At 71.9% G+C, this 56,419-nt stretch carries 52 protein-coding genes and 1 riboswitch (2 of these 53 cut by a window edge); of the genes, 26 read left to right on the top strand and 26 right to left on the bottom strand.

Annotation, left to right across the window (positions count from 1 at the left end; translation table 11 throughout):
• Positions 1–136 carry the start of an MSMEG_6728 family protein gene (locus KBX71_RS10030; RefSeq protein ID WP_210817688.1) on the bottom strand. 353 nt of this gene lie to the left of the window's left edge, so 136 of the gene's 489 nt are visible here — the first part of the coding sequence; the start codon lies at positions 134–136; the stop codon falls past the left edge of the window.
• 95 nt (positions 137–231) lie between these two features.
• On the opposite strand from KBX71_RS10030, the gene KBX71_RS10025 reads away from it, so the two are divergent.
• The 6 genes from KBX71_RS10025 to KBX71_RS10000 all read left to right on the top strand — a co-directional run bounded on the left by KBX71_RS10025 (position 232) and on the right by KBX71_RS10000 (position 7,784).
• A complete protein-coding gene (locus KBX71_RS10025) occupies positions 232–2,214 on the top strand; it encodes a TrkA family potassium uptake protein (RefSeq protein ID WP_247683211.1) in 1,983 nt (660 codons plus the stop codon).
• A 38-nt stretch (positions 2,215–2,252) separates the two neighbouring features.
• Positions 2,253–2,543, top strand: a complete 291-nt coding sequence (locus KBX71_RS10020) for a DUF1778 domain-containing protein (RefSeq protein WP_210817687.1) — start codon at positions 2,253–2,255, stop codon at positions 2,541–2,543.
• A complete protein-coding gene (locus KBX71_RS10015) occupies positions 2,540–3,061 on the top strand; it encodes a GNAT family N-acetyltransferase (RefSeq protein WP_210817686.1) in 522 nt (173 codons plus the stop codon). Before KBX71_RS10020 ends, KBX71_RS10015 begins: the two co-directional genes overlap by 4 nt.
• A 68-nt stretch (positions 3,062–3,129) precedes the next feature.
• Positions 3,130–5,982 carry a BTAD domain-containing putative transcriptional regulator gene (locus tag KBX71_RS10010; protein ID WP_210817685.1) on the top strand — a complete coding sequence of 951 codons (2,853 nt, stop codon included), beginning with the start codon at positions 3,130–3,132 and terminating at the stop codon, positions 5,980–5,982.
• A gap of 30 nt (positions 5,983–6,012) precedes the next feature.
• Positions 6,013–7,002 (top strand): ATP-binding cassette domain-containing protein, encoded by a 990-nt coding sequence (locus KBX71_RS10005; protein WP_210817684.1) that lies wholly within the window; start codon positions 6,013–6,015, stop codon positions 7,000–7,002.
• Positions 6,999–7,784 carry an ABC transporter permease gene (locus KBX71_RS10000; RefSeq protein ID WP_210817683.1) on the top strand — a complete coding sequence of 262 codons (786 nt, stop codon included), beginning with the start codon at positions 6,999–7,001 and terminating at the stop codon, positions 7,782–7,784. The genes KBX71_RS10005 and KBX71_RS10000 overlap by 4 nt, the downstream gene beginning before the upstream one ends.
• Before the next feature lie 19 nt (positions 7,785–7,803).
• Here the strand turns inward: KBX71_RS10000 and KBX71_RS09995 are convergent, their stop codons facing one another.
• Both KBX71_RS09995 and KBX71_RS09990 read right to left on the bottom strand, forming a co-directional pair.
• Complete coding sequence (locus KBX71_RS09995) at positions 7,804–9,039, bottom strand: APC family permease (RefSeq protein ID WP_210817682.1); 1,236 nt, start codon at positions 9,037–9,039, stop codon at positions 7,804–7,806.
• A 10-nt stretch (positions 9,040–9,049) separates the two neighbouring features.
• Positions 9,050–9,787, bottom strand: a complete 738-nt coding sequence (locus KBX71_RS09990; protein WP_210817811.1) for a phosphatase PAP2 family protein — start codon at positions 9,785–9,787, stop codon at positions 9,050–9,052.
• 119 nt (positions 9,788–9,906) lie between these two features.
• On the opposite strand from KBX71_RS09990, the gene KBX71_RS09985 reads away from it, so the two are divergent.
• Positions 9,907–11,130: a DUF4032 domain-containing protein gene (locus tag KBX71_RS09985; RefSeq protein ID WP_210817681.1), complete on the top strand. Its 1,224-nt coding sequence runs from the start codon at positions 9,907–9,909 to the stop codon at positions 11,128–11,130.
• Between the two features lie 374 nt (positions 11,131–11,504).
• On the opposite strand, the gene nagA is transcribed toward KBX71_RS09985, so the two are convergent.
• From nagA to KBX71_RS09970, 3 genes are read right to left on the bottom strand one after another with little or no spacing between them, the layout of a single operon-like run.
• Positions 11,505–12,614 (bottom strand): N-acetylglucosamine-6-phosphate deacetylase, encoded by a 1,110-nt coding sequence (gene nagA / locus KBX71_RS09980; protein ID WP_124816280.1) that lies wholly within the window; start codon positions 12,612–12,614, stop codon positions 11,505–11,507.
• On the bottom strand, positions 12,611–13,561 hold the full coding sequence (locus KBX71_RS09975) for an ROK family protein (protein ID WP_210817680.1): 951 nt from the start codon (positions 13,559–13,561) through the stop codon (positions 12,611–12,613). The genes nagA and KBX71_RS09975 overlap by 4 nt, the downstream gene beginning before the upstream one ends.
• Positions 13,558–14,487 (bottom strand): SIS domain-containing protein, encoded by a 930-nt coding sequence (locus tag KBX71_RS09970; protein WP_124816278.1) that lies wholly within the window; start codon positions 14,485–14,487, stop codon positions 13,558–13,560. The genes KBX71_RS09975 and KBX71_RS09970 overlap by 4 nt, the downstream gene beginning before the upstream one ends.
• Before the next feature lie 198 nt (positions 14,488–14,685).
• Here KBX71_RS09970 and KBX71_RS09965 point away from each other — a divergent pair, with 198 nt between their 5' ends.
• The 6 genes from KBX71_RS09965 to KBX71_RS09940 all read left to right on the top strand — a co-directional run bounded on the left by KBX71_RS09965 (position 14,686) and on the right by KBX71_RS09940 (position 19,733).
• Positions 14,686–15,471 carry a DeoR/GlpR family DNA-binding transcription regulator gene (locus KBX71_RS09965; protein WP_091403015.1) on the top strand — a complete coding sequence of 262 codons (786 nt, stop codon included), beginning with the start codon at positions 14,686–14,688 and terminating at the stop codon, positions 15,469–15,471.
• Between the two features lie 121 nt (positions 15,472–15,592).
• Positions 15,593–16,603, top strand: coding sequence for an ABC transporter ATP-binding protein (locus tag KBX71_RS09960; protein WP_256442005.1), 1,011 nt, complete (start codon positions 15,593–15,595; stop codon positions 16,601–16,603).
• On the top strand, positions 16,600–17,616 hold the full coding sequence (locus KBX71_RS09955) for an ABC transporter permease subunit (RefSeq protein ID WP_210817679.1): 1,017 nt from the start codon (positions 16,600–16,602) through the stop codon (positions 17,614–17,616). The genes KBX71_RS09960 and KBX71_RS09955 overlap by 4 nt, the downstream gene beginning before the upstream one ends.
• Before the next feature lie 110 nt (positions 17,617–17,726).
• Positions 17,727–18,128 carry a DUF3263 domain-containing protein gene (locus tag KBX71_RS09950; RefSeq protein ID WP_210817678.1) on the top strand — a complete coding sequence of 134 codons (402 nt, stop codon included), beginning with the start codon at positions 17,727–17,729 and terminating at the stop codon, positions 18,126–18,128.
• A 121-nt stretch (positions 18,129–18,249) separates the two neighbouring features.
• A complete protein-coding gene (locus KBX71_RS09945) occupies positions 18,250–19,083 on the top strand; it encodes a hypothetical protein (RefSeq protein WP_210817677.1) in 834 nt (277 codons plus the stop codon).
• 140 nt (positions 19,084–19,223) lie between these two features.
• Positions 19,224–19,733, top strand: coding sequence for a GNAT family N-acetyltransferase (locus KBX71_RS09940; RefSeq protein ID WP_210817676.1), 510 nt, complete (start codon positions 19,224–19,226; stop codon positions 19,731–19,733).
• A 5-nt stretch (positions 19,734–19,738) separates the two neighbouring features.
• Here the strand turns inward: KBX71_RS09940 and KBX71_RS09935 are convergent, their stop codons facing one another.
• From KBX71_RS09935 to KBX71_RS09905, 7 genes are read right to left on the bottom strand one after another with little or no spacing between them, the layout of a single operon-like run.
• The gene (locus KBX71_RS09935) at positions 19,739–21,943 is read right to left on the bottom strand and encodes an AAA family ATPase (protein WP_210817675.1); all 2,205 of its coding nucleotides are present in this window, start codon (positions 21,941–21,943) and stop codon (positions 19,739–19,741) included.
• A gap of 36 nt (positions 21,944–21,979) precedes the next feature.
• Positions 21,980–22,492, bottom strand: coding sequence for a hypothetical protein (locus KBX71_RS09930; protein WP_210817674.1), 513 nt, complete (start codon positions 22,490–22,492; stop codon positions 21,980–21,982).
• A 38-nt stretch (positions 22,493–22,530) separates the two neighbouring features.
• On the bottom strand, positions 22,531–23,301 hold the full coding sequence (locus tag KBX71_RS09925) for an ATP/GTP-binding protein (RefSeq protein ID WP_210817673.1): 771 nt from the start codon (positions 23,299–23,301) through the stop codon (positions 22,531–22,533).
• Positions 23,279–23,761 (bottom strand): DUF742 domain-containing protein, encoded by a 483-nt coding sequence (locus tag KBX71_RS09920; protein WP_210817672.1) that lies wholly within the window; start codon positions 23,759–23,761, stop codon positions 23,279–23,281. The genes KBX71_RS09925 and KBX71_RS09920 overlap by 23 nt, the downstream gene beginning before the upstream one ends.
• Positions 23,758–24,231 carry a roadblock/LC7 domain-containing protein gene (locus tag KBX71_RS09915; protein WP_124816260.1) on the bottom strand — a complete coding sequence of 158 codons (474 nt, stop codon included), beginning with the start codon at positions 24,229–24,231 and terminating at the stop codon, positions 23,758–23,760. The genes KBX71_RS09920 and KBX71_RS09915 overlap by 4 nt, the downstream gene beginning before the upstream one ends.
• Positions 24,228–26,852 (bottom strand): sensor histidine kinase, encoded by a 2,625-nt coding sequence (locus KBX71_RS09910; RefSeq protein ID WP_210817671.1) that lies wholly within the window; start codon positions 26,850–26,852, stop codon positions 24,228–24,230. Before KBX71_RS09910 ends, KBX71_RS09915 begins: the two co-directional genes overlap by 4 nt.
• On the bottom strand, positions 26,839–28,017 hold the full coding sequence (locus KBX71_RS09905) for a hypothetical protein (protein ID WP_210817670.1): 1,179 nt from the start codon (positions 28,015–28,017) through the stop codon (positions 26,839–26,841). The genes KBX71_RS09910 and KBX71_RS09905 overlap by 14 nt, the downstream gene beginning before the upstream one ends.
• A gap of 372 nt (positions 28,018–28,389) precedes the next feature.
• Between KBX71_RS09905 and KBX71_RS09900 the strand changes: the two genes are divergently transcribed.
• Both KBX71_RS09900 and KBX71_RS09895 read left to right on the top strand, forming a co-directional pair.
• On the top strand, positions 28,390–31,254 hold the full coding sequence (locus KBX71_RS09900; RefSeq protein WP_210817669.1) for an alpha/beta fold hydrolase: 2,865 nt from the start codon (positions 28,390–28,392) through the stop codon (positions 31,252–31,254).
• Complete coding sequence (locus KBX71_RS09895) at positions 31,254–32,120, top strand: ABC transporter permease (protein ID WP_124815188.1); 867 nt, start codon at positions 31,254–31,256, stop codon at positions 32,118–32,120. Before KBX71_RS09900 ends, KBX71_RS09895 begins: the two co-directional genes overlap by 1 nt.
• Here the strand turns inward: KBX71_RS09895 and KBX71_RS09890 are convergent.
• The 6 genes from KBX71_RS09890 to KBX71_RS09865 form a co-directional block, all read right to left on the bottom strand.
• On the bottom strand, positions 32,110–32,718 hold the full coding sequence (locus KBX71_RS09890; RefSeq protein WP_210817668.1) for a DUF4232 domain-containing protein: 609 nt from the start codon (positions 32,716–32,718) through the stop codon (positions 32,110–32,112). The genes KBX71_RS09895 and KBX71_RS09890 overlap by 11 nt on opposite strands.
• Positions 32,719–32,852: 134 nt before the next feature.
• A complete protein-coding gene (locus KBX71_RS09885; protein ID WP_210817667.1) occupies positions 32,853–33,896 on the bottom strand; it encodes a virulence RhuM family protein in 1,044 nt (347 codons plus the stop codon).
• A complete protein-coding gene (locus tag KBX71_RS09880) occupies positions 33,893–35,449 on the bottom strand; it encodes a plasmid pRiA4b ORF-3 family protein (protein WP_210817666.1) in 1,557 nt (518 codons plus the stop codon). The genes KBX71_RS09885 and KBX71_RS09880 overlap by 4 nt, the downstream gene beginning before the upstream one ends.
• On the bottom strand, positions 35,424–35,729 hold the full coding sequence (locus KBX71_RS09875; protein ID WP_307847027.1) for a hypothetical protein: 306 nt from the start codon (positions 35,727–35,729) through the stop codon (positions 35,424–35,426). The genes KBX71_RS09880 and KBX71_RS09875 overlap by 26 nt, the downstream gene beginning before the upstream one ends.
• Positions 35,717–35,965, bottom strand: coding sequence for a DivIVA domain-containing protein (locus KBX71_RS09870; RefSeq protein ID WP_210817809.1), 249 nt, complete (start codon positions 35,963–35,965; stop codon positions 35,717–35,719). Before KBX71_RS09870 ends, KBX71_RS09875 begins: the two co-directional genes overlap by 13 nt.
• A gap of 156 nt (positions 35,966–36,121) precedes the next feature.
• Complete coding sequence (locus KBX71_RS09865) at positions 36,122–36,676, bottom strand: hypothetical protein (protein WP_210817665.1); 555 nt, start codon at positions 36,674–36,676, stop codon at positions 36,122–36,124.
• A 253-nt stretch (positions 36,677–36,929) separates the two neighbouring features.
• On the opposite strand from KBX71_RS09865, the gene KBX71_RS09860 reads away from it, so the two are divergent.
• Complete coding sequence (locus KBX71_RS09860; RefSeq protein WP_210817664.1) at positions 36,930–37,163, top strand: winged helix-turn-helix domain-containing protein; 234 nt, start codon at positions 36,930–36,932, stop codon at positions 37,161–37,163.
• Position 37,164: 1 nt separating this feature from the next.
• On the opposite strand, the gene KBX71_RS09855 is transcribed toward KBX71_RS09860, so the two are convergent.
• A complete protein-coding gene (locus tag KBX71_RS09855; RefSeq protein ID WP_247683209.1) occupies positions 37,165–37,566 on the bottom strand; it encodes a hypothetical protein in 402 nt (133 codons plus the stop codon).
• A 617-nt stretch (positions 37,567–38,183) separates the two neighbouring features.
• On the opposite strand from KBX71_RS09855, the gene KBX71_RS09850 reads away from it, so the two are divergent.
• A complete protein-coding gene (locus KBX71_RS09850; RefSeq protein ID WP_210817663.1) occupies positions 38,184–38,645 on the top strand; it encodes a DoxX family protein in 462 nt (153 codons plus the stop codon).
• Between the two features lie 207 nt (positions 38,646–38,852).
• Here KBX71_RS09850 and KBX71_RS09845 read toward each other — a convergent pair whose 3' ends face one another.
• The gene (locus tag KBX71_RS09845) at positions 38,853–39,158 is read right to left on the bottom strand and encodes a helix-turn-helix transcriptional regulator (protein ID WP_210817662.1); all 306 of its coding nucleotides are present in this window, start codon (positions 39,156–39,158) and stop codon (positions 38,853–38,855) included.
• A gap of 91 nt (positions 39,159–39,249) precedes the next feature.
• On the opposite strand from KBX71_RS09845, the gene KBX71_RS09840 reads away from it, so the two are divergent.
• The 4 genes from KBX71_RS09840 (at position 39,250) to paaN (ending at position 44,710) form a co-directional block, all read left to right on the top strand.
• Positions 39,250–40,212 carry a DMT family transporter gene (locus KBX71_RS09840; protein ID WP_210817661.1) on the top strand — a complete coding sequence of 321 codons (963 nt, stop codon included), beginning with the start codon at positions 39,250–39,252 and terminating at the stop codon, positions 40,210–40,212.
• A 68-nt stretch (positions 40,213–40,280) separates the two neighbouring features.
• Positions 40,281–40,416, top strand: a riboswitch (SAM riboswitch).
• A 10-nt stretch (positions 40,417–40,426) separates the two neighbouring features.
• On the top strand, positions 40,427–41,713 hold the full coding sequence (gene thrC, locus KBX71_RS09835; RefSeq protein WP_210817660.1) for a threonine synthase: 1,287 nt from the start codon (positions 40,427–40,429) through the stop codon (positions 41,711–41,713).
• Positions 41,714–41,966: 253 nt separating this feature from the next.
• On the top strand, positions 41,967–42,986 hold the full coding sequence (locus KBX71_RS09830; RefSeq protein WP_210817659.1) for a GNAT family N-acetyltransferase: 1,020 nt from the start codon (positions 41,967–41,969) through the stop codon (positions 42,984–42,986).
• Positions 42,987–43,036: 50 nt separating this feature from the next.
• Complete coding sequence (gene paaN, locus KBX71_RS09825; RefSeq protein WP_210817658.1) at positions 43,037–44,710, top strand: phenylacetic acid degradation protein PaaN; 1,674 nt, start codon at positions 43,037–43,039, stop codon at positions 44,708–44,710.
• Between the two features lie 109 nt (positions 44,711–44,819).
• Here paaN and KBX71_RS09820 read toward each other — a convergent pair whose 3' ends face one another.
• The gene (locus KBX71_RS09820; protein WP_210817657.1) at positions 44,820–45,350 is read right to left on the bottom strand and encodes a GNAT family N-acetyltransferase; all 531 of its coding nucleotides are present in this window, start codon (positions 45,348–45,350) and stop codon (positions 44,820–44,822) included.
• Between the two features lie 211 nt (positions 45,351–45,561).
• On the opposite strand from KBX71_RS09820, the gene KBX71_RS09815 reads away from it, so the two are divergent.
• The 3 genes from KBX71_RS09815 (at position 45,562) to groL (ending at position 48,928) form a co-directional block, all read left to right on the top strand.
• Entirely contained in the window at positions 45,562–45,765 is a 204-nt protein-coding gene (locus KBX71_RS09815; RefSeq protein ID WP_124815530.1) for a cold-shock protein, read from the top strand.
• 95 nt (positions 45,766–45,860) lie between these two features.
• A complete protein-coding gene (locus KBX71_RS09810; RefSeq protein WP_210817656.1) occupies positions 45,861–47,033 on the top strand; it encodes a hypothetical protein in 1,173 nt (390 codons plus the stop codon).
• Between the two features lie 272 nt (positions 47,034–47,305).
• Entirely contained in the window at positions 47,306–48,928 is a 1,623-nt protein-coding gene (gene groL, locus KBX71_RS09805) for a chaperonin GroEL (protein WP_210817655.1), read from the top strand.
• Between the two features lie 58 nt (positions 48,929–48,986).
• Here the strand turns inward: groL and KBX71_RS09800 are convergent, their stop codons facing one another.
• The 3 genes from KBX71_RS09800 to KBX71_RS09790 all read right to left on the bottom strand — a co-directional run bounded on the left by KBX71_RS09800 (position 48,987) and on the right by KBX71_RS09790 (position 52,959).
• A complete protein-coding gene (locus KBX71_RS09800) occupies positions 48,987–49,235 on the bottom strand; it encodes a hypothetical protein (protein ID WP_124822245.1) in 249 nt (82 codons plus the stop codon).
• A gap of 79 nt (positions 49,236–49,314) precedes the next feature.
• Positions 49,315–50,250: a GNAT family N-acetyltransferase gene (locus KBX71_RS09795; protein ID WP_210817654.1), complete on the bottom strand. Its 936-nt coding sequence runs from the start codon at positions 50,248–50,250 to the stop codon at positions 49,315–49,317.
• Positions 50,251–50,319: 69 nt separating this feature from the next.
• Positions 50,320–52,959, bottom strand: a complete 2,640-nt coding sequence (locus KBX71_RS09790) for a S8 family serine peptidase (protein WP_210817653.1) — start codon at positions 52,957–52,959, stop codon at positions 50,320–50,322.
• Between the two features lie 228 nt (positions 52,960–53,187).
• On the opposite strand from KBX71_RS09790, the gene KBX71_RS09785 reads away from it, so the two are divergent.
• Together KBX71_RS09785 and KBX71_RS09780 are read left to right on the top strand one after the other, a co-directional pair.
• Positions 53,188–55,002: a glycerol-3-phosphate dehydrogenase/oxidase gene (locus KBX71_RS09785; protein WP_210817808.1), complete on the top strand. Its 1,815-nt coding sequence runs from the start codon at positions 53,188–53,190 to the stop codon at positions 55,000–55,002.
• Positions 55,003–55,120: 118 nt separating this feature from the next.
• Entirely contained in the window at positions 55,121–55,624 is a 504-nt protein-coding gene (locus KBX71_RS09780; protein ID WP_307847026.1) for a hypothetical protein, read from the top strand.
• A gap of 10 nt (positions 55,625–55,634) precedes the next feature.
• Here KBX71_RS09780 and KBX71_RS09775 read toward each other — a convergent pair whose 3' ends face one another.
• Positions 55,635–56,419 carry the 3' portion of an FAD-binding oxidoreductase gene (locus tag KBX71_RS09775; protein ID WP_210817651.1) on the bottom strand. The gene runs 616 nt beyond the window's last position, so only the last 785 of its 1,401 coding nucleotides appear in the window; its start codon lies beyond the right edge, outside the window; it ends in the stop codon at positions 55,635–55,637.

Below are 56,419 nucleotides of genomic sequence, written 5' to 3'. Positions count from 1 at the left end.
GGTTGCGCCAGCCGTACCCGGGTCGGGTGAGCCCACGCAGCACCTGGATGGCCTCCACCCGCTGCTTGCCCAGCCGCTTCTGGTCCAGCGTGCGGGCGCTGGCCAGAAAGCCCGGGTACGGGAGGAACGTCTGCATGCCGCTGCTCTACCCGTCGCCGTGGCGCGCATGCCTGGTCACGGGATGATCCGGACGGGGTCGCCCACCAGGGCCGTGCTGATTACGATCCGGGCATGGCGGAGCCGTGGCGGGACCGGGCGCGACGCGCGGTCGAGTGGAACTGGCGGCTGCGCTCCGCGACTGATCCGCGCCCGCACTATGTGATCTGCGGGAAGGACGCGCTCGCCTACTACGTGGCTCGGGCGATGCTCGAATCCGAGCTGCCAGCGGGCGGGGCCCGGGTGACAGTCGTCGTGCCGGAGCGTTACCGCAGCAACGGCCCGGACGTGGCGGGGTTGCGGGGGATCCGGGTGATCCGCTCGGATCGGTTGGACGTGAACACCTTCGAGGCCGCCGGCCTGGCCGGGGCGACCGGGCTGGCCCTGCTGCACCAGGACGACGTGGGCAACCTGCACGCCGCGCTCTGCGCGCAGGCCGTCGATCAGCGGGTCCGCCAGGTGCTGCGGATGTTCAACGGCACCCTCGCCGACGGCGTCCGCAAGCTGGTCACGGCGCCGGTCGAGGTGCTCTCCGACGCCGAGATGGCCGCGCCGGCGTTCGTGGCCGCCGCGCTCAACGAGGTCGACCCCAGTTCCTTCCAACATCGGGACAAGACGCTGCGGGTGGCGCGGCGGGCCGACGTCCGACCGCAGGACGTGGTCTGCGCGTTGGCCCACCTGACCGAGGCGCAGGGGGTGGAGCTGCTGCCGGCCGAGCAGGCCGGTGCCGACCTGGTGCTGGCCGAGGCGACGGGGCAGCCGCCGGGCACCGAGATGGCTGCCCGTCGGCTGGTCCGGGCTCGACGGCGGCGCCGGCCCGTCGCCGTGCTGATGAGAGCGGTACGCGGCTTCGCCACCCGCAAGATCGGCATCGCGGTGATGCTGGTGCTCGCGGTGATCGCGGTGTTGGGTGCGCTGATCTCCCGCGCCGAGGGCGTCTCTCCGGCGGAGGCGCTGTATCTGACACTCGTCACCACGCTCAGCGGTGCCGACCCGGACACCGACAAGGCAGCTGGCTCGCAGATCATGCAGGTGGTGCTCAACCTCGCCGGCTTGGCGCTGATCCCGCTGATCACCGCAGTCGTGGTGGACGGCATCGTCAACGCCCGGCTGGCCCTGCACACCGGCCGGTTGCAACCCGCCCGGGTCGGGCACGTCGTGGTGATCGGCCTGGGCAACGTCGGCACCCGGGTGATCGCGCAGTTGCGCGAGTACGACGTCGAGGTGGTGGCGATCGACAAGGATCCCGCGCCACGCGGCGCTGCGCTGGCCCGCCAACTGGAGGTGCCGCTGATCGTCGGCGACGCGGCGTTGCCCGAGACGCTGGCCGCCGCCTCGGTGGCCGACTGCCAGGCGCTGGTGGTGGCGTCCACCGACGACGTGGCCAACCTGGAGGCCGCGCTCGCCGCCCGCGACCTCCGTGCCGACCTGCGTGTGGTGCTTCGGCTCTTCGACGGTGACTTCGCCGAGCGGGTGGAGGAGACCTTCGCGCTCGGGGTGTCCCGGTCGGTCTCCTACCTGGCCGCCCCGGCCTTCATCGGGGCGCTCACCGAACGCGCCGTGATCAGCACCATTCCGGTCGACCGGCATGCGCTGCCGGTCGCCGAGGTGCCGGTCGCCCCCGGCTCCGAGCTGGACGGCCGACCGCTTGACGTGGTCAACCGGGACGGGCAGGTCCGGCTGATCGCCCGTACTCCGGCGGGCGGTGCCAAGACGATCTGGTGGAAGGACCTGGATCCCCGGCAGGTGATCTTCGCCGGTGACCGGCTGACAGTGGTCGCCCGGCGGCGCGGGTTGGACTGGCTGACGCGGCAGTGCGCCCCGCCTGCCCACCCGGTCCCGATTCCTCGGCCGGGCGGGGTTCCCGGCGGGTTGAAAACCCCAGCGGCGGCGTCTCCTCCGGTGCCCAGCCCGACGGACTCCGGGGTCGCCGCGTCCGCGCCCGGCGCGGCTCATCCCGTTCCCCCCGCCGAGGGTGCCTCTTCGACGACCAACGGCGGCCCACCTGACGAATTCGAGCTGATCCGCAGGCAGGACGGGACCGGCGAGGCGAGCTAGTGGCTTGCATTGGCGTACGTTGTGCGTACAATCGGGTTGTGAGTGCCAAGGCGGAGCGACTGCACCTGCGGGTAGACGAGCAGCAGAAGGCGCTGCTGGAGGCGGCCAGTCAGGCGGCCGGGGACAGCGTGTCGACGTTCGTGTTGAAGGCGGCGACCGAAGCCGCTGCGGATGTGCTCGCCGACCGGCGGGCGTTCCTGCTGGACGAGGACGCCTGGCAGGTCTTCGATGAGGCGTTGCAGGGGCCGGCGCAGGACGTCGCCGGGCTGCGGGAACTGTTGACCGGTCCGACAGTGCTCGACCTGCCGACTGATGGTGCGCCCCGGTGAGTTCCCGCTTCTCGGCGGTCGAGCCGCTGTCGGCCGAGTTCGCGGTCACCGGGTTCGACTGCGGCTCCCGCGCACAGTCGGTATGGCTGATCGAGCATGCCCTGCAAGCGCACCGGGCGGGCTTGTCCCGGGTGTACGTGGTGCGGGACAACGAGCACCCAGATCAGAGAGTGGCCGGCTACTACGCTCTGGCTGCCGGTAGCGTCGCCCCCGCCGATGCCTCGCCTCGCCTGCAGCAGGGGGCCGGCCGCTACCACCAACCGGTGGTGATCCTGACTCGGCTCGGGGTCGACCGCGGTGCCCAAGGCGTCGGGCTGGGTCGAGCCTTGGTGGTCGACGCACTACGGCGGATAGCCGCCGCCTCCGAGGTCATTGGCGTACGCGCGGTGCTCATTCACTGTGAGACAGAAGCTGCCCGCGACTTCTACCAGCGGCTGGCCAAGTTCGAGGCGAGCCCCACCGACCCCATGCACCTGTTGCTGTTGATGAAGGATCTTCGCCGCGCGCTCAGCGGCTGACCCTCCCGAACGCAAGGCTGGCGGATCGGGCCGTAGGAACCGTCCGGCACTGAGCGACAATTTATGGCATGCGTTTCCGCATCCTGGGGCCGACCCAGGTGGTGCTGGCCGACGGGCGAGAGGTCCCCGTGGGCGGTCCGCGGCTGCGCACTCTGCTGGTGCTCCTCCTGCTCGACGCGGGTCGGGTGGTCTCCGCCGAGCGCCTGATCGACGGCCTGTACGGGGAGCATCCGCCTCGGGGCGCGGCCAACGCGCTCCAGTCCCAGGTGTCGCGCCTGCGCCAGGCTCTGAGCGCCGAGCACGACCCGGTCGAGTTCCACCCGGCCGGTTACCGCCTGGCTGTGGATCCCGGCGACGTCGACGCGTACCGGTTCGAACGGCTCGCCGAGGCGGGACGCCGCGCGCTCGCCGACGGCGACTGGTCCCGGGCGGCGGCCGTGTTGCGCGAGGCGCTGGAGTTGTGGCGTGGTCCCGCTTTGGCCGATGCAGTCGGCGCAGCCGGCGCGCCCGCCCAAGCGGCTCGGCTGGAGGAGCTGCGGCTGGCCGCCACCGAGGATCGGGTCGAGGCGGACCTGGCGTTGGGCGCACAGGGCGCGCTGATCGCGGAGCTACGGGAGTTGGTCGTCGCGCATCCGTTGCGGGAGCGCTTGCGGGGCCAGCTCATGCGCGCCCTGACCGCTCTGGGTCGGTCGGCGGAGGCCCTGGCCGAGTTCGAGGACGCCCGGCACACGTTGGCCGAGAAGCTTGGCGTCGACCCATCGGCGGAGCTGGCCGCGGTGCACCTGGCGGTGCTGCGTGGTGAGGAACGCCTGTCGGCCGAACCGGCTCTGCCGAGTCAGCTCACCACGTTCGTCGGGCGGGAGGAGGAACTCAAGCGCGTCGGCGAGTTGCTTGGCGAGCGACGGCTCGTCACCCTCACCGGCCCCGGGGGCGCCGGCAAGACGCGCCTGGCGATCGAGGCTGCCGGTCGAGTCGACGGGGAGGTCCGTCTCGTCGAGCTGGCGGGGCTGGCCGACGGGTCGGACGTACCGCAGGCGGTGCTGAGCGCGCTCGGCCTGCGCGACGCGGGCCTGCGCGCCCCGGCCGAGCCGGGCCGGCACACCATCGATCGGCTGGTCGAGGCGCTCGCCGAGCGGCGACTGCTGCTGGTGCTCGACAACTGTGAGCACGTCCTCGTCGACGCGGCCCGGCTGGCCGCCCGGTTGCTGAGCGCTTGTCCGGCGTTGCGCGTCCTGGCCACGAGTCGGGAGCCGCTCGGGCTGGCCGGTGAGGCGCTGTGCCCGCTGTCCGGGCTCACACTGCCGCCGCTCGGCGCGTCCGCGCTGGAAGCCGACGACTACGCGGCTGTCGGCCTCTTCGCCCAGCGGGCCGCCGACGTCGCGCCCGACTTCACCGTCACGCCGGCCAACGTCGAGATGGTGCTGCGGATCTGCTGCGGCCTGGACGGTCTGCCGCTGGCGATCGAGTTGGCGGCCGCGCGGCTGCGGGCGCTGTCCGTCGCCGAGGTGGCCGCCCGTCTCGACGATCGGTTCCGGTTGCTGTCGACGGGCAGCCGGGCCGTGTCGCCGCGGCACCGCACCCTCCGGGCGGTGGTCGGGTGGAGTTGGGATCTGCTCGACGACGCCGAACGGGAAGTGGCCCGACGGCTGACCGTCTTCGCCGGTGGGGCCACGCTGGAGGCGGCCGGGCGGGTCTGCGGCCTGCCCACCTCCGAGTTCGTCGACGCGCTCACCGGCCTGGTCGACAAGTCCTTCGTGGAGATGACCGGCGGCCGATACCGGATGCTCGAAACGGTGCGGGCCTTCTGCGCCGAGCGTCTCGCCGAGGCCGGCGAGGCCGACCAGCTACGTCGTGCGCACACCGCGTACTTCCTGGAGTTCGCCTGGACCGCGAGTGACCACCTCCGGTGTGCGGAACAACTGCACTGGCTGCGCCGGCTCGACGCGGAGCGGGACAACCTGCACGCGGCGTTGCGTCGCGCCACGGCCGCCGGTGACGCGCCCGACGCGGCCGGGATGGTCGCGGCCCTGTCGTTCTACTGGTGGCTGCGCGGCATGCGCGGGGAAGGGGCGCGGCTGGCCACCGACGTCCTCGAACTGCTCGGCACCGAGGCGCCTCCGGGGCTGAACGAGGAGTTCGCCCTGTGCGTCTACAACGCCTCGCTCGCCGGTTCCGGCCCGCTCCCGTCCCTCGGAACGCAGCGGTCCGTGATCCGTAGCCTCGACCGGCCGCCCCGACAGCCGTTCCTGCTGTACCTGTCGGGGATCTCGACCGGACCGCCGTCCGGCGGCGCCGAGAATGTCGACGAGCTGATGGCGGAGCTGCGGCGGCTCGTCGGCCCGGACGCGTGGATCAACGCGCTCGGCGCGATGGGCACCGGCTCGGCGCTGATGTGGAGTGGCCAGTGGGACCGGGCCCGGACCGCGTTGGCCACCGCGCTCGACAGCTTCCGGAGCACCGGGGACCGGTGGGGCACCATGATCACGCTCGGTGTGCTCGGTGAACTGGCCGCCTGGCAGGGCGATCCGGAGATGGCGGGCGCCCACATGGATGAGGCCATGGGATTGGTCGAGGCGCTCGGGTCGGCCGTCGACCAGGCCGACATGCTGCGTACCCGGGGCGAGATAAGGCTGCGCGCCGGTGACCTCGCGGCGGCGCACGACGACTTCGCCGGTGCGCTGCTGCTCGCGCAGCGCAGCGGCGCGCCCGAGTTCGTGGCCAGCGCCCGGCTCGGCCTCGCCCAGGTGGCCCGTCTGCGTGGGGACCTGGCGGCCGCCAGACGATTCTGCGAGGAGGCGTTGGCCGGCGGCCTCACCGGCTGGTACGTCGGCGACGCCGCCCGCGCGGAGATCATCCTCGCCCTGAAGGAGATCACCGAGGCGGAGACGGCCGGTGCGCGGCCGTCAGCGGACGGTGCGTGATCCGTCAGCGCCCCACCGCACCGTGGGGGCATGACGACATTCGAGGTGGTCGCCGAGGGTCTGGGCAAGCGGTACGGCCCGACCCGCGCGCTCGACACGTTCGACCTGACCGTGCCGCCCGGCACGGTCCACGGACTGCTGGGACCGAACGGCGCGGGCAAGACGACGGCCGTGCGGATCCTCACCACGCTGCTGCGCTTCGACACGGGAAGGGCCACAGTGGCCGGGTACGACGTGCTGCGTCGGCCGGACGAGGTGCGCGCCCGGATCGGGCTGACCGGGCAGTACGCGGCGGTCGACGAGATCCTCAGCGGCCGGCAGAACCTGGAGCTGTTCGGCCGGCTGTTCCGGCTCGGCCGACGGGAGGCCCGTCGACGCGCCGGCGAACTGCTGGAACGGTTCGGGCTCGACGAGGCGGCGAGTCGCTCCGCCGGTGAGTACTCGGGTGGGATGCGCCGCCGACTGGACCTCGCCGCCAGCCTGATCCGTACGCCGCGCGTGCTCTTTCTGGACGAGCCGACGACCGGCCTGGATCCGCGCAGTCGCAACCAGGTGTGGGATCTGGTCCGTGGTCTCGTGGCGGACGGGACCACGGTGCTGCTCACCACGCAGTACCTGGAGGAGGCCGATCAGCTCGCCGACCGGATCTCGGTGATCGACGCCGGTCGGGTGGTGGCCGAGGGCTCGCCGGACCAGCTGAAGTCGATGACCGGTGGTGACCGGGTCGAGGTGGTGGTACGCGACGCGGCCGAGTTGGGCCGCGCCGCCCGCCTCGTCGCGCGGATCTGCGGCGCGGAGCCCGAACTCGATCCGGAGGTCCGACGGCTCAGCGTGCCGGTGGTCGATCGCGTCGCCGGCCTGGTCGACGTGGTCCGCGCACTGGACGACGCCGGGATCGCGGTCGAGGACATCGGCCTGCGGCGCGCGACGTTGGACGAGGCGTTTCTGCACCTGACCGGGCACCGGCCGGACGAGGCCCGCGAGCCGGTGGCCGCCGGACGAGAGGCGGACGTGGCATGACCACTGTGATCGCCGATGGCTGGACGATGACCAGGCGGAACATGACCCACGTGATCCGCGCGCCGGAGGAGTTGATCCTCTACTTCTCGCTGCCGATCATGTTCGTCCTGGTCTTCGGGTACGTGTTCGGCAGCGGCATGCAGGTGGCCGGTGGTGGCAGCTACCGCGAGTTCCTGCTGCCCGGGGTGTTCGTGATGACGATGCTGTACGGGCTGGGGGCCACCGCGACCGGCGTGGCGCTGGACCTCAGCCGGGGCGTGGTCGACCGGTTCCGGTCGATGCCGATGGCACGGTCCGCCCTGATGACCGGTCGCAGCGCCGCCGACCTGCTGCGCGCCCTGCTGGAGATGTCCACCCTGTTGATCTGTGGGCTGCTCGTCGGGTGGCAGTGGCGGCAGGGCGTCGGCAAGGCGTTGCTCGCCGTCGGCCTCCTCCTGCTGCTGCGAATCGCCATCACCTGGGTCGGGATCTACCTGGCGTTGCTGGTCCGCAACCCGGAGACGGTCGGTGTGATCGTCTTTCCGGCGGCGTTCCCGTTGAGCGCGATCTCCAATGTCTTCGTGTCGCCCGAGCTGATGCCGTCGTTCATCGGGACGATTTCGGAGTGGAATCCGCTGTCGGCCACCGTGGCGGCGATCCGCGAATTGTTCGGCAACCCGGGCCTCGGTGGTGACTCCTGGCCGGCGGAGCACGCGATGCTGTTGGCGGTGCTGTGGCCGGTGTTGCTGATCGCGACGTTCGCCCCGCTGGCCGTGCGCCGCTACCAGCGGTTGAGCCGCTGACTCCGGCCGTCTGGCGGGGTCAGCGGCGGGCCCGCAGAGCGTAGGAGGCGGCACCCACTGCGAGCACACCGAAGCCGGCGAGAACGCTGCCCAGCGGCAGGTTGACCGCCAGCAACAGACAACCGAAGAGCCCGAGGCCGGCGAGCACCCGGACCGGCAACCGCCGGTCCGGGTCCCGGCCCACTGTGAGTGCCGCCGCGTTGGTGATCGCGTAGTAGACGAGCACCGTGCAGCTGGAGAAGCCGATCGCGGCGCGTACGTCGCCGAGCAGCACCACCACGATCACCACGACTGCGACCGCCAGCTCGGCGCGGTGTGGCACCTGGCGCACCGGGTGCACGGCGGCCAGCGCGCCGGGCAGGTCACGGCGGCGGGCCATGGCGAGGGTGGTCCGCCCGACCCCGGCGACCAGGGACAGCAGCACCCCGACGACCGCGATGGTGGCACCGGCGCGGACCACCCACGCCAGGCCGGGCAGCCCGGCGGCGGTCACCACGTCGACCAGGGGCGCGGCGGAACCGGCCAGCCGGTCGGCGCCGAGCACGCCGAGCGCGACCACGGCCAGCACCAGGTAGATCACGAGCACCACCCCGAGCGCCAGCGGCACCGCGCGTGGAATGGTCCGCTGCGGGTCGCGGACCTCCTCGCCGAGCGTGGCGATCCGGGCGTACCCGGCGAAGGCGAAGAACAGCAACCCGGCGGCGGCGAGCACGCCCCGCGTCGAACCGCCGGCCTCGGTGAGCCGGTCCAGGCGCACCGGCCCGCCGACCACACCGACGACCGTGACGAGAACCAGCACCGCAAGCACCAGCGCGACCAACGCCCTGGTCACGGCCGCGGTCTTGGCGATGCCGCGCAGGTTGACCGCGGTCACCGCGAGCACCGCGCCGGCGGCGACCAGCCGGGCCTGACCCGGCCAGAGGTACGCCCCGACGGTCAACGCCATCGCCGCGCAACTCGCCGTCTTGCCGACCACGAAGCCCCAACCGGCCAGGAACCCGGCGAACGGCCCGAGACGCTCCCGGCCGTACACGTAGGTGCCGCCGGACTCCGGGTAACGGGCCGCCAGCCGCGCCGAGCTGGTCGCGTTGCAGAAGGCGACGAAGCCGGCCAGCACCAGCGCGGGCAGCAGGCCGGCGCCGCCGGCCGCCGCCACGGCCGGGCCGAAGACCACGAAGACGCCCGCGCCGAGCATCGAGCCCAACCCGATGACAACCGCATCGGGTACGCCCAGCCGCCGCGCCAGTTGATCCACGAATCAGAACCTAGGGGTACGAGGTGAACGGCCGATCCCACGCGCGTAGCCGGCCGGGGAGCGGCACGCCGTCCCAGGGTGCCCGGTGCAGCAGCCGGTCCAGGAGCAGGCCCAGCAGCAGCCCGGCCACCGAGTCGGTCAGCCAGTGCCAGCCGAGGTAGGTGGTCGTGGTGAGGACGACAAGCGGCGGCACGACGCGGATCACTGTGACGAGCCGGGCCGGCAGTTGGCGGCCGAAGCTGCGGGCCAGAGGGGCGAGCAGCAGCGCGATGACCCCGTACCAGACGATCGCGTTGGCGACGTGCCCCGACGGGTAGGACTGGGCGAACCGCACCGGCAGGTCGTCGTGGAACAGCGGCAGGGTCTGCTCGGGCGTCAGGAACGGCTCCTTGACGCTGGCGCTCGGTGCCGCCCGTGCGGTCCAGATCTTGAGTGGGCCGATCGTCAGGTTGGTCAGCACGAACGCGACCACCGGAGGCAGGATCGGCCGCACCGACCGCAGCCGGACGGCCAGCAGCACGCCCAGCCCGGCGGCGATCAACGTCAGCGGAGTGCCCTGGCCGAGGAAGTTCAGCACCCGGGCGACCCAGTACGCGGCGGCCGGCCGATGCCCGTCGGCCCAGTCGGCGACCGCCCGGTCCACTCCGAAGAGCTGGTCGGCGGCGAGCGCCACCGTCAACCCGACCAGACCGACAAGCAGGAGCGCGTCGAACCACCAGCCGGCCGGGCGGACGGGCCGTAGTCGCAGGTCACGTCGTACCGCTGTGGGTTTGAGCACGCGACCACGCTACCGGCCCGGCACGAGGCCGGGGTGTGCGGCGCTGTGGGCCGAACCACGATCAGGGGCGGATGCGGGGGCGACCAGTCATGCTTGTGCCCGTGCGGATCACGTCTGCCCTCGTGGACCCGGCGCTGCTCGACCTGCCCTGGTCGACACCGCTGGAGGAGTGGCCTGCCCAACACCTGGTCGCGCTGCCGCAGGGCATCTCCCGGCACATCGTCCGGTTCGTCCGGTTGGGCGAGTACGTGTACGCGTTCAAGGAGACCCGCGAGCGGATCGCCGAGCGGGAGTACGACCTGCTCCGGGCCCTGGAGCGGATCGACTTCCCCTCGGTCGAGGCGGTGGCGGTCGTCGCCGACCGGCAGACCGCGGACGGGGAACCCCTCGAATCGGTGCTGATCACGCGGCACCTGCAGTTCTCGCTGCCGTACCGGGCGCTCTTCTCGCACACCCTCCGGCCGGAGACGATGAGCCGGCTGCTCGACGCGCTCGCCGCCCTGATCGTGCGGATGCACCTGACCGGCTTCTTCTGGGGCGACTGCTCACTGTCGAACACGCTGTTCCGTCGGGACGCGGGCGCCTTCGCCGCCTACCTGGTGGACGCGGAGACGGGTGCCCTGCACAACACGCTCTCCAACGGTCAGCGCGGCGAGGACCTGGAGATCGCCCGGGTGAACATCTTCGGTGAGGCGTTGGACCTGCAGGCCGCCGGCCTGCTGCACGAGTCCATCGACCCGGAGGTGGTCTGCGAGGAGGTCGTGCAGCGCTACGAGCGGCTCTGGCACGAGATTACCTACGAGCAGGCGGTCGAGCGGGAGGCCCGGCACGACATCGAGGGCCGGATCCGCCGCCTCAACGAGCTGGGCTTCGACGTCGCCGAGGTGGCCATGTCGTCCATCGACGACGGGCGTTTCCTGGTCCGACCGAAGGTCGTCGACGCCGGCTACCACACCCGGCGGCTGCTGCGGCTGACCGGTCTGGACGCCGAGGAGAACCAGGCACGCAAGCTGCTCAACGACCTGGACGCCTACCGCGCGGAGAGCGACCTGATCGACGAGCAGCAGGCCGCCCACCGCTGGCTCACCGAGGTCTTCGAGCCGGTGGTCCGGGCCGTCCCCGCGCACCTGCGCCGCAAGCTGGAGCCGCAGGAGCTGTTCGCCCAGATCATCGAGCACAAGTGGTTGCTCTCCGAGCAGGCCGGCCGGGACGTCGGGATGCGCCACGCGGTCCAGTCGTACCTGTCCGACGTGCTGGTGCACCGCCCCGACGAGCAGGCCATCCTCGGCGTCGAGGTCCCCGCCGTCGGCTGAGTCGGGCCCTCCGCCCGCTCCGGCTGTTCTGCCTGCTCCGCCTGCTCCGCCTGCTCCGCCTGCTCCGCCTGCTCCGCGCGCCGTTGGGAGTATGGGGTAGCTGCCTTTGGAGCTGATGTCGCAAACGAATCGGCGCCGGGTCGCCCACAGGGGGTCGCCGAACACGTCGGTACGAGGCCGATGTTCGCCACGAGGCCGATGTTCGCCACGAGGCCGATGTTCCACGAGGCGCCGGCGCGCCGGCGGTGGGAGAGGCGCTGGCCGGCGGCGGGGACGGCCGATGTCGCAAACGATTCAGCTCCAAAGGCACTGCGGCGTACACATCGGGCCCGGCCGAGACGACCCGGCGGATGCGAGCGGCGACCGGGCCCCCGTTACTCCACCCAGGAGCCTCCGCGCAGCACCCGCACCACGTTGAGGTCGTCGTCGAGCACCACCAGGTCAGCGCGGAGGCCCACCTGGAGGGACCCGACCCGGTCACCCAGACCGATGGCCCGCGCCGGGGTGGTGGCCACCATCCGCGCGGCGTCGGCGATCGGGATTCCGGCGTTCACGGCATGCCGCAGCGCAGCGTCCATGGTCAGGGTGCTGCCGGCGATCGCGCCGTCGCGGGCGAGCCGGGCCACCCCGTCGGCGACGGTGACGGCCTGGCCGCCCAGCTCGTACTCGCCGTCGGGCATCCCGGCGGCGGCCATCGCGTCGGTGATCAGCGCGGCGCGGTCCGGGCCGGCGGTCGCCGTGACGAAGGTCAGCATGCCGTCGTGCAGGTGCACCCCGTCGGCGACCAGCTCGCAGATGACTGTGGGCGCGTCGAGCAGGGCCACCACCGGCCCCGGTTCGCGGTGATGCACCGGTCGCATCCCGTTGAACAGGTGGGTGCCGACACTGGCGCCGGCGGCGACCGCGGCGCGGGTCTGCTCGTACGTGGCGTCGGTGTGGCCCACCGCCGCCACCACCCGCTGCGCGGTGAGCAGCTTGATCGCCTCCAGCGCGCCGTCGCGCTCCGGGGCGAGGGTGACCATCCGGATCGCCCCCCGGCCCAGCTCGATCAGCTCGGAAAGCTCGTCGGTCGACGGGTCGCGCAGGAACTCCGGGTTCTGCGCGCCGCAGCGGGCGGCCGACAGGTACGGCCCCTCGAAGTGGACCCCCGCCAACACTCCCTCGTCGACAAGTGGGGCGAACGCCTCGGTGGCCTTACGCATCAGCGGAAAGGGCGCGCTGACGAGGCTGGCCAGCAGTGTGGTGGTGCCGTGCGAGAGGTGGAAGTCGGCTGCCGCGCGGGCCTCGTCGGCGTCACCGGTGGTGAAGGTGTGCCCGCCACCGCCGTGCGTGTGCATGTCGACGAAGCCGGGCACGATCCAGTGCCCGTCGCGCACCGACGGATACTCGGCCACCGCTGTGATCCGATCACCGTCCCACTCGACGCAGCCCTGTCGGACGACTCCGGTCGGGGTCACCACTCGGCCGTTCACCCGTACGGTCATCGCTTCTCCTGATGGTCACGGACACCCACGGCGTCCAGGGCGAGCAGGGCGGCACCGAGGCAACCGGCCTCGTCGCCGAGGGCTGCCGCGACCAGCTGCGGCTCCCGGTGGAAGGTCATTCGTTCGTGCAGCGCCGCCCGCAGCGGGCTCAACAGTCGGTCCCCGGCCTGCGCGAGGCCACCGCCGAGCACGATCGTCGCCACGTCGAACAGCGCCTGCCCGCTGGCGAGGCCATCGGCGAGCGCCTCGACCGCCTCCTGCCAGACCTGGCCGGCGAGCGGTTCGCCGGCCGCAGCCCGTTCGGCCACCTCGGCCGCCGTCACCGGCGCGTCCGCGGTCTTCCCGGCGAGTTCGGCGTAGCGGCGGCCGATCGCGGCGGCCGACGCGACCGCCTCCAGGCAGCCGGGTCGGCCGCAGCCGCAGCGTGGGCCGTCCGGCCGGACCAGGATGTGGCCGATCTCCCCGGCGGCGCCGTGGGCTCCCACGGCGGCCTTGCCGTCCACGACGTGAGCAGCGGCGATGCCGGTGCCGATGGCCACGAACAGCACGTGCCCGGTGCCGCGTCCGGCGCCGAGCCGGGCCTCGGCGAGACCACCGACACGCACGTCGTGGCCGAGCGCCGTCGGCAGGCCCAGCCGTTTCACCGTCAGGTCCCGCAGGGGTACGTCCCGGAAGCCCACGTTCGCCGACCAGACCGCGACGCCGTGCGCCTCGTCCACCACCCCGGGGACGGCGATGCCGACAGCGATCGGGGCGAGCCCGTCGGCGCGGGCCTTGTCGGCCAGCCCGCCGGCCACCTCCAGGATGGTGCCGACCACGGCGGCTGGGCCGCGGGCAGCGTCGGTGGGGTGCCGCTCGCTGCGTACCACGACGCCGTCCGGTCGGACCAGGGCGCACTTCATGCCGGTGCCGCCGACGTCCAGCGCAACGACCACGCGGTCGCTCATGCAAGCACCACGGACCGGGTCAGGTGTCGGGGCGCGTCCGGGTCCAGGCCCCGGCTGGTGGCCAGGGCGACAGCGAAGCGTTGGGCCAGGATCAGGTCGGCCATCGGGTCGACCGGGGTCCGGCCGGCGGACCAGCTGCCCAGCACCGTGCGCCAACCGTGCGTGCGGCTGTGCACGAAGGCGGCGCCGGTGGCGGCCACATCCTCCGGCAGCCCGTCGGGCAGCTCACCGAACGCCCAGACCAGCCGGCCCGGCGCGGCGACCGAGATGGGGCCGTGCCGGTAGTCCATCGCCGGGTACGCCTCGGCCCAGAAGGTGGCCGCCTCGCGGCACTTCAGCGCCGCTTCCTGAGCCAGCCCGATCGTCCACCCCCGGCCAAGGAAGGTGACCTGTTCGATGGTGGCCGGGTCGATCGGCAGCGGTGATCGCACTGCCACCTCGGCGTCGGCGGCGAGCGCGGTCACCGGGTCACCGAGCTGGGCCCGGAGCACTGCCAACGCGGTGGTCGCGAAGCGGGTCTGCACGACCGACCGTTCGTCGGCGAAGGGCAGGGCCACGGTGGCGGCGGCCAGGTCGACCGCCGGGGACGCGGGGTCACCGACGATGACGGTGGTGGGTGTCCGTCCGCGCAGCGCGGCGAGCAGCTCCAGCACCTCGGTGGTGGTGCCGGAACGGGTGATCGCGATCAGCCGGTCGTAGCGGCGGCCGGCGGGGAACTCGGACGCCTGAAACGCGTCGGTCTCACCCTGGCCGGCCTGCTCGCGGCGGGCCGCGTACGCCATCGCCATGAACCACGACGTGCCGCAACCGACGACGGCGACCCTCTCACCGGGGCGCGGTAGATCACCGCGTACGACCTCGGCCAGCCGGGCCGCCTCCCGCCAGCAGTCGGGTTGGCTCGCGATCTCCGCGTCCACGTGCGCCATGGGAACTCCTCGCAGGCCGATCGGTGCGCAATACGGCTCGTTAGACCCGCATTTCGCGCGTTATTCTGCGCGAACGCGGGTGACCATGGCAACCGACGATCCGATCGCGCAGGTCAGTCTTTTGCGCAAGCCTAGTTTCGCGCACTAGTGTGCACGCAATCAATCACCGTCCGTGCAGTTGCTGGGAGGGCCCCCGCAGTGGACCGGTACGCCAGATGGAACGCCCTGCTCGAAATGCTGACCGACAACGGCCGGGTCAGCGTCGAGGCGGCAGCCGAGCGGCTGGACGTCTCCCAGGCCACCATCCGGCGTGACTTCGACCAGCTCGCCCAGCAGCAGATGATCACGAGGACCCGGGGCGGCGCGGTCGCCAACGGTGTGTCGTACGACCTGCCACTGCGCTACAAGACGGCCAAGCACTCGGCCGAGAAGCAGCGGATCGGGGCGGCCGCCGCGGCGCTCGTCACGCCGGGCACAGTGGTCGGCCTGAACGGCGGCACCACCAGCACCGAGGTGGCGAGGGCGCTCGCCGTGCGACCGGATCTGAACACCAGCGCCGAGGGCGCCCAGCTCACAGTGGTGACAAACGCGCTGAACATCGCCAACGAGCTGCTGGTCCGATCCCGGATGAAGGTCGTGGTGGCCGGCGGAGTGGTGCGCCCGAAGTCGTTCGAGCTGGTCGGCCCGCTGGGCGGGGCGCTGCTGCGCGAGGTCACCCTGGACGTCGCCCTGCTCGGTGTGGACGCGATCGACCCACAGCTCGGCGCCGCCGCCCACCACGAGGGGGAGGCGGCGATGAACAACCTGATGGTGGCCCGCGCCAAGCGCGTGGTGATCATCGCTGACTCGTCCAAGCTGGGGGGTCACGCCTTCGCCCGGATCTGCCCAGTCGAGCGGGTGGAGACGCTGGTGACCGACTCCGGTGCCGCGCCGGAGGTGGTGGACGCGTTCCGCGCTGCCGGCGTACAGGTCATCTGCGCCTGAACGGTCACGCTCCGTCGATGAATTAGCCTGTTCGGCGCGTCGGTGCATACCGCGTATTGCGCGCTCCTGCATACCGCGTATGGTGTCGGCTGTCACGCCCACCCATCGGGGGAGGTGCAGCTTGCCAGCTGTCCTGGAGATCGAAGGTCTACGTAAGACGTACAAGAGTCGTCGACGCGGCACCCGCAACGCGCTCGACGGCTTCGACATGCAGGTCAACGCGGGGCAGGTGCACGGCTTCCTGGGTCCCAACGGGTCCGGCAAGACCACCACGCTGCGTACCCTGCTCGGACTGATCCGACCCGACGGTGGCCGGATGGCGCTGCTCGGGCACGAAGTTCCCGACGCGCTGCCCGCTGTCACCGGCCAGGTCGGCGCGATCGTGGAGAGCCCGCAGTTCTTCCCGCACTTCACGGCCCGGGACACGCTGTCCCTGCTCGCGGGGGCGGGCGAGGTGCCACAGGCCCGGGTTGACGAGGTGTTGGAACTCGTCGGGTTGCGCGACCGGTCCGGCGAGCGGGTCAAGACGTACTCGTTGGGCATGAAGCAGCGGCTCGCCGTGGCCTCGGCCCTGCTGAAGAACCCGAAGCTGCTCATCCTCGACGAGCCGGCCAACGGCCTCGACCCGGGCGGCATCCGGGAGATGCGCACGCTGATGCGGACGCTCGCCGAGTCCGGAATGACAGTGGTGCTGTCCAGCCACATCCTCGGTGAGATCCAACTGATCTGCGACTCGGTCACCATCATCTCGCTGGGCCGGCGGGTCGCGTTCGGCCCGGTCGACGAGGTGCTCGCCCAGCACTCGTCCGGTGCGGTCCGGATCCGGCTGGAGGCAGTCAGCGACCTGCCGGTGGCCACCGAGGCGCTCACCCAGGCCGGGATCCGGGTCACCGGTCACCCGGACCACCTGATGCTGGCCGGCGTCGACAAGCCGGCGTCGGTGACCCGGCTGCTCGCCGAGAAGAACCTCTACGTCAGTGAGTTGGCGCCGATCGCCGTCGATCTGGAGAGCGTCTTCCTCGAACTGACCGCCACCGCGCCGGTACCCGGTCAGCACCGGCAGGTCGACGAGTCCATGAAGGTCGGCGGGACGGGTCAGCCCGGTCCCGCCGGGGGAGGGTGGGGCGCGTGAGCCTCTTTCGTACCGAGCTGCGTCGGCTCAGCAAGCGGCGTTTCACCCGTTACATGACACTGCTCGGCCTGCTGGTGCTGGCCGCGGTGGTGGTAGGGGTGTTCTTCACCAACCAGAAGATCGATGCCGGCCAGTACGCCAAGGCCGAGCGTAAGGCCGACCAGCAGTACCAGGAGCAGGTGCGCTGGAGCGAGCAGGCGCGCGCCGAGTGCGAGCAGGCCAAGACCGCCGGCACGGCGAACAATGATCGCTACCCCGACGACTGCTCGATGATCACGCCGCCGTCGCGGGACCAGATCGAGGCACAGTGGTTCCTGCCCTCGACGTTCGACTTCAAGGAGACGTTCGACGAGACCCTGATCCCGTTCGCGGCGATCCTCGCCCTGGTCGGGTTCGTCATCGGCGCGTCCTTCGTCGGCGCCGAGTGGAGCACCGGCGGCATGATGAACCTGCTGCTCTGGCGGCCGAAGCGGCTCACCGTACTGCTCACCAAGCTGGCGGCGCTGCTCACCGGCATCCTGGCGGTGACGCTTCCGGCCGCGGTGCTGTGGTTTGCCGGGTTCTGGGCGGTCGCCAACTTCCGGGGCAGCACCGAGAAGATGACCTCGGGGGTCTGGCAGTCGTTCATGCTGACCGGTGTACGCGGCGTGGTGCTGGTGTTGGTGCTCACCACAATCGGCTTCGCCCTCGCCTCGCTCGGTCGGCACACCGCGATGGCCCTCGGTGGCGTGGTGGCGGTGATGGTGGTCGGCCAGTTCGGCCTGGGCATCCTGCTGTCCATGGCGGGCGTGCGGTTCGCCGAGGCCTGGCTGCTGCCCACGTACGCGCTGGCCTGGATGACGAAGACGGTCACGTTGCAGGACTGGAACTCCTGCAACGCGACCTTCAGCGGGGAGTGCAAGCCGGCCACGATGGACATCACCTGGCAGCAGTCCTCCGTCCTGCTCTCGGTCGGGGTGGTGGTGATCCTCGGGGCGGCGCTCTGGGCGATGCGTCGCCGCGACATCACCTGACCTGACCGGAGTGACGCGGCGCGGCCGGCCCGGCCGTCGGGGTTCCCGGCGGTGCGGACCGGCCGCGCCGCTTGCTGCGTCCCTGGTCGCCGCTGGCTAGGCTGAGCGACATGTCCGCCGACACCACCCCGGCCGCCCCCGAGCCGTCCATCGACGCTCGTCCGGGTGAGGGCGCGGGTGCCGCCGGGCCGACAGTCCCGAGTCCCCGACCGGCGCCGCCCATCGAGACCGACGACTCTGCGTCGCCGGCGGACGAGTCGACGCAGCCCGCTGATCCCGCGCCGGGGCTGACCGAGCGGGAGCGGGCCATCCTCGCCTTCGAGCAGCAGTGGTGGCGGCACGCCGGCGCCAAGGAGCAGGCCGTCCGGGACACCTTCGGGATCTCGTCGACCCGGTACTACCAGTTGCTCAACGGTCTGCTGGACAATCCGGCCGCACTCGCCGCCGACCCCGTGCTGATCAGTCGACTCCGCCGGTTGCGCTCGTCGCGCGCCCGCAACCGCCGCCGCTGACCGCTACCGGCCGGGGCAGGAATGTAGCCGAACCCAAGGGGTACGCGGGGAGCGCGCCTCGCCGGAGGCGACGGAGGAGGCAGGCTATGACGGGCAGCAATCCGACGGAGGAACGCCCGTGATGCGGGTACGCTCCGCGTCCGCGCCGGCCCCGGGCCGGCCGGTCAACGAGGATCTGGTCTTCCGGTTCGGCCCGTTGGTCGGTGTCCTGGACGGCGCGACGGTGCCGGACGGCTTCGATACCGGCTGCGTGCACGGGCCCGAGTGGTACGTCCGGCACCTGGCCGCCCGTATCGGCGTCGCCGAGGCGGTACGCCCGGCCGCCCGGCTGACAAGCAACCTGGCCGCGGCCATCCTCGCGGTGCGCGCCGACCACGGCGGGCAGTGCGACCTCGACCATCCGGGCACCCCGTCCAGCACGGTCTGCCTCCTGCGGGACTGCGGCGACCAGGTGGACTACCTGGTGCTCTGCGACAGCCCACTGGTCCTCGACGCCGGCGGGCAGGTCAGCGTGGTCACCGACAACCGGCTGGACACGGCGATGGCCGAGCTGCGGGAGACGGTGGCCATCGTGCCGGGCGGCGCGGCGGACCCGGTCACCCGGTTCCGGCACGCCGTGAGCGTGCAGCGGGAGCGGATGAACCGCACCCACGGCTACTGGGTGGCGGCTTCCGACCCGGACGCGGCCTTCCACGCGGTGACCGGGACCGCGCCCCGGCACGGTCCGGGGGCGCTCCGGCGGGCGGCGTTGCTCAGTGACGGCGCGTCCAGCGCGGTGGAGCAGTTCGCGCTGACCGACTGGGCCGGTCTGCTGGACCTGCTGGGCGCCGACGGTCCGGGTGCGTTGATCGACCGGGTGCGGGACGCCGAGCGCGACCACCCCGACCGACTTCGCCGGCACAAGTCCACCGACGATGCATCGGTGGTGTTCTGCGAGTTCGTGTCGGCGGTTTGAGCGTTCGACACCCGGTCGGGTGACAACAGAGCGTGATGCAGAACACCCGGGCCGCCCGACCGGCCGGTACCGCTGTCCGGACCGCCAGTGGATGGCCAATGGGGTGGACTTCGGCCGATGAGGGCGGCAGACTGCGGCACGTGGCGGGTGCGGTCCGGCTGGAGCCGGTGGACGAGCGGAACCTGGAGCCGTTGCTCTCCGTAGCGGCTGCGGAGGCGGAACCGGGTGATGTCATGCCCCCGGTCGAGGCGCCCGCCGGCTGGTCGCTCGCCCGCCGCGAGGCGTTCCGCGAATTCCACCGGGCGAGCTTCGGTGGGCTGCACGGCCGGACCGGTTCGCAGATGTACGCCATCCTCGTCGGTGGTGAAGTGATGGGCATGGTGCGGATGACGCGCTGCGACGAGCCCGGCACGGTGGAGACCGGAATGTGGCTCGGCCGATCGGCACGGGGGCAGGGGATCGGCGCGGCCGCCCTGCGGGAGCTGCTGAACGCCGCGGCTCGGGCGGGTATGCGGGCGGTGGTCGCCGAGACGACCCCGGACAACATCGGCGCGGTATCGGTCCTGCGCAAGTGCGGCGCGAAGCTGCGCGAGGACGACGGCAAGGTACGCGCCGAGATCTGCCTCGATTCGACGCCGCCGGCGCTGTAAAGTGCTCACTCCCGGTTGGCGGCGTACGCGGCCAGGGCGGCGACCTGGGCCGGGTCCAGCGACGGGCGTACCCGGGCCCGTGCGGTCGACACGTGCTCGGCGGTGACCGTCGCGGCGGCGAGCGACTCCCGCATCGCGGCCAGCGCCGCCTCGCGGACCAGCGCCGCGCAGTCCGCGGCGGAGAAGCCGGTCAGCTCGTCGCCGAGGGCGGACAGGTCGACGTCCGGCGCCAACGGCACCTGTCGGGACGAGGCCCGCAGGATCTCCGCGCGGGCGGGCCCGTCCGGCGGTGGCACGTAGACCAGCCGCTCCAACCGGCCCGGCCGCAGCAGTGCCGGGTCGACAAGGTCCGGCCGGTTCGTCGCGCCGACCACCACCACGTTGCGCAGCGTCTCGATCCCGTCCAGTTCGGTGAGCAGGGCGGCGACCACCCGGTCCGTGGTGCCACCGTCGGTGGCCTGGCCACGTACCGGTGCCAGCGCGTCCACCTCGTCCAGGAAGATCAGGGTGGGGGACGCCTCCCGGGCCCGACGGAACAGCTCACGGACCGCGCGTTCGCTCTCACCCACCCACTTGGAGAGCAGTTCGGCGCCCTTGACCGACAGCACGTTGGCCCGCCCCGACCCGGCCAGCGCGGTGACCAGGTAGGTCTTGCCGCAGCCCGGTGGCCCGTAGAGCAGAACGCCGCGCGGCGGCTGCACGCCGAGCCGGGCGAAGGTGTCCGGGTAGGTCAGCGGCCACAACACCGACTCGGTGAGCGTCTGCTTGACCTCGTCCAGGCCGCCCACGTCGTCCAGCGTCACCGAGGCCAGATCCAGGGTGGACGACGCCATCGTGGTGGGCCGGACCACCTCCCGGGCGGCGGTGAAGTCGGCCATCGACACCGTTGGTGTCTCCGCGGACTTCTGCCGCAGTGCCGCGCGTACCCCGGCCTCCCGGACCAGTGCGGCCAGGTCCGCCGCGACGAACCCGGGGGTACGCGCGGCCACGTCGTCCAGCCGGACGTCGTCGGCCAACGGCACCTGCCGGGTCAGTACGGTGAGCTGTTCGCGGCGCAACGCCTGATCCGGAAGCGGGACGCTGATCCGCAGCGACAGCAGGTCGGGCGCGCGCAGTGCGGGGTCGACCGCCTCGGACCGACCGGTGGTGCAGACCACGGCGACGCCGGCGCGGATGCTCTCCGCGAGCACCTGACGGAACACCGTCGCCACCGGGCCGGGATCGTCAGCGGGTGCGAGCGCCTCGACGTCGGTGACCAGCAGCACCGCCGGCCCGCCGGCTCGGGCCGCCGTCGCCGCGACGCGCAACCGCTCGGCGGCGGCCTGACTGGTCAGCGCGGCCACCTCCGGCGCCCAGAGCGGGTGAACGCGGGCACCGACCCGGGCGGCCACCGCCCGGACCAGCGCCGACTTCCCGGAACCCGCCGGGCCGACGAGCAACACCCCCAACGAGATGGTGGTGCCGAGCCGGCCCAACACCTCCCGGTGGTGGAAGCCGAGGTCCAGCAGTTCGGTCAGCTCCTCGGCCTGGGCCCGCAGCCCGGGCAGTTCGTCCACGTCGGGCGCGTCCTCGACCGGCACCGGGTCGGCGCTCGTACCCAGCGTGGTGCCGACCGGGGCGGGCCCGCCGTGGGTGGTCGCGCCGTGCTCCCAACCGATCACCGTGCCCATGGTGACCAGGGCACCAGCCGCCGGCTCGACAGTGACCACTGTGAGTAGGGTGCTGGTCCAGGCGAAACCGACGGTGTTGGCGAGGCTGCGTCGCGCCGCCTCGACCAGGCTGCGGACCGAGGCGTCCGGCAGCACGTCCTGCGGCAGCAGCGACACGTCGTCACCGGCGGTGAGCACCTTGCCCAGCAGGGCGAGCCGCAGCATCTCCGGGCTGACCGCCGCGACGACCCCCACCGGCCCGGCCAGGACGACCCGGCTCGCCGGCACCAACGGCACCGGACTCACCCGCACCTGACCGCCGTCGCGCAGACCCAGGTTGCCCAACGTCAGGTCGTCGGCGTACAGCAGGGCGCTGCTCGCGCCCGGCCCGGCCGCCGCCGCGATCCCGGCCGTCTCGCGGCGGCCGGCGAGGCGGACCGGGTCGCCGGGGCGCAGCCCCAACGCGGTAAGCGCCTCCGGGTGCAGGCGCACGATGCCCCGTCGGGCGTCCAGCGCCGCCGGCCGCAGGCTCGCCGTCAGGGTCAGGTCGGGTTGCGCCACTGCCCGACCGTAGCCGCCGGCAGCCAGCCCCGCCGGTCAGCGACGCGGATCCAGCTCGTCCAGGAGCGTCGGGTCGCGTCGGATCAGCTCGGCCAACCGGGCCGCCGGGTCCGGAGTCAACCCGTCCGGGCCGGGCCCCCAGGCGGGCACCGTGCGGCCGGAGAGCGGCCAGGCCGGCGGGGGTTCCACAGGGGTCGGCGGGGGCACCGGCCCGACCGTGACGGCGGGCCCGTCCCAGGAGACCCGCATCGGGTACGTCCGCCCGGCGTGTTCCACCTGCACGGTCACCGCCAGCCCGGGGTAGGCGCCGACGACCTGGCGGACCGCCTCGGCCACCTCCTCGACCGGCCCCCATCCCGCCACGTCGCCCGGCGCCTCCACCCCGGCGTGCCGCGGGTCGTGCCGGCCGGACCGGGTGTCGCGGGTCCCGCTGTCGAGGCCGGGCGGGCTCGACGGTGCGGTGGTGTCGTCACGGTCGGTGGCCCGACGGCGCGACGCCTCCTCACGTCGGGCCAGCCGGGCCAGCGTCTCGTCCAGGTCGCCCCTCACCAGATCACCTCTTCCCGCCACGGCCGGAGCTGGTTGGCTCAGGCCCTCCTGTCCCGGGTAGCGCGGTCCAGCGCGCGGTCCAGGACGACCAGTAGGGCATCCCGCACCGAGAGCCGGTCGCGGGCATCGAACTGCACCAGGGGTACATGATCGCCGATGGCCAGGGCCCAGCGGATCTCGCCCAGCTCCAGGGCCAGTCGCCCGTCGAAGGCGTTGACCCCGACGACGAACGGCAACCCGGCCCGCTCGAAGAAGTCGATGGCCGGGAAACAGTCGTCCAACCGCGCGCTGTCCACCACCACCAGCGCGCCGAGCGCTCCCCGGGCCAGGTCGTCCCACATGAAACCGAACCGGGTCTGCCCCGGCGTGCCGAACAGGTAGAGCTTCAGGCTGCGGTCGATCGTCACGCAGCCGAAATCCATCGCCACCGTGGTGGTGGTCTTGGTGGACCGGGCACCCGGGTCGTCCACGCCGATCCCGGCCGTGGTCATCTCGGCCTCGGTGGTCAGGGGCGCGATCTCGGAGATCGCACCCACTGTGGTGGTCTTGCCCACCCCGAACCCACCGGCGACCAGGATCTTGACCGGGATCGGCGGTGCGGCCGGCTTACCGGCAGGCGGCGACACCGACCCCGTCCCGGACGAGGGCCGGTACGGCGGCGGTGCGGCCTGCGGCGCGGTCGGCGGTGGGCCGGCCCGACCGACAATCGGCCCGGTGCCCGGGGACATGCCGTAACGGGCGGCGGCGCTGTTCGCGGCGACCCCGCCGAGCGGGGCGGCCGGCCATTCAGGAGATCGCACGGAGTCCATCAATCACTCGCAGGATGAGATCGGGGTCGACAGAGTCGTCGGTGTCGGTGACGTGCACGTCCAGGTGCCCGGCGGCCCGTAGGTCGCCGACCAGGACCCGCGTCACGCCGAAATGCAGTCGGGCGCGGGCCGAGATCTCGGCCACCGAGATCGGCTCCGCGCAGAGCGCGATGATCGTCTGAAGTTCCGGTGCCAGCAGGGCACCGGGTGAGCCGGCCCACCAGCCGCTGTCCGTGCGGGCGGTCACCTGGGTCTCCAGCCCGATCGCCGGGTCGGCGCCCGCCACCCGCCCCGAGGTGAGCACGAACGGACGGGGACCGGCCGGCTGGTCCCCGTCCGGCTCCGGCAGCGCCGGTGTCGCCGCCGCGCCGTCCCCGGTCGGGGGTGACGTGCGCAGGTACGGGCGGATCCGAACCCTGGGATCCGGATCCGGATCCTCGCCGGCGACGTCGGGGGTCACTGCTGAACGGCGTTCTTCAACTCGACGATCAGTCGCGGGGTCAGGGCGCCACCGGCCCGTCCGGCGAAGAGCGTCATCTCGTACGCGACGGTGCCCAGGTTCGCCGAACGGTCGGCGACCACCCCGAGCACGGAACCGCTGCTGATCGCGCTGATCAGCAGGTAGCCGTCGGCCATGTCGACGATCACCCGGTTCAGGCCGCCGAGCGCGTACCAACTGGCGGCCCCACCGGCGAGGCTCGTCATCCCGGACACGACGGCGGCCAACCGCTCCGCGTTGGACCGATCCTTGATCGCCGACATGGCCATCAGCAGACCGTCCGAGGAGACCGCGATCGCCTCCAGGACTCCTGCGGTGCTGGAGGTGAAGGAGTCCAGCAGCCAGTTGAACGTACGGGCCTCCGGGCTGAGGTCCCCAGTGGCGCTGGGCTGACTCTGGTCGACATTGTCGTGCAGGAAGGGGCTGGTCACCGTGATGATCCTTCTTCGTTCCGGTGGTCGGGGCTGACTTCGCGGAGAGCGCGGGCGACGCCCGCCTCGAACTCGTTGATGAGGTCGCGGACCTCGGACGGGTCACCGAGATGCGTACTGGGCGGTTGGCAGGCCGGGATGGCGGTGAGGTTCGCCCCCGGTACCCGTCGGCTCAATCGGGGCCGTCCCGGCGCGGCATCGGCCGAGCCGCCATCAAGCGGCACCGTGGGGCCGGCGCCTCCCGGCGTGCTGGGCAGGTCGACGGTCGTGCCCGGGTCCACCACGGCCGTCCCGGCGCTGGCCGACGGGTCGCTGGCCGTCCGCGCCGACGTACCACCGAGGCCCGGTGCCACGTGCAGTTCGGCGCGGCGTACACCGGCCTGGAAGGCTTCGACCAGCGCGCGGGCGGCGGCGGGGTCAGCGCCGGTGGCGTCCACCGGCCGGGTCGTCGCGGCGGTGGCGTGCAGAGTGGCCCCGGGCACCCGCTGCCGCACCCGTGGCCCGGCCGGCTTGCCCGCCGGTTCCGGGCTCTGGGGTTCGGCAACGGCCGGCTCCGGCTGGTCCTGACCGAACGCGTTCCAGGACGGGCCGGCGTCCAGGCTGCGGGTGGCCCGGCTGAGCAGGTCCGAGTCGAAGCGGGCCGGCACGGCGGAAACTGCCGTCGCGCGGGGCCGCGCGTCGTGCTCGGGGTCGAGCGTCGCCACCGTCGTACGCCGGTCCCGATCCGGCACCGAGGCGCGGGCCACGGCAGCCCCGGGGCGGTCGGCGCGGCGCAGCACCAGCGAGCCCGACGGGATCTCCAGCTGTGCGGTCACCCCACCGCCGCCGGTGGCGGCCAGGGCAACCTGCCAGCCGTGCCGACGGGCCAACCGGCCCACCACGAAGAGACCGAGCACCTCGGTCGGGGCCAGGTCGAGTCGTTCCCGGCGGGTCAACCGGGCGTTCTCCTCGGCCAGCCGTTGCTCGCTCATGCCGATGCCGTGGTCCACGACGGTGAGCCGCGCACCGAGGCCGGACGTCTCGGCGGCCACCAGCACCCGGGTGTGCGGCGGGGAGAAGACTGTGGCGTTCTCCATCAGCTCGGCCAGCGCCAGGACGAGGTCACCGACCACCGCCGGCGCGGCCGAGACGCCCGCCGGCACCTGCACCTCCACCCGGGTGTAGTCCTCGATCTCACCGAGCGCCAACCGGACCACGTCGGCCAACGGCACCGGCGCGGTGTGCGCATCGGCCCCGGCCGAGCCGGAGAGCACCACGAGGCTGCCGGCGTTACGCCGCAACCGGCTGGAGATGTGGTCGAGTCGGTACAGGTGCTCCAAGCGGCCGGGGTCGGCCTCCTGCTGCTCCAGCCGGTCGATCAGCGCGATCTGCCGACCCACCAGGTTCTGGGTACGCCGCCCGACGTGGCCGAACATCTGCGCCACGTTGCGCCGGCCGGCGACCTGCCGCTCGACCAACCGCGCCGCGGTGTTCTGCACCCGGTCGAAGGCCCGCGCCAGGTCGCCGATCTCGTCCTTGGCGCGGATGTCCACCGGCTCCAGCCGGACCGCTTGAGGTTTCTCCGCCTCGTCGTCGGTGACCCGGACCAGCTCCGCCTCGGCGACCCGGGCGACCCGGTCGGCCGAACGGGTCAGTCGGGTCAGCGGCCGGGCCACCGTCCGGGCCACCGCCACGCTGAGCACCACCACAAGCGTCAGGATCAACGCCGTCACGGCACCGACCAGGTACGCGGCGGTCAGCGCGCGCCGCTGCTCAGCCGTCACCTCGGCGAGCACGTCGGCGACCAGCTTCTTCTCGACGAACTGACCGAGCCGGATCATCGTGCGGACGGCCGGGAAGAGCGCCTCCATCGGCACGTCACGGACCGCGGCGGCCGGGTCCCGGGCGCTGCGGACCAGGAAGTCGGGGCTGGTACGCGCGGCCACGGCGGCGTCGTTGAGTTCGGCGACCGTGAGCTGCTCGGGTGTGATCAGGCTGCGGAAGCGCGAGTTGTCGACCATGAGCGCGGCGATGCACGCCACGTACCCGGCGGTGGTGTCCGGGGTGCCGACCGCCTTGACCAGCAGGCTCAGGGTGGCGCAGGCGCCCAGGCCCTCGTCGGCGCGCAGCAGCCCGTCGAGGGCGAGCACCTGCCGGCCCGGCAACGTGTCGGTGTCCACCCCGAACACCAGCCGCAGTGACTCGATGATCCCCTTGTTGACCGGGCCGAACGCATCCATCACCTGGCCCGGGTTGGCGGATCGGGCCAGGACGGCCGTCCGCAGGTCGACGAGGTTGGACACGCCGTCGAGGGCCTGGTCGACCTGGTCGGTCAACGCGTCGCTGCGCGCCGCCCGTAGGTCGGCCACCCGGTCGTCCACGTCGGCGGACTTGCGGACCAGCTCACTCCGTTCGACCCGGCCGAGCAGGAAGCCGACGGAGAGGATGCGTTCCTGTTGGAGGTCCTGGACCAGGCTGCCAACCCGGCTGGCGAACCGTACCCGTTCGGCGGTGTCGCCGGCCCGCTGTGCCGCGGCCACCCGGTCGAGCATCACCGGCACGGCCAGGCCGACCATGCTGAGCAGCGGGATCACCACGAGCAACGCGAGCTTGCCGCGGATCCGGAGCCTACCGAGCAGCATCGAAAGCCCCCCACTGTGCGGTCTCCGGCTCACGAACCGTCCCGGCCGGTTGCAGAGTCCTCGGCTCGCCGGCCGGCGGTTGCCAGGGGTCGAGGGGCAGCGGGGTATCGGGGCTCTCCGTGTGGGTCGCGGCCTGCGCGGCCCGGCGCCGGGCCCGGCGCCGGGCGGCGATCAGCAGCGCGGAGAGCCAGCCCAGCAGCAGCGCGGTGACGACTCCGGCCCCGACGGTCAGCCAGCGGTCCCGGTCGAGGCCATCGATGCGCTCGACCAGCAGCGCGTCCAGCTCGGCGAGGATGACCGGTTGGAGCTGGCGGGCAGCGCGGTGCGCGTTGAGCGCGGCGGCGCCCAACTGGCCGGGGTCCACTTTGCCGGTGTCCGGGCGCGGCGCGGAGTACGCGGCAAGTGCCTCCACCGACCGCTGGTAGGTGTCCAGCGGGGTCAGCACGTTGGCACCGAGGTCGGTGCTCTCCGAGCCGTCCACGGCTGAGCGCAGGTTGTCGACGAGGTCGGCGGCGGGGCCCAGGGCGGCCACCCGCAGGCCGGTCAGCTCCAGCAGGCCGCGGGGCTGCTCGGCGGCCGGCCGGCGGGCGACCAGCGTGCCGAGGTCGCCGAGCCGGCCGGCGGCTACCACTGCCTCGGGGAGTTCCTGGCCGACGCTGTCCTGCAGGAAGAACGAGTCGGCTTCCGGGTCGCGGACCAGCCCGGAGCTTTCCCGGACCTTCCGGTGCAGGGCCAGCAGCAGGTCGGAGACCTCCCCGTACGCCGTGTAGGCGGACAGAGGGTCGGCGGCGCTACGGCCGCGCAACGCCTCCAGCTTGGCTCGTACGCCGGCCCAGCGTTCCTGGGTGAGCAGCTCACCGCCGATGCGGGCGTCGACCTCCGCGGCCACTTCGACCGCCTGGTTGAGCGCTTCGCGGGGGACCGGGCGAGCGTTTACCGCAGCGGACTGGGCCTCCACGAGGGCGTCGGTGACCGCCGCCAGCGCCTTGAGGTACTGCACGCCGAGCCGTTCTCGGGCGGCGAGGTCCCGGTCGTCGGTGATCTGCCGCCAGTTCGTCGTGACGAGCAGGCCCAACGGCGCCAGCAGTGCTCCAATGAGCAGCAGGGGCAGCAGTCGGCCCAGCGTGGACGGCCGTCGACGGGCCCGCGGCGCGGGGACTGTCATGTGTGTCTCCTCCGGCGTGGGGCGCGGATCGGCGCGGCGTCGGACTAGCCGACAAGTCCCGTGCACCGGACCGGAAAACTAATCGAACCCTCCACTGGTCAGACCTCACTCGGCGAGTCAGGTTCGCGTCACTTCGAGCCATGTCACCATTTGTCCTCGTTACCGGCACGCTCTGTGTCGTCTGTGGGTGTGACATGGAGGGATCGAGGTGGATATCCGAGGAAGATCGGAATTCACGGGATCCGAACTCAACTCACTGCGCCGCGTCGGACGTTGCGCGCTCGCACCCCACTGCGCACCGATCGGGGCAACCGGACGGACGTACGGCGGATCTCAGCCAACGCTCAGGCTGCGGGCCGTACCGTGTGCCGCATGACATCGCCGTCGCCGGCCGCGTGGTTCCGGCGTGCCCTGCCCACCCGCCGCCGCGCGACCGCCGCCGCGGTGGTCGTCGTGCTGTTGGCCGCCGCCGTGACCTGGGCGGTGTGGCCACAGGGACCGGGCGTACGCACCGAGAGCGCGATGCTCACCGTCCGCTCCGGACCATCCGGCGACCAGCCGGTGGACCTGGACACCACCCTCTATCTGCCGGGAGACGCCTCGTCCGGTCGGAAGGTGCCGGCGGTGCTGCTGGCGCACGGGTTCGGCGGCACGAAGGAGTCGGTGCGTTCCGACGCTGAGGAGTTCGCCGGGCGCGGCTACGCGGTGCTCACCTGGACCGCCCGGGGCTTCGGCCGCAGCGGCGGCGAGATCCACCTGGACAACCCGGACTACGAGGTACGCGACGCGGAGCGGCTGCTGGACTGGCTGGCCGCGCGGCCGGAGGTGCGCACCGACGCTGCCGGCGACCCGAAGGTCGGTGTGGTCGGCGGCTCGTATGGCGGTGGGTTGGCGTTGTTGCTCGCCGCCCAGGACCGTCGGGTAGACGCGATCGTGCCCATGATCACTTGGAACGACCTGTCCCGCGCGTTCCTGCCGGAGAGCACCGGCGGAGCGCCGACCGAGGGCGTGTTCAAGAAGGGTTGGGCCGGTCTCTTCTTCGGCGGCGGCGGCAACGTGGGCTCCGGCCCGGCCGGGCTCTCCGGTGCGACCGCCGCCCAGCCGCAGGGCGCACCGGCGTCGGCCGGCCCGCCCAGCCCCGGCCCGGGCGCCGGCCCGGGCAGCGGTCCCGGTGGCGCCCCGGCCGGTGCCGCCGACCCGTCCTGCGGCCGGTTCGCCGCCGACGTGTGTGCCGCGTACCTCCGGATCGCCACCACCGGGCGCGGGGATCAGGCCGCCGTGGACCTGCTGCGCCGCTCCAGCCCGGCCGGTGTGCTGGACCGGATCAAGGCACCCACCCTGCTGGTGCAGGGCGAGGCCGACACGCTCTTCCCGCTCGGCGAGGCGGACGCGAACGCGCGCGGCATCGCCGCCACCGGCACCCCGGTACGCGTCGCCTGGTTCACCGGCGGGCACGACGGCGGCAGTGGACCCCGCTCCGACGAGGACCGGGTGAAGTTCCTGACCGTCCAGTGGCTCGACCACTACGTCAAGGGCGAGGGCGACGCGCCCGGCGACGACTTCACCTGGTCGCGGATCGCCGGCTTCGATGCGCTCGACCGGGGTCTCGTCGCCACCGGCTTCCGCCGCGCCGACTACCCGGGCCTCACCGGCAACGCCCGCCGGGAGGTGACGGTCGCCGGCCCGGCGCAGCCGATCGCGAACCCGCCGAACGGCAACCCGGCCGCCATCTCCTCGATCCCGTTCGCGGGCGGGCTCGCCTCGCTGCTGGACGGCGTGGCCGGTGACGTGCCCGGCCAGCACGCCCAGTTCGAGTCGACCCCGCTGACCGAGGCGGTCGACGTGGCCGGTGCGCCCACAGTCACAGTGCGCGCCGCGTCACCGACCGGCGAGGCGGTGCTCTTCGTCAAGCTCTACGACGTCGACCCGGACGGCGCGGCAACACTGCCGAACGGCCTGGTCGCCCCGATCCGGCTCACCGGCCTACCGCGGCAGGTGCAGGACGCCCGCCCGGTCACCGTGACGCTGCCCGGGATCGTCCGCCGGGTGGAGGCCGGGCACCGGCTGCGGCTGGTGGTGGCCACCTCCGACCAGGCGTACACCACACCCGTCGAGCCGACCGTCTACACGGTGGCCGCGGACGGCGCGGTCAGCCTGCCCACTGTCAACGGCGAGCCGATCCCCACCGCGGCGACGATCTGGCGCTGGGTGCTCGCCGGCCTGCTCGCCGCCATCGTGATCGGGCTCGTCGTGGTCGTCGCCCTGGTCCGCCGCCGGCACCGCCGCCAGGACCGGTCGGTGCATCCGGAGTACGCGGACACCCCGCTGGCCGTGCGCGCGCTGCGCAAGGAGTACGCGGACGGCTTCGTCGCGGTGTCGAACGTGGACTTCGAGGTGCACCCGGGTCAGGTCGTGGGTCTACTCGGGCCGAACGGCGCCGGCAAGACCACCACCCTGCGTGTGCTGATGGGGTTGACCCAGCCGACCGCCGGGGAGATCTACGTCTTCGGTCGTCGGCTGGTGCCCGGCTCGCCGGTGCTGTCCCGGATCGGGGCGCTCGTGGAGGGGCCGGGTTTCCTGCCGCACCTGTCGGGTCTGGACAACCTGAAGGCGTACTGGCGGGCCACCGGACGGCCGTGGGAGGACGCCCAGTTCGACGCGGCGCTGGAGATCGCCGGGCTGGGCGACTCCGTGCACCGGAGGATCAAGAATTACAGCCACGGCATGCGCCAGCGTCTCGCCATTGCCCAGGCCATGCTCGGCCTCCCCGAGCTGCTGGTCTTGGACGAGCCGACCGACGGGCTCGACCCGCCGCAGATCGCCGAGATGCGCCGGGTGCTCCAGCGGTACGCCACGGACGGAAGAGCGGTGCTGGTCTCCAGTCACCTGCTGGCCGAGGTGGAGCAGACGTGTACGCACGCGGTGGTGGTGAACAAGGGCCGGATCGTGGCGTCCGGGCCGGTGGAGGAAATCGTGGGCGAGTCGCCGAGCGTGCTCTTCGACGTCAGCGACCCGGTGGCGGCGCGGGCGGTGCTGGACCGGCTGCACGGGGTTCGCGTGTTGCCGGAGAGCGACGGCCAACTGGTGGTCGACACCAACGGCACGGCCCGCAGCGAGGTGGTGGCCGAGCTGGTGCGCGCCGGCATCGGGGTGGACCGGGTGGTGCCTCGGCGGCGCCTGGAGGACGCGTTCCTCGCCCTGGTGGGCGAGAACTCTCGGGGAAGCGGTGACCGGTGATGGTTGTTACTGACGCGGGGGAGGCCCGTGGCTACCGGCCGTCGGCCACCATGCCGTTCGCGGCGGAGTTCCGTCGACAGGCGTCCCGACGGCGAACCCAGTTGGCGCTCGGGTTCATGGTGTTGCTGCCGCTGATCATCCTGATCGCGTTCCAGTTCAACTCCGGTGGCGACGACGACAACGGCAACAACGAGTTCGCCAGCCTTGTCGACCTGGCCACCTCCGGCGGGCTCAACTTCACCCTGTTCTCGATCTTCGTGTCGGCGTCGTTCCTGCTGGTGGTGGTCGTCGCACTGTTCTGCGGCGACACGGTGGCCAGCGAGGCGAGCTGGGGCAGCCTGCGGTATCTGCTGGCGATCCCGGTGCCCCGGGCGCGGTTGTTGACTGTGAAGCTGGTGGTCGCGCTCGCGTACTCGGGACTGGCCCTGCTGCTGTTGGCCGGCACCGCGTTGCTGGCCGGCACCCTGCGCTACGGCTGGTCGCCGCTGCGCAGCACTGTCGCCGCCGAGCTGGAACCCACCGAGGGGCTGCTCCGGTTGCTGGCCGTGCTGGGCTACCTGGCGGTCGTACTGCTGGTGGTGGCCGGCCTGGCGTTCCTGCTGTCGGTGATCACGGACGCCGCACTGGGCGCGGTCGGTGGCGCGGTTCTGCTCTGGATCCTGTCCAGCATCCTGGACCAGATCACCGCCCTGGGCGCGCTGCGCGACTTCCTGCCCACCCACTTCAGCACCGCCTGGCTGGGCCTGTTGTCCACTCCGGTGCAGACCGACGACGTGGTGCGCGGCTGCATCTCGGCGATCAGCTACGCGACACTGTTCTGGGGCTTGGCGTTCTGGCGCTTCACCCGCAAGGACATCACGTCGTAGGTGGGGTGGACGGGTCTGCCTTCTTCCAGGCGCTGACGCCGATCCGGCCGGTGTTGCCGAGGTCGATCGGCCCATCCGGGTCGACCTCCTCGGCCGGCTGCCCGGCGGCGGGCGCCACCGTCAGGAACTCGCCGTTGGTGGCCACCACTGTCGAGTCGGTGACCAGGTTGCGCCAGAGCACCACGGCGGTGGCCCGCTCCCCGGCGGCGAGGGTGACCTGCCGGGGTGGATGGTCGAAGCCCAAGGTGATCTCCTTGGCGCCGTTTACCACCCGCAGCATGATCGGCTCGCGCTCCTCGTCGAACACGTGCAGCACCGGGTATCCGTTGAGCTGGTAGGGGCGCTCGCCGCAGTTGACCAACTCCAGGCCGAGGGCGCGCAGGCCCATCGCGGCGTCCCCGCCGGTCGACCGGATCCGAACGCCGCTGGCCGGGCACTCCGCCGGCGGCTCGGTGCCCGCAGTCGGGTTGGACGCGGGGGGCGGTCCGCTCGGGTCGCCGGACTGGCCGCGATGGTCACGGGTGCAGCCGCCAAGCACGAGAGCCATCGCGACCGTCGCGGTGATGCGTCGCCGTGCTGCCGTGTCGCGCGAGATCATCCGTTGATCCTCGCCCACCTGGGCAGCACACCGCCGCCCGGCCCCGCCGGCTCACTGCGCCGCCACGCGAACTGGTGGGGGACCTCGCCCGGCGCGCCTTTAGAGCTGATTCGTTTACGACATCGCTCGCCGGGTCACGCAACGCCGTCTGGCGGGCCGTCGCTGCGGCTGTCGCGCCGTTCGAACTCCAAAAGCTCGGCGAGGTCCTGCTCCTCCTGCTGGCGTGCCTCCTCAGCCTGCACAGCGCGGCGCCGATGGTCATATTCGGCGTACACCTGCCCGACGCGCGCCTCAGCGGCCACCGCCGATATCCCACCAGCCCCGTCCAACACCTGCCGTTCGTTGAAGGTCAGGAACGCGTCGGCGCGCTGGACCCATTCCGCCATCAAAATCTGCTGTCGGCGCCGCGCCCGATCTTCGGCGAAGTCGAGGAACATTGTCGTGAGGCGGTTCAACTCGATGATCTCGTCCGCAGTCAGATAGTTCTTGGAGACAGTCACGTCCGCCTTGCGGACCTGCTGGCCGCGCCAGGTGATCAAACCCATGGTCGGCGACTCCGCATCGGCCCGCTTCACCAGCAGCTCGCCTGCGGTTTGACCGGTGACGGCGTAGAGCAGCTTGTTCTGAATGGTGGCGAAGAACGTCTTGGCGGTGTCACTGCCTCCGGAGTAGTCGGCGCTGGTGGTGGCGAAGATGTCGCGGACCTTCTGGTAGAAGCGCTTCTCCGACGCGCGGATGTCGCGGATACGTTCCAGCAGTTCGTCGAAGTAGTCCGCCGCCGCGATGTCCTTGAGTCGCTCGTCCTGCATGGCGAAGCCCTTGACCAGGTACTCCGACAGGACTGTCGTCGCCCATTGCCGGAACTGCACGGCGCGGGGCGTGGTCACCCGGTAGCCGACGGCCAGGATCATGTCCAAGTTGTAGACCTTGATCTCGCGCCGCACCTGCCGACCGCCCTCGGCCCGAACTACTAACTCAGAGTTAACAGTTGCCTCGGTCACCTCCTCGTCGGCCAGCACGCGGCCCATGATCTGCACGATGTTGGGGACCGAGGTCCCGTACAGCTCCGCCATCTGCGCCTGTGTCAGCCAGACCGTCCCCTTGGCTGCCCGTAACTGGACGACCGAGCCGCCGTCGTCGGCGCGGTAGAGGATCAGCTCGCCGGTAGGGTCGGTCACCCGCGGCTTCCTTCGGTCAGGGCTCGGGTTATCTCCGTGGCGTCGAACCGGGCGGGCTGGAAGTCGGCGGCCGAGGCCAGTCCGAGCCAGTCCAGCCGGTCGCCGTGCTCGGGGTGGCCGGGATCGCTCAACACCTCGACCAGTTCGGCGTAGCCCCAGATGCCGCCGCAGTCGTCCGGCGGGGCCGCCCGCCGACCGCCGGTGCATCGTGGGTACGCGATGGGCTGGCGAGGCAACACCTTCTCCACGACGATGTCGTGTGCCCAGTTGTCGCCAAAGTCGTACGTGTACCTCAGCCGGTCACCGACGGCGGGCGCGACCTGTTCCAGGGTCACCGGGGCTTCGGCGCGGTAGCCCAGCTCCCGGTCGGCGACCCCGAAGTCGCCGTATGGGGTCTCGAAGACGTGCAGGTGGGAGTCGTCCCAGCCGAAGGCCACCTGGATGATGTCGTGCAGGTCGGCCAGGCTGATGTCGGCGGGCAGTTCCAGCCGGCGCCAGATCGGGGGCTTCGCCTCCCGCAGCCCCACCTTGAGCTGGTAGATGGGCGCGGCTGGGCCGGACTTCTTCCGCTTCGCCGGCAGCTTCCGCCCGGCGGTACGCCGTCCCGCGCGGGTTTGGATCTGCTGTGCCTGCCCAGTTATCTGGCTGATCATCTCCAGCAGCTCGAGGGTGGGCTGACGGGAGTGGGTGTCGTGCGGGGCCGGTGGGCGCGTCGGCTCGGGCAGCGTACGGATCCAGGCCCGCAGCAGCACCGCCAGCATGTGGTAGCCCGGCCCGTCCTCGTCCTCGAACTCGTCGTCGAACTCTGAGGGGTCACGTTCCTGGTCGTGGTCCGCGCGGGCGTCGAGAGCCCGTTCGACCTGCCACCGAAACTCGGCCGGCTCCAACAACTCCTCGACGATCGTCACACCGGCACGCAGGCCGTTCTGCTGGATGGTGTTGACAACCTCGTTCAGGGCGTCGGCCGGAAAGAGCACGATGTTGGCCGCCGCGTCACAGTCGAGGTGGTCGACGTGGACGACGAACCCGTACGAGCGCCCGGCCCGCTCGAACGCGCAGACGAGCATGGCCGCGCTGCCCGCCGGGTCGGCGAACCGTCGACATGGGCCGACCTGCACGGGCTGACGCAACTCGCTGGCCCAACTCGGCGTTGGCACGCCCGCGTCCACCAGACGCTGGGCGGCGGCCGCGGCGACGGTGCCCTCCCGGACCGCATCGATCGCGATCAGCACCGCGAGCGCTTCCGGTGTACCGATCTCGGCGACGGCCGGCAGTAGGCCCTCGTTGAGCGCCTCGGCGAAGCCTTCACCGGCAAGGTCACCGGCGGACAGGAACGTCGCGGCAAACAACTCGGCCTCGACGGGATCATCCGTCTTGATCAGGTCGGCGCCCTCGGCGACCAGGTCGCCGATGAAGTGCTGCGGGTCGAAGTCAGCATCCGAGCACGCCGGGCAGTGGCACTGATCCACCTCGGTGGGCCGGGTGCGACGTACGACCTGCTGGCCCGACCGACTGGACTTGGCGCGCTTACGGCGGCGGCTCTCGGGGCTCATCCGAGCATGTTTTCACGGCTGTCGGGCCGGCTTCACACAACGCGCCGGGGTGGTCGGTGGGCAGGGTGCAGCGGCCGCCGCCGGGTAAGCGATGGTCGCACCAGACTCGGGTACGCACGAACTGGCGATCTTCCTCGCTCAGCGTCGTCTCGCCGAAGTCGATGGCGAGCACGTGGCCGAGGGAGTGGCGTAGCGCCATGGCCAGCGCCGCCACTTCGTCGACCCGGCGCAGGGTGGTCGGCAGGTGGATGATCCAGTGCGGTTCGGTCACCGGGACCACCGGCTGTTAGGTGCCGTCGAGGTGTGGCGGCAGTCGGTATGCCGCGACTGCCACTGCCGCAGGGCCTGCCGGATGCGTTCACCCTCGATGTTGGCGGTGGTGAGATCACGGGCAAGTCGTTCCAGTTCGTCGGCGAGTAGGTCGAGGTAGGCGTACACCTGGGTGGGGTCGAGGCCGCGCCACCGGCGGGCGTCGAAGGTGGTGGCGCGGACGTGCTGGGGGACCAGGCGCCGCATGGTCTGGTAGATCACGGTGGACCGCCTTCCGTTCGATGGCTTCGCCGGCGGCACCGGGGCGGGCGGGGTCGGCTGGCACGACCGCGCGTGACGTACCGGCCGGGCCCGGCACCCACCCCGGGCCCCTTCCTTTCCACGGAGGTCCGCGGGCAGGTTTCAGGTGGTGGTGGGTTCCGCGCCGGACAATCCGCCGGTGTACGACGTGAGCGCGGCGACCGCCGTGGACAGGCTCTCGGTCATCAGCCCGAGCTGGTCGGCGGCCCGGTGCCACTGCCCGGCCGCCGTCTCGGCCGCCGGGTCGCTGGGCCGGTCGTGCGGGTCGGTGCCGATGAGTTGCTGCCCGGCGGTGCTGATCCGGGCCGGGAGCGCACCGATCCGGGCACCTGCTTCGGCCAACCGGTCGCGGACGGTGTCCAGCACCTCGACCAGAGCGCCGATGGTGGCCCGATCCTGGTGACCGGCGTCAGTGCGGAGCAGGTGAACGCCGTCGCTGAGCTGCCGCTCGGCATCACCGGCCAGGTCGAGCGCATCCTCGCCGCTGCGCCGCGCCAGCCGGATCGTCGGGTGGGCGCAGCCCGCCCCGGTCCGTTCCAGCAGCACGGCCGCGGCGGCGACGGCGAGGTACGTCTCGCGCAGCTCGGCCGTCACCTGCTCCACAGACCAGATCGCGCTCGCCGCCGGCACTTCCGTCGCTGTCTCCGACACGGTCACGGGTGGACTCCTCTCGTGGGGTTACGGGGGGTGCCCGGGGCAGCGCCACAACCAGCCCAGCTCGGGTTCTGGACCACTTTGGGCGCTGCCCCGGAGGGCCGGGACTGATACCCGGGAGGCGGAACCCCCGGCTGCCGAGCGAGGAGTCCCACGGCCGTCACGTTAGTTGACGTACTTACCTAAGTCAACGACGGTGTTGTAGGAGAAGAGGTTCCGTGATCAGATGGTAGTGCCGAGCGAGGAGTACCACCTGATGACAAGCCGCACTGCCGACTATGTACGTGTCGTCGAGACGATCACCGCAAAAATCCGTGCTGGCGAACTCAAACCGGGAGACAAGCTTCCGACCTACGCCCAGCTTGCTGACGAGTACAAGGTCAGCGTCTCGACTGCTCAGGCGGCACTTCGCATCCTGCGTGACCGAGGGCTGGTCGAGGGCCACCAGGGCAAGGGCACCTACGTGGCGGGAACATCGGAAACGCCGTAGGTCATATCAAACAGTACGAAGGTAACCGCGCAGGTTGTCCTTCGACAGCCCGTAGCATGGTGCAGGCTTCCTCGACCGACCTACGTGCACCGGTCAATTGCCCGTTGACCTGCTGCAAGACCGCCGGGCTCGCTCCTGTGAGCACAGTCATCAACCAGGCGTGGTTGTTGCCGATCCGGTCTGCCGCTCCGCGCAGCGCATCATGGTTACGCTCGACCAAGGCGATGATCTGTTCGATCTCCACGGCCATACCGCCGACGCTGACGTTCCCGCCGCTGCCTGCCAGCCGTGCTCGGCGACGTTCCTTGATGGTGTCGAAGGCTGCGGTTACCGCTGCTTTGGTCACCGCACCTGACGCTGCCCCCAGGACCAGCCCGGAGCCTGCCAGGACGGTGGCGGCCACCGCCACTCCTTGCTTGGCGACAGCCGTGGCCGCTGCGAGGCCAATCACGGCACCGCCCCACTCGCTGAGACAGCAGTGCGACGGGGTCCAGGAAGGCGCACTGAGTGGCGATCATCATCGGCAAACTCATCGCCACCTCCCGTGCAACGCTCTCGGCGGTGAGGCCGATCGGTGCCTCACCTTCGTTCAGCTCCTCGTGGTCCGCCCTCGCGAAGTAGCAACAGGCATCCCAGAGGTTCGCAACAGTCGGCAAGGCGGCACCGCGTCAAAGGCGGCGAGCGGCGGGCTTCCGGGATCAGCAGGTGCGTCGTAGCCTCACGGGCTCAGCCGAGACGTATCGAGATGGTGCGACAACGCTTCGCCGACCGGACCCTCAACGCGGCCCGAGCGAGGTGGCGTAGCGGGCCTGGCCATCGCTCGCGGGCACGGTAGGTCTTCGCAGGGCGGGCGAGCTGGCCCATGTCTAGGGCGGGTCGATGGGCGCTGGGGAGGGCGGGGTGGTGAATCGTCATACCATTTTCAGGGGGGATTTTCCCACCAGCAAGGAACTTATGATTTTCGATGTCTCTGTGCCTCACGATGGACGGGCTTCATCCATTCCACTCGATGGAGGTGCCATGAACGTCTCTCGGCTCGGCGGGCCGACCCTGTCCCTGTTCCGCATCGTGATCGGCCTGCTGTTCACGTTGCACGGCCTGTCCTCGGTGTTCGGGTTGTTCGGCGGCAACCCGATGACCGGCAAGGCGGTACCGCTCGGCACCTGGCCGGGCTGGTGGGCCGCCCTGATCCAGTTGGTCTGCGGCGTACTGGTTCTGGTCGGGCTCTTCACCCGACCCGCCGCGCTCCTCGCCTCCGGCTCGATGGCGTACGCCTACTTCGTGGTGCACCAGCCGGACGCTCTGTTGCCGCTGCACAACGGAGGCGAGCAGGCGGCGCTCTTCTGCTGGGCGTTCCTGCTGGTCGCGGCCCTTGGCCCGGGCGCCTGGGCGCTCGACACGCTCCTGGCCCGACGTCGCACCGACCAGCCCTCGGCATTGGCATCGGCTTCGGCGGCCGAGCCCGACGCGGTGTCCGTCTGACCGCACCCGTGCCACGCGTCGCCGGAGCCTCAACGAGGCGGCTTCGGCGGCGCGCCGGGCGAGGGCGGGCCTACGCGCCCCGTCGGGCTGCGCCTCTCCGCTGATGTCGTAGACGATTCAGCTCCAAAGCGAGCGCCTGAGGCAGGTCCCACCCGCCGCCGTCGGCTGCGGCCGGGGCGGGCCAGGGCGGGCCAGGCCGGGGCGGGGTCAGGCCGGCGGGCGCTGGATGAGGACCGCGTCCAGTAGGCCGGGGTAGAGCTTGTCCAACTCGTCCCGGCGGAGCCGGACCAGTCTGCTGGTGCCGGCGGCCCGGGTCCGGGTCAGGCCCGCCTCGCGCAGCACCTTCAGGTGGTGGCTACGGGTCGCCTTGGAGACGCCGAAGTCGAAGCTGCCGCAGGGGGACTCGCCGCCCTCGGCGAGCGCCCGGACGATCTGTAGCCGCACGTCGTCGGCGAGTGCGGCCAACACGTTGGTGACCGGTACGGCGGTCAGGTCGGGCTCGTGCGGCTCCATGTGACCAGTGTAACCCTTGTTCGACAATCATCGAACAACACCCTATGGTCGGTGTCGTTGGTTCGACGATACTCGAACATTGGAGTTACCGATGCGATCCCGCGCCACCGCGTACCCACTGGTCGCCGTGCTCGGTTGGGGCCTGATGTTCCCGATCCTGGCCAGCGCGCTCGACCGGGTCGACCCGCTCAACCTGACCACCACGCGCTACCTGCTGGCCGCCGCCGTCCTGGTCGGCGTCCTACTGCTCCGCGAGGGTGCCGGCGCGCTGCGCAACGGTGGCCGGGCCGCGGAGGTGGTGGTGCTCGGAGTGGTCGGCTTCGGCGGCTTCAACCTGCTCACCAGCCTGGCGCTCGAACACGCCGCCCCGCAACAGATCGCCCTCTTCGTGGCCACCACTCCGGTGATCACCCAGCTCGTCCGCTGGGCCCGCGACGGTGTACGCCCGAAGCCGCTCCTGCTGGCCCTCTCCCTGGTGGCGCTCCTCGGAGTCGGCCTGGTGATCACGCGCGGGAGCCTGGCCGGGCTCGGTCAGTTCGGCCTCGGCGGGTTGATGATGATCGGCGCGGTGCTGGGCTGGGGCATCTACACCCACGGCGCCAGCCGGTTCGGTGAATGGTCGCCGCTGCGCTTCACCACACTGACCGCGCTCGCCGGCACGGCCGCCATGCTCGTCCTGAGCATCGGCGCCGACGCCGTTGGCTGGCAGCACGCGCCGGCCGCCGCCGACCTCGTGGCGGTCACCCCGCAGTTGGCGTACGCCGTGCTGGTGGGCGCCGTGATCGCGGTCCTGGCCTGGAACACCGGCGTGCAGCGACTCGGCGCCGCCAACGCCGCGCTGTTCATGAACCTGGTCCCGGTGACCACCTTCGCGGTGCAGATCGCCCGCGGCTACCGCCCCGAGCCGGTGGAGCTGGTCGGGGCCGCCATCACGATCGCCGCCCTGACCGCCGCGAACCTCGCCGCCCGGCCCCGAACCACGTCGCTGCCCCAGCCGGGCGCGGTAACGGACCCGATCGCGGTGACCGACCCCGTGGCCGTGAATGCCCGCTGACCCACTCCCTGGGATCAGCGGTGGCAGCGGCCGACAGCGTTGTCCTAGACTCGACGGCACAACTGAATACCTCATCCAGAGGGGCTGAGGGATACGGCCCGACGACGCCCCGGCAACCACCCCGCGCGCTCACCGCTGAGCGACCCGCGGGGCAGGTGCCAATTCCGTCCCCGCCGCACCGTGCGATGCGGGGAAAGATGAGAGGACCCTCGACATGACGTCGACGCTCGTCACCTCCGGCATTGACACCGCTGCCAGCCCCGCCCGCGCCCTGGTCTGCCGTGCCTGCTCGGCCCGCTACCCGCTCGCCGCCCAGCACGCCTGTTACGAGTGTTTCGGCCCGCTGGAAGTCGACTACGACACCGCCGCGCTGGCCTCCGTCACCCGCGAACAGATCGAGGCCGGCCCGAACAACATCTGGCGGTACGCCGCCCTGCTCCCCGCCGGTCAGGACCCGGCCAGCCGGGTCACCCTCGACCCGGGGCTGACCCCGCTGGTGGCGGCCCCGCACCTCGCCGCCGAGCTGGGCATCACCGCGCCGCTCTGGGTCAAGGACGACAGCGCCAACCCCACCCACTCGTTCAAGGACCGGGTCGTCTCGGTGGCGCTCACCGCCGCCAAGGCGCTCGGCTTCACCCGATTCGCCTGCGCGTCTACCGGCAACCTGGCCAACTCGGTGGCCGCCCACGCCGCCCGCGCCGGCGTGCCCTCGGTGGTCTTCATCCCCAGCGACCTGGAGCAGGGCAAGGTCATCACCACAGCTGTCTACGGCGGCGAGCTGGTCGCCATCGACGGCTCGTACGACGATGTCAACCGGCTCTGCGGCGAGCTGGTGGAGACCGACGAGTTCGAGGACACCGCGTTCGTCAACGTGAACGTCCGGCCGTACTACGCGGAGGGCTCCAAGACCCTCGGCTACGAGGTCGCCGAGCAGCTCGGCTGGCGAATCCCGGCGCAGGTGGTCATCCCGATGGCCAGCGGCGAGCTGCTCACCAAGATTGACAAGGCGTTCTCCGAGCTGGTCGAGATCGGCCTGGTCGAGGCGCCGGCCGGCGGCTGGAAGGTCTTCGGCGCGCAGTCGGCCGGCTGCAACCCCATCGCCACCGCCCTGCACGCCGAGACCGACACGATCATCCCGGTCAAGCCGACCGGCATCGCCAAGTCGCTCAACATCGGCGACCCGGCGGCCGGCCTCTACGCCCTGGAGGCGGTCCGCCGCACCGGCGGCTGGATGGAGTACGCCGACGACGACGAGATCCGTGCGGGCATCCGCGATCTGGCCCGTACCACAGGGGTCTTCGCCGAAACCGCGGGTGGGGTGACGGTGGCCGTGCTGCGCAAGCTGGTCGAGTCCGGTCGGCTCGACCCGACGGCCGAGACCGTCGTGTTCAACACCGGCGAGGGTCTGAAGACCATCGACGCGGTGGCCGGCGAGGTCGGGCCGACCCACCACATCAAGCCCTCGCTGCGCGCCGCCCGCGACGCCGGTCTCCTCGGCTGAACCGGGGGTCCGAGTGGATCAGTCGGTAACTGGGTTTTCGCTGTGAGTGTGGAAAACCCGCCGCTACGGACTTGACGGCAGGAACCGGACGGCGCAAGATGCTCCGTGCGGGAGGGCATTTCGCCGAAGACTTTTGAAGTTCTTGCGACCCAACGCCGGAGGCGTTGTGCGAGTGTCCCTCCCGACCACGTTCGATCGGGCCAGCGATTAATTCGCTGGCCCGATCGCTTTTCCCGGGTGCACGCTCAGCGGCATGAGCATCACGATCGCGTCGTTCGACGGCGCCGACCACGCTTCGGTCGACGAGGCGTACCGGATCGGATCGACCGTCAACGACGTCGATCTGCCGGACTTCCCGCCCTTCTGCCGGCGCCGCTTCGACGCGCTGTTCCACACGCCGATGCCCGGCACCCGGTCGCTCTGGGCGCTGGCCCGACTGGACGGCGTGCCGGCCGGCTACCTCCAACTGGACCTGCCGCAGCTCGACAACCCCGACAACGCCACCGCCGAGCTGCTGGTGCATCCGGACCTGCGGCGCCGGGGAGTCGGCCGGGCCCTGCACGAGTACGGGGTGCGCCTGCTGCGCGAGCACGGCCGCAAGCGGGTGGTGGCGATGGCCGTCTCCGCGCTGCCCGGCGGGCCGGCCCGAAGCGTGGCGGGCGACGCGTTCGCCGCCGCGACCGGAGCCCAACCCGCCCTCGCCGAGGTGCGTCGCCGGCTCGACGTCGACAAGATCGACCGGGTCGCGCTGCGGGCGGCGCTCGCCGAGGCCCGCCCGCGAGCCGAGGGCTATCGGTCGATCTGCTGGCAGGGGACGACCCCACCGGAGTACGTCGCCGACATCGCCTACCTCGACGGCCGGTTGCTGATGGACGCGCCCATGGGCGACGTGCAGTGGGAGCCGGAGCAGGTCGACGCCGAGCGCATCCGGGGCAACGAACGGGCGTTGGACGCCCGAGGCCGGCGGCGCTACCACCTCGGGATGCGGCACGAGGCGTCCGGTCGGCTGGTCGCCTGGACGCTGCTGGACGTGGGCGCCGCCGCCGACTGGCACGCGTACCAGCAGATCACCATCGTCGACCCGGCCCACCGTGGCCACCGGCTCGGCCTCATCGCCAAGGCCGAGAACCTGCACCACCTGCTCACCCACGAGCCGGCGGTCCGCGTGATCGACACCTGGAACGCCGCCAGCAACAGCCACATGGTGGCGATCAACGAACAGCTCGGCTTCCGGCCGGTGGACTCCTGGACCGACTGGCAGCTCACCCTCTGACAGGTATCGGCGCTACTGCTCGCGGTGGGTCCTCAGGCATGATTGCGGGCATGACGGAGACCCCGCATCCCCTGTACGACAGGCACGCCGACACCCTCAACCGTGCGCTGACCGCGATCACGGAGCGGGGCTACTGGTCCGCCTACCCCGAATCCCCCAGCCCCCGGGTGTACGGCGAGACCGCCGCCGCCGACGGTAAGGCCGCCTTCGAGGCGTACCTCGGTGGTGACTTTCCGCTCGACCAGCCCGGCGCGGGCGCACGGGTCGCCACCGAGACGAGCCCGTTCGGGGTGGAGTTGGCGGTGGGGTACCCGCACGCCGGCCCCGGCGAGCTGGTCGACGCCGCCTCCGCCGCGCTGCCGGCGTGGCGCGACGCCGGCCCGCAGGCCCGGGTGGGCGTCTGCCTGGAGATCCTCGACCGGCTGCACAAGCACATCTTCGAGCTGGCCAACGCGGTGCAGTTCACCAGCGGGCAGGCGTTCGTGATGGCCTTCCAGGCCGGCGGCGCACACGCGCTGGACCGGGCGTTGGAAGCGCTGGCGTACGCGTACGCCGAGATGACCCGGCACCCGGGCACGGCAGGCTGGGAAAAGGCCGCCGGCAAGGGTGACCCGCTGCGGATGACCAAGACGTTCCACGTGGTGCCGCGTGGGGTGGCGCTGGTGATCGGCTGCAACACCTTCCCGACCTGGAACTCGTACCCCGGGCTGTTCGCCTCGCTGGTCACCGGCAACCCGGTGATCGTCAAGCCGCACCCGCGCGCGGTGCTGCCGCTGGCCATCACCGTGAAGTACGCCCGGGAGGTGCTCGCCGAGGCCGGGTTCGACACGAACCTGATCATGCTGGCGGCCGAGGCCCCCGGTGAAAAGCTCGCCAGCGACCTGGCCCTGCACCGCTCCATCCGGATCGTCGACTTCACCGGCTCCACCGAGTACGGCGACTGGCTGGAGACCCACGCTCGGCAGGCGTCGGTCTACACCGAGAAGGCCGGCCTCAACACGGTCGTCATCGACTCCACCGACGACTTCGCCGGCATGTGCCGCAACCTCGGTTTCACGCTGACCCTCTACAGCGGGCAGATGTGCACCACCTCGCAGAACATCCTCATCCCCGCCGGGGGCATCGAGACCGACCAGGGGCACAAGAGCTTCGACGAGGTGGCCGGCGGGATCGCCGCCGCCGTCGGCAAGCTCACCGCCGACCCGGCCCGAGGTGTGGAGCTGACCGGCGCCATCGTCAACGACGGGGTGCTGGAACGGCTGGCCGAGGTGACCAAGGTCGGCGAGCCGGTGCTGGAGTCGCGGGCAGTGGCCCACCCGTCGTACGCCGACGCGGTGGTGCGTACCCCGACGATCGTGAAGCTGACCGCGGACGACGCGGACACGTACGGCCGGGAGTGGTTCGGGCCGATCTCGTTCGCCATCGCTACCGACTCCACCACGCACAGTCTGGAGCTGCTGCGCCAGACGGTCGGCGAGAAGGGCGCGCTCACCGCCGGGGTCTACTCGACCGACGAGGCGGTGCTGGACGCGACCGAGGCGGTCGCGGTCGAGGTCGGGGTGCACCTGTCCTGCAACCTCACCGGCGGTGTCTTCGTCAACCAGTCGGCGGCGTTCTCCGACTTCCACGGCAGTGGGGCCAACGCGGCGGCGAACTCGGCGTTGACCGATGGGGCTTATGTGGCTAACCGGTTCCGGATTGTGCAGTCTCGGCGGCACGTCTGATCTTTGGTTGCGGTTGTGGGTTTCCGGGGCAGCCCGACCCGCTCCGGGCGGTCAGGCTTGATCCCTGCGCGGGTCGGGCTGCCCCGGAAACCCTCCGTGGGGCACGGTTCTAGGCGGTTCTGCGCATCTGTAGCTCGTTCAGGGCTGGGATGGTGGGGTGGGGGACCCGTACGCCGGTGTCCTCGAAGCCCAGGCGCTGGTAGGCGCGGTAGGCGCTGTCGTTGCCGACCACCACCTCCAGCAGCAGCTCCGGTCGGCCGCAGGCTCGCGACCAGGCGGCCACCCCGTCGATCAGCTCGCGGACCAGGCCACTGCCGCGCCAGGTGGGCGTGACGTACACGGCGTAGATCACGGTCAGCCCGGGTTCGTTCGGGGCGGTCGTGCCACCGGCGTGCCCGACGAGCCGGCCGCCCGGGTCCGCGATGAACTGCGCGTTTGTGGAACCGGCCGAGGTGTACGCGACCCGGGCGGCGAACTCGTTGTGTGGTCGGGCCGCCGCGTCCGCCAGGGTCTCCAGGAATGCCAACGGCGCGTCGGCCAGCATCTCCAGGCGCAGCGCCCGCATCCGGGCGGCGTCCTCCGGCCGGACCCGGCGGATCTCGGCGAGCCGCAGGGCCGGCGAGCCCAGTTCGGTGGTCATGTCCGCATGCCTACCACAGGGAATGGACACAATTGGGTGCCCCCGACGTGTGTCCGATTTGTGGCCGTGCGCGGCCGTCACTCCTCGTGTAGCGTGCGATTTCGGTCACCACTTCAATGGCGGTCATCGATCGCTGAGTCGGTGGTCCGGGGGCGCGCGGCCGTGCCGCGCGCCTGGTCAGGCACGCCGCGCAGAGTGAGGGAAGTGCACCGTGGCACAGGGCTCCGTGAAGTGGTTCAACGCCGAGAAGGGCTACGGCTTCATCGCCGTCGACGGCGGTCAGGACGTGTTCGTCCACTTCTCCGCGATCGAGATGGACGGTTACAAGGCGTTGGACGACGGTCAGCGGGTGGAGTTCGAGATCGCCCAGGGCCAGAAGGGCCCGCAGGCGGAGCACGTGCGCGTCATCGGCTGATCTTCCTGGCCGATCGGCCCTGTGAGTCGGGGCTGCGGTAGGGGCGTGCACCCGGGAAGATCGTGAACCGTTCCAGCCGATGCCGAGGAGCGTTCATGACCGACCAGCCGCCCCCGTCCACTCCTTCCTCCGGGTCGGGGGAGCCGGACCCCTCCGACCCGTCCTCGCCCGCAGGCGGCCCCGGCCCCTCCGGCCCGCCGCCCGGCTGGGGGCCGGGCATGCCCCCGGCCGGCCCACCCTCCGGCCACGCCGGCCCGCCGCCCGGCTGGGATCCCGCGCAGGGGGCCTGGGGTGCGGCCCCGCCGCCGCAGGGCTGGGCGTACCCGCCCACCGGGGGCTACCCGCCCGGGTCGGGTCCCTACGGCGGACAGCCGTGGTATCCGGGGCCGCCGGTCGGCTGGTACCCGCCGGGTTACGGGTTCGACCCGAACGACGCCCTGGTCACGCCGCCCGGCGCGGGCCTCGGCGGTTGGTTCAACAGGTGCGCGGGAGCGCTGCGCCGAGGCTGGCGGCAGTTGGTGCCGATCATGCTGCTCACCCAGGTGCTGCCGGCGGCGGTGCTCTCGGTGCTCTCCCTCGGGCTTGACCCGTCGGCGAACTGGGCCCCGCAGGCCGGATCGAGCGCGAGCCCGGTGCTGCCGGACAATTTCGCCGCCGATCTGCTGAGCCTCCTGGTCGTGTTGATTGGCGGCAGCCTGTTGGTCGGGTTGGTGCAGGCCGTCGGGTGGGGTGCCGGCACCTGGGTGATCACCCAACAGGCGGCCGGTCAGCCGGCCAGCCTCGAGTCGGCGCTGCGCTACGGCCTGCGGCGGGCACTCGGGCTGTGGGGCTGGACGCTGCTGGTCAGCCTGCTGATCGGCGTCGGTTTCTGCTTCTGCGTGCTGCCGGGCATCTACCTGGGCTTCGCGCTGAGCATGGCCGGCCCGGTCTACCTCTTCGAACGCCACAATCCGATCGGTCGGTCCTTCCGGATGTTCCACGACCGCCTCGGCCTGCTGCTCGGTCGGGTGGCCCTGGTGGTCCTGGCGGTTTTCGTCGGCACCCTGATCCCCGGTGTTCTGGAGGGGCTGGGCACCTCGCCGTTCGGAACGGACCCGTTCGCCTCGGCGGGTACCGCCGCCGGAGTGGTGGTGGTGATCGGCATCACCGCCGTGCTGGCCCTGCCTGCCCACCTCGCCCAGATGGTCGGTCTGCTGGTGACGTACGCGGAGCAGCGCGCCCATGAGGCGCCGGTGAACACTGCCGGACTGGCCGCGGAACTCGGCTGAGCGGCGGCATCGTGCTTGCACTCGGCAGGGGAGAGTGCTAAACAAGTCATTGGCACTCGCATACCGTGAGTGCCAATGGTCGGGACGGTGGGGCCAGGTTGCACCGGCGTGGAGACGCCGGGGCGACACATGGCCGGTCGTCGCGGGCTATCCGGCCCGGCCGAAGGACGTCGTCGTCGCCAGGTGGCGACGTCCCAAGGTGCGTACACCAGGCGGCCCATCCGGGGCACACATCTCGGGTGGCCCGTGAGTGTCCAGGAGGACAACGCCGTATGGCCAAGATGATCGCGTTCGACGAAGAGGCGCGCCGCGGCCTCGAGCGGGGCATGAACCAACTCGCCGACGCCGTAAAGGTGACCCTCGGCCCCAAGGGCCGCAACGTCGTGCTCGAGAAGAAGTGGGGTGCCCCCACCATCACCAACGATGGTGTGAGCATCGCCAAGGAGATCGAGCTCGAGGACCCGTACGAGAAGATCGGCGCTGAGCTGGTCAAGGAGGTCGCCAAGAAGACCGACGACGTTGCCGGTGACGGCACGACGACGGCGACCGTCCTGGCCCAGGCCCTGGTTCGCGAGGGCCTGCGCAACGTGGCCGCCGGCGCCAACCCGATGGCCCTGAAGCGGGGCATCGAGGCCGCGGTCCTGAGCGTCTCGGAGGAGCTGTCCAAGCTCGCCAAGGACGTTGAGACCAAGGAGCAGATCGCCTCCACCGCCTCCATCTCCGCTGGCGACAGCACCGTCGGCGAGATCATCGCCGAGGCGATGGACAAGGTCGGCAAGGAAGGCGTCATCACCGTCGAGGAGAGCAACACCTTCGGGCTTGAGCTGGAGCTCACCGAGGGTATGCGCTTCGACAAGGGCTACATCTCGGCCTACTTCATGACCGACCCGGAGCGTATGGAGGCCGTCTTCGACGACCCGTACATCCTGATCGCCAACAGCAAGATCGCGTCGGTGAAGGACCTGCTCCCGATCCTGGAGAAGGTCATGCAGTCGGGCAAGCCGCTGCTGATCATCGCCGAGGACCTGGAGGGCGAGGCCCTCGCCACCCTGGTGGTCAACAAGGTCCGTGGCACCTTCAAGTCGGTCGCCGTCAAGGCGCCGGGCTTCGGTGACCGCCGCAAGGCCATGCTGACCGACATCGCCATCCTCGCCGGTGGCCAGGTCATCAGCGAGGAGGTCGGCCTCAAGCTCGACGCCGCCAGCATCGACATGCTGGGCCGCGCCCGCAAGGTCGTGGTGACCAAGGACGAGACCACCATCGTCGACGGTGCCGGTGACGCCGAGCAGATCCAGGGCCGGGTCAACCAGATCCGGGCCGAGATCGACAAGAGCGACTCCGACTACGACCGGGAGAAGCTGCAGGAGCGGCTGGCCAAGCTGGCCGGCGGCGTTGCGGTGATCAAGGTCGGCGCGGCCACCGAGGTCGAGCTCAAGGAGCGCAAGCACCGCATCGAGGACGCCGTTCGCAACGCGAAGGCCGCCGTCGAAGAGGGCATCGTCCCGGGTGGTGGCGTCGCGCTGGTGCAGGCCGGCAAGACCGCCTTCGACAAGCTCGACCTGGTCGGCGACGAGGCGACCGGTGCGAACATCGTCAAGGTCGCGCTGGACGCCCCGCTGCGGCAGATCGCCGTCAACGCCGGCCTTGAGGGCGGCGTCGTGGTGGAGAAGGTCCGTAACCTCGAAGCGGGTCACGGTCTGAACGCCGCCAACGGCGAGTACGTCGACCTGCTGGCCGCGGGCATCATCGACCCGGCCAAGGTGACGCGCTCGGCGCTGCAGAACGCCGCTTCCATCGCGGCGCTCTTCCTCACCACCGAGGCTGTTGTCGCGGACAAGCCGGAGAAGACCCCGGCTGCCCCGGCTGGCCCGGGTGGCGGGGACATGGACTTCTGAGTCCAGTTCCGACACACCGAACGGGGCGGGCCGCTGACGCGGTCCGCCCCGTTCGTCGTCAGGTCGGCAGTGGCCGCTGGTTGCGCCGCTTGTGCGCCCGGTTGTACGGCGGAAGCAGTTGGATCGGCGCGTCCACCATCTCCTGCGGCTCCTCGGCCACCGACGACTCACCGTCGGTGGTCATCTCGGCGAGTTGTTCGGCGTCGCCGTAGTCGAGTCGGTCGAACGGCAGTTGGCCCGGGAGTTCGCCGACCGGTTTCCAGGTGATCGGCGGGCCGTCCTCGGTCTGGTTGTCATCCGTGGTCATGGCTGCCTCCTCTACCAAAAACGGTAGGCGGCGTCGATGACCGGTGCGGGCGAATAGATCTATGTCCTGTTTGCCCCGGTTATGCCGTCGACAGGGTTCGCCGGTACAGGAGGAAGACCCGCTCGATCCACGCACCCGCGCTGCCCGAATAGAACGGCACCGGCCCCACCCAGCCGATCTGTGCCCGGTCCAGCCCCGCCGCCCGCTGGTCGCGTAGGCAGCGCCGCAACAGCACCCCGCCGATGCCCGACCCCTCCGCGGCAGGCGCGGTGCCCATCGGCCCGAACCAACTCGGCCGGGACGACCCGTACGCGGCGAAGCCGAGCACCTCATCGTCCCGCTCCGCCAGGTGGCAGCCGGCGTCGGCCCGCCCCACCGACCCGGCCAACTCGCCGTCCCACGTGCCGCCGAAGGTGGACCGGGCGAACGCCGTCAGCGCCGGCAGATCCGCCGGCTCCGCCCGGCGTACCGTGACGCCCTGGTTGGCCAGCCGCCGCTCCGCCACCTCGGTGGACCGCAGCGCCGGCGACCCGTCGTACGACAGGTCAGCGGTCATGTTCCAGGCGGTCCGGTCCTGCTGGTAGCCGAGCGCGAGTGCGGCGCAGACCGCCGGTGTGTAGCGGACGTCGATGCCCGGCCACGCGTAGTACGGCGGATTCCCGGCCAGCAGCACCTCGGTCGCCCCGCGCTCGGCGAGCACCCGCTCGGCCCGCTGGAGCAGCGCCCGGCCGACGCCCCGACGCCGCTGATCCGCGAGGACCGCCGCCAGGTCCACGTGCCCGATCCCCGGCTCGGTCGACGACACCGAGCAGATCAGCACCCCGACCAGGTCCGCACCCCGGTACGCGCCCAGCCCGACCACGGACCGGTCGGCGGCGGCTCGGGGCCAGAGCACGTCCACGATGGAAGCCGCCTCGGCGGCGTCCTCGGGTAGGTCGAGAGCCTGCTGGCAGAGCTGTACGACGCGGGGGACCAGGTCGGCGGTCAGCTCGGTGACGGTGATCTCGGCGTCCATGGTCGCCGACCCTAGATCACCGGTTGACGAGCCGCACCCCCGGCTCAGCGCTTCAGGAAGGAAACCTTCCTACTGCTGGGCGGCGCGAACGGCGGCGTAGGCGTCGACCTGGCCGGCGCCTGTCACGTTCGACGGAGCACCACAGGCGTCGGAGGGGCTGTCGGAGCGATAGGTGGGCGTCGCCGCAGTGGCGGTGTCCCGGAGGATCTGCCGGGTCCGGTTCACGTCGCCGACCAGCGCCGGGTTCGCCGACCACATCAGCGCGACCACCCCGGCCACCTGCGGGGTCGCCATCGACGTGCCGTCCAGCGCGGCGTACGTGCCGCCCGGCATGGCCGACACCACGCCCACCCCCGGTGCCAGCACGTCCGGCTTGTTCGCACCGCCGGGCACCGGCCCGCGCGAGGAGAACTCGGCGACCCGCCGCTGGGCGTCCACCGCGCCCACTGTCAGCACGTCCGCGTACGGGGCCGGCGGATCGTCGATCGACGCGCACCACGGGCCGGTGTTGCCGGCCGCGGCGACCACGAAGATCCCGGCGGCGTCCAGGGCGGCGGTGGCCGGCCGCAGGACACGCTGGTCGCAACCCTCAATGGGCGGGCAGCCCCACGAGTTGGTCAGCACCTGCGGGGCGCGCTCCGGACGGCCGTCGGTGAACGGGTCGCCACCGGCCGGAAAGGGCGCCAGCATGAACTGGAGACAGTCCAGGTAGTGCGCGGGGCTGCCGAGGTTGCGGTCCAGGTTGACGCAGCCCACCCACTGCGCGTCAGGTGCCACCCCGATGCCGTCCCGCCCGACCGCGCTGCCCACCGTGTGGGTGCCGTGCCCGCCCTGGTCGGTCGGGCTCCGGGTGTCGTCCCACGGGTCGTACCAGGAGTCGTCCCCACCGCGGAACCCGGCTCGTAGCGCCGGATGGGTGCCGTCCACCCCCGAATCGGAGCTGCCGATCACGATGCCGGTGCCGGTGACCCGGAGTTGGGACCACACCCGGTCGGCGCCGATCTGGCGGATGTTCCACTCCGGGCCGGTGGGCTTGGGCGCGCTGCCCCGGCTCTGCCCGGCCGGGGCCGGCAGCGGGCGCAGACGCTGGCTGACCAGCACCCGGGCCACCTCCGGTCGGCGGGCGAGCCAGGCCCGCGCCGCCGGGCCGCCGTCCACCTCGACGGCGTTGACCAGGTAGTACGACACCGGGTCGAGGTGCAGCCGGTTCAACCCGCGGACCAGGTCGCCCTGGCTCTGCTCGGCGGTCGTCACGAGTCGCCGGTAGACCTCCGCCGCGCGGGCGTCCCGCCCGGCCCGACCCGGCGCGCCGGCCAGCAGATTACCCAGGTCGGCCTGCGCGCGTAGCACCACGAACAACCGCTCGCCGTACAGGCCCGGCTGGCCGGGGCCGAGGTCGACCACGCCGAACGCCACAAGCAGCACCACGGCCGCTACCGCGGCGACCCGCCTGTTCGGGGTGCGTGCCGTCGGCCGGGCGAGCAGCACCGCGTACCCGATGGCGACCAGGACCGCGACGACGAGCCCGGCGCCGGCGGCGGCCGCCACCCAGAACGGAACGTCCCGGGTGCCGACCAGCAGCAGGCTGATCTCTTCCGGGTCGGTGAAGGCCAGCGGGCCGAGCGCGGCCAGGCCCACGAGCCAGCCGGTCGCCGTTCGGCCGGCGCGCGTGGCGGCGGCCGGGTCGGTGGCGGCCGGGTCGGCGGCGCCCGGGTCGGCGGCGGGCCGCCAGGTCGCGGCCCAGAGCGCGGCCACCGCGAAACCCGCCGGCGGCAGGGTCAGCAGGGCGGGCAACTGCGCTCCGGACTGGCCGGCCCCGGCCCCGAGCAGCAGCAACGCCACCCCGGCGACCAGGCCGCCGACCAGCACCAGCCGGGCCGGCCGGGGCGGCCGCCCAACCGCGAACGGGGACCAGAAGGGGGCATCCAGCAGAGTCGCGGCCAGCACCCCGAGCGCGGCGGCCGCCAGCAGCGCGAGTGCGGTCTCCAGGAGGCCGCCGAGCGCGCCCAGCCAGGCCCACGGCAGCAGCAGCGCCAACCCGGCGGCGACCGCGAGCAGCGGCACCGGCCCGAACCCACGCGGGCGTCGCTGGGGATCGACCGGCTTCGGGCTCCCGGTGGCCTCGGGCCGTTTGGTATCGCCGTCTACGGTGGCTGCGGGCGGCGTGGCGTCGCCGTCTACGGTGGCCCCGGGCAGCGTGGCGTCGCCGTCTACGGTGGCCCCGGGCCGCATGGCATCGCCGTCTCGGGTGGGTGCCGGGTCGCCGACCGGGCCAACCAGCCCGGGGTACGCCCACCGGCGCGCCGACCAGCGCACGGTGAGCGCGCCGAGTAACGCGGTGCCGGCCAGCGCGGCGAGGTACGCCTCGTGGTGCACCGGCGGCACGACCCGCAGCAGCGTTAGCACGCCGAGCGCGAGTGCCCCGACCAGCCAGGCCCGCCCGGTGGCCCGGACCGCGGCCGACCGGGGCACGACAGCCAGCAACAGGGCGGGTGTCCCGACCAGCACGACGACGGTCAGACCGAGCACCGGCCAGAGCCAACCGACCCGGTCCCGTCCGAAGCTCAGCAGCACCTGATCGGTGAGCCAACCACCGGTCTGGGTGCCCACGGTGACCGCAACCGTCCAGCAGCCGACCAGCACGGCCGCGACCACCGCCCACGGGGAGGTGCGGTCGCGGAGTCCGGGGTACGCAGGGTGACCGTACATCCGAGAACCTTACGACTGTGCTGAACGGTTTTGGCCCGGCGTCGACGTGACGTGAGGTGATCAAGTGATGAAAAGTAGGTCAGAGGCGCCGTTGGTACCTACTTTTCATCACTTGATCGAGGAGCGGGAGCGGCGGCTGCGATTGATCATCGAACAGGGCGAAGGTAGGGGCGGCGAATGTCGACACCGTGGCACGGCGGTTACGGTGGACGGGTGCGCGACCCCAATATCTCCCGATCCGTCGCCGGTCAGCTCTCACCGGTCCGCCGTGCGTCAGACCTGCGTCGACTGCGTGCCGAGCGCTTCGACGTGCTGGTCATCGGTGGTGGGGTGACCGGAGCCGGTGCCGCCCTGGACGCGGCGTCCCGGGGCCTGAAGGTGGCGCTTGTCGAGGCGCGTGACCTTGCCGCCGGCACCTCCAGCCGGTCCAGCAAACTCATCCACGGTGGCCTGCGCTACCTGGAACAGTTGGAGTTCCACCTGGTCCACGAGGCGCTCACCGAGCGCGGCCTGCTGGCCACCCGGCTCGCGCCACACCTGGTACGCCCGGTGCCGATCATGGTGCCGCTGCCGGCCGGGCGTGGCCTCCGGGACCTCCCGGCCCGGGTCTTCCGCCGCTCCTACTACGGGGCTGGCGTGGCCGCCTACGACGCCTTCGCCGGGGTCTTCGGCGGTGGCCGGGGCATGCCCCTGCACCGTCACCTGACCCGGGAGGGTGCTCGGCGGATCTTCCCGAGCCTGCGGGCCGACGCGCTGGCCGGGGCGATCCGCTACTACGACGGGCAGGTCGACGACGCCCGGTTGGTGGTCACCCTGGCCCGCACCGCGGCCAGCCTCGGCGCCACGGTGGTGAGCAGTGCCCGCGCCGTCGGGCTGATCCGGCAGGCGCGCGAGGTGACAGGCGTTCGCGTCCGGGACCTGGAAGCCCCGCTGGGCTCGCCGGACGCGGAGTTCGAGGTGCAGGCCCGCACAGTCATCGCCGCCACCGGCGTGTGGAGCGACGACATGTCCCGGATGCTCAACGACGTGGGCCTGCGGCCCGGTGTCCGGGTGCGCGCCTCGAAGGGGGTGCACCTGGTGGTGCCCCGCTCGGCGATCACCGGTGAGACGGGGCTCATCCTGCGTACGGCGAGTTCGGTGCTCTTCGTCATCCCGTGGGGCGGGCACTGGATCATCGGCACCACTGACACCGACTGGCGGCTGGATCGTTCCCACCCGGCCGCCTCGGCCCGCGACATCGACTACCTGCTTCAGCAGGTCAACACCGTGCTGGAACGGCCGCTGACCACCGCCGACATCGAGGGGGTGTACGCCGGGCTGCGGCCGCTGCTGGCCGGCGAGGCCGATTCGACCTCGAAGCTCTCCCGTGAGCACGCGGTCTTCGAGCCGATGCTCGGGCTGCTGCTGGTCGCCGGCGGCAAGTACACGACGTACCGGGTGATGGCGTCCGATGTGGTCGACAGGGCCGCTCGCCGGCTCGGTGGCGCCCGCGGGTCGCGCACCGCCGACCTGCCGCTGCTCGGCGCCGACGGGTACCCGGCGATGTGGCGGGACCGGGCCGACCTGGCTCGCCGGCACGGCGTGCCGGTGGGCGTGGTGGAGCACCTGCTGGAGCGGTACGGCACCCTCACCCTGGACCTGTTGGCGCTTGTCGACGCCGATCCACTGCTGGGGTCCCCGCTGGCTGGTGCCCCGGAGTATCTGGCGGCGGAGGTCGCCTACGCGGCGCGGGCCGAGGGTGCGTTGCACCTGGAGGACGTGCTGACCCGGCGGACCCGGATCTCGTTCGAGACCAGCCATCGGGGGCTGGAGTCGGCGGAGCACACCGCCGAGTTGATGGGCGCGGTGCTGGGTTGGGACGCGGCCACCCGGGCACGCGAGGTCGAGCACTACCGCGCCCGGGTGGAGGCGGAGCGGCAGTCCCAGTTGATGCCGGACGACGCGGCGGCGGACGCGGCCCGGCTCGGCGCTCCGGACGTCCGGGGTTACGCGGCCGACCGGGGCGACGATGACCAGGCTGCGCTGCGCCCGTCCGCTCGATGACGAATTGCGACGTTACCGATGGGTAACCATCGATACCGGCCCGGATGGTGGTTTCGAACGCTACCTACGGTGGGGTAGGTTTCCGCGCGTGCTAGCCCGCGCGCGCCCTCGTCTCCTCGTGCCCCTGCTCGCCGTCGTGCTCGTCGGCGCCCTGACCGGGTGCTCGCTCTTCGACCGGGGCAAGCCGGGCACGCCTGTGGCGCAACCGACCGCCGGCGCGGCGGGTGGATCGCAGCTGGAGATCCCCACCACTGTCGCCGCCGGTCAGGTCAGCCTGCTCCAGCGGCTCGGCGAGGACGGGCCGATGCGCACCCTGAGCGTCGAGCGCAACGGCGCGTGGCAGTGCGTCGACTGCGCCGGCGACGGCGTGACCTCCCGCGGCACCCTCGCACCGGAGCTGACCGAACGGCTCCAGGTGCTGCTCGCCAACCCGCTGCTGGCCGACGAGACCGATCAGGCCCGGCGGTACCGGACGACCTGCATCGACGCGCTGACGTCCAGCCTCATCACCTCGGCCGGGCTGATCACCTCGCAGGACTGCCCGGGTGAGGAGCTCACGCCGGTCGCCGGGGAGATCCTGCTGCTGCTCACCCAGGCGACCCCGGCCGAGGTCAAGGGCTGACCGCAGCCGCTCAGAGCACCTTGCCCGGGTTGAGCAGGCCGGCCGGGTCGAGCGCCGACTTGATCGCCTGATGCACCCGAACACCGATCGGCCCGATCTCTCGGGCCAGCCAGTCCCGCTTGAGCAGCCCCACCCCGTGCTCACCGGTGCACGTGCCGCCCAGGTCCAGGCCGAGCCGCATGATCTCGTCGAACGCCCGCCGGCCCCGCTCCACGCTCGCCGGGTCGGCCCGGTCGACCACGATGTTCGGGTGCATGTTGCCGTCCCCGGCATGCCCCACCACGCCGATCGGCACCTCGCACTCGGCCGCGATCCGGGCGACCCCGTCCAGGAGCGCGGCGAGTGCGCCGCGCGGCACCGCCACATCGTCGATCACCAGACCGCCGTTGCCGCCCGGGTAGGCGTCCGCCGCGAACTTCTCCATGGCCGGGTGGGCCAGCCGACGAGCCTGGAGCAGCGCCGCCGCCTCCACCGCGTCGGTGGCCGCGTAGACCTCGTCGGCGCCGACGGCCTCGCACACCTCGGCGAGCACGGCCAGGTCGTCCGCCGCCCGGGCGCCGGTGTCGGCGGCGGCCAGCAACAGGGCCTGCGCGTCGGTCCGCAACCCCATCGGCTGGTACGCCTCGATCGCCCGCAGGTGGGTCTGGTCCAGCAACTCCAACAGGCTGGGGGTGAGCCCGCGAGCCGCGATCTCGGCCACCGCCGCGCCGGCCGTGGCGACGGAGGGGAAGACCGCCACCAGGGTCAGCGAGTCGGCCGGGGCGGGCCGCAGCGCCACGGTCACCTCGGTGATCA

It is taken from the genome of Micromonospora sp. D93 (assembly GCF_018070365.1).
In the GTDB taxonomy this organism is placed as follows: Bacteria; Actinomycetota; Actinomycetes; order Mycobacteriales; family Micromonosporaceae; genus Micromonospora; species Micromonospora ureilytica.
The sequence above is the reverse complement of the archived record's forward strand: the minus strand, read 5'-3'. Positions and strand labels throughout refer to the sequence as shown.

What these genes read in the sequence shown, in the direction of transcription:
- KBX71_RS10025 (WP_247683211.1), top strand. Translation starts at nt 232, where the DNA reads ATGGCGGAGCCGTGGCGGGACCGGGCGCGACGCGCGGTCGAGTGGAAC.
- KBX71_RS10010 (WP_210817685.1), top strand. Translation starts at nt 3,130, where the DNA reads ATGCGTTTCCGCATCCTGGGGCCGACCCAGGTGGTGCTGGCCGACGGG.
- KBX71_RS10005 (WP_210817684.1), top strand. Translation starts at nt 6,013, where the DNA reads ATGACGACATTCGAGGTGGTCGCCGAGGGTCTGGGCAAGCGGTACGGC.
- KBX71_RS10000 (WP_210817683.1), top strand. Translation starts at nt 6,999, where the DNA reads ATGACCACTGTGATCGCCGATGGCTGGACGATGACCAGGCGGAACATG.
- KBX71_RS09985 (WP_210817681.1), top strand. Translation starts at nt 9,907, where the DNA reads ATGCTTGTGCCCGTGCGGATCACGTCTGCCCTCGTGGACCCGGCGCTG.
- nagA (WP_124816280.1), bottom strand. Translation starts at nt 12,614, where the DNA reads ATGACCGTACGGGTGAACGGCCGAGTGGTGACCCCGACCGGAGTCGTC.
- KBX71_RS09975 (WP_210817680.1), bottom strand. Translation starts at nt 13,561, where the DNA reads ATGAGCGACCGCGTGGTCGTTGCGCTGGACGTCGGCGGCACCGGCATG.
- KBX71_RS09970 (WP_124816278.1), bottom strand. Translation starts at nt 14,487, where the DNA reads ATGGCGCACGTGGACGCGGAGATCGCGAGCCAACCCGACTGCTGGCGG.
- KBX71_RS09950 (WP_210817678.1), top strand. Translation starts at nt 17,727, where the DNA reads ATGTCCGCCGACACCACCCCGGCCGCCCCCGAGCCGTCCATCGACGCT.
- KBX71_RS09945 (WP_210817677.1), top strand. Translation starts at nt 18,250, where the DNA reads ATGCGGGTACGCTCCGCGTCCGCGCCGGCCCCGGGCCGGCCGGTCAAC.
- KBX71_RS09925 (WP_210817673.1), bottom strand. Translation starts at nt 23,301, where the DNA reads ATGGACTCCGTGCGATCTCCTGAATGGCCGGCCGCCCCGCTCGGCGGG.
- KBX71_RS09910 (WP_210817671.1), bottom strand. Translation starts at nt 26,852, where the DNA reads ATGCTGCTCGGTAGGCTCCGGATCCGCGGCAAGCTCGCGTTGCTCGTG.
- KBX71_RS09905 (WP_210817670.1), bottom strand. Translation starts at nt 28,017, where the DNA reads ATGACAGTCCCCGCGCCGCGGGCCCGTCGACGGCCGTCCACGCTGGGC.
- KBX71_RS09900 (WP_210817669.1), top strand. Translation starts at nt 28,390, where the DNA reads ATGACATCGCCGTCGCCGGCCGCGTGGTTCCGGCGTGCCCTGCCCACC.
- KBX71_RS09895 (WP_124815188.1), top strand. Translation starts at nt 31,254, where the DNA reads ATGGTTGTTACTGACGCGGGGGAGGCCCGTGGCTACCGGCCGTCGGCC.
- KBX71_RS09890 (WP_210817668.1), bottom strand. Translation starts at nt 32,718, where the DNA reads ATGATCTCGCGCGACACGGCAGCACGGCGACGCATCACCGCGACGGTC.
- KBX71_RS09880 (WP_210817666.1), bottom strand. Translation starts at nt 35,449, where the DNA reads ATGAGCCCCGAGAGCCGCCGCCGTAAGCGCGCCAAGTCCAGTCGGTCG.
- KBX71_RS09870 (WP_210817809.1), bottom strand. Translation starts at nt 35,965, where the DNA reads ATGCGGCGCCTGGTCCCCCAGCACGTCCGCGCCACCACCTTCGACGCC.
- KBX71_RS09860 (WP_210817664.1), top strand. Translation starts at nt 36,930, where the DNA reads ATGACAAGCCGCACTGCCGACTATGTACGTGTCGTCGAGACGATCACC.
- KBX71_RS09850 (WP_210817663.1), top strand. Translation starts at nt 38,184, where the DNA reads ATGAACGTCTCTCGGCTCGGCGGGCCGACCCTGTCCCTGTTCCGCATC.
- KBX71_RS09845 (WP_210817662.1), bottom strand. Translation starts at nt 39,158, where the DNA reads ATGGAGCCGCACGAGCCCGACCTGACCGCCGTACCGGTCACCAACGTG.
- KBX71_RS09840 (WP_210817661.1), top strand. Translation starts at nt 39,250, where the DNA reads ATGCGATCCCGCGCCACCGCGTACCCACTGGTCGCCGTGCTCGGTTGG.
- thrC (WP_210817660.1), top strand. Translation starts at nt 40,427, where the DNA reads ATGACGTCGACGCTCGTCACCTCCGGCATTGACACCGCTGCCAGCCCC.
- KBX71_RS09830 (WP_210817659.1), top strand. Translation starts at nt 41,967, where the DNA reads ATGAGCATCACGATCGCGTCGTTCGACGGCGCCGACCACGCTTCGGTC.
- paaN (WP_210817658.1), top strand. Translation starts at nt 43,037, where the DNA reads ATGACGGAGACCCCGCATCCCCTGTACGACAGGCACGCCGACACCCTC.
- KBX71_RS09820 (WP_210817657.1), bottom strand. Translation starts at nt 45,350, where the DNA reads ATGACCACCGAACTGGGCTCGCCGGCCCTGCGGCTCGCCGAGATCCGC.
- KBX71_RS09810 (WP_210817656.1), top strand. Translation starts at nt 45,861, where the DNA reads ATGACCGACCAGCCGCCCCCGTCCACTCCTTCCTCCGGGTCGGGGGAG.
- groL (WP_210817655.1), top strand. Translation starts at nt 47,306, where the DNA reads ATGGCCAAGATGATCGCGTTCGACGAAGAGGCGCGCCGCGGCCTCGAG.
- KBX71_RS09800 (WP_124822245.1), bottom strand. Translation starts at nt 49,235, where the DNA reads ATGACCACGGATGACAACCAGACCGAGGACGGCCCGCCGATCACCTGG.
- KBX71_RS09795 (WP_210817654.1), bottom strand. Translation starts at nt 50,250, where the DNA reads ATGGACGCCGAGATCACCGTCACCGAGCTGACCGCCGACCTGGTCCCC.
- KBX71_RS09790 (WP_210817653.1), bottom strand. Translation starts at nt 52,959, where the DNA reads ATGTACGGTCACCCTGCGTACCCCGGACTCCGCGACCGCACCTCCCCG.